The sequence below is a fragment of the Streptomyces sp. NPDC020681 genome (assembly GCF_044334895.1).
Taxonomy (GTDB): Bacteria; Actinomycetota; Actinomycetes; order Streptomycetales; family Streptomycetaceae; genus Streptomyces.
In genome coordinates, this window is sequence record NZ_JBIRTX010000004.1 from 401,493 (window position 1) to 456,776 (window position 55,284).

Genomic DNA, 55,284 nt, shown 5'->3' on the forward strand with positions numbered 1-55,284 from the left:
GCGGGGCTGCTCGTGATGTCCCTGATCGGGGTGATCCTCTTCGTCCTCGTCGAGATCGCCGAGAAGCTGCTGCTCCCGTGGCACGCCAGCCGCCGCGACGCGAGCGTCACCACCGCCTACTGACCCGCACCACCATCACGCTGACGAGAAGGACCAGTCATGACTGCGCGCAGACTTCTGATCGGCCTCGTTCCGCTGCTCCTGGTCGCCACGGCCTGCGGCGACGATGGCGACGACAAGACGACCAGTGAATCCGGCAAGGAGCTGGACAAGGTCACGCTGACCCTCAACTGGTACCCGTACGGCGAACACGCGCCGTTCTACTACGGCAAGCAGCAGAAGATATTTGAGAAGCACGGCATCGACCTGACCATCCAGGCCGGCCAGGGCTCCCAGAAGACCGTCCAGGCGACCGGTGCCGGACAGACCGACTTCGGCTGGGCCGACACGCCCGCCGTCCTCTCGGGCGTCGACTCGGGCGTCAAGGTCAAGAGCCTCGGCGTCTTTCTGCAGACGACGCCGTCCTCGGTGCAGTTCTTCGAGTCGCAGGGCATCAAGTCACCGGCCGACCTCAAGGGCAAGACGATCGCCGGCACCGCGGGCGACGCGCTCTCCAAGACGTTCCCGATCTTCCTGAAGAAGAACAACCTTCAGGAGTCGGACGTCAAGGTCCAGAACACCGACCCGGCGGGCAAGATCGCCGCCGTCATCTCCGGCAAGACCGACGGACTGCTCGGCTACGCCAGCGACCAGGGCCCGACGATGCAGAACAAGGCGAAGAAGCAGGTGGGTTATCTGCGCTTCTCGGAGAACGGGCTCAACTTCTACTCCAACGGTCTGATCGCCGGGCAGAAGGTCCTCACCGGAAAGAAGGACGTCGCGACCCGGATGGCGAAGGCGGTCAGCGAGGCCTTCGCCGCCGCCGAGAAGTCGCCCGAGCCGGCCGTCGCCGCGATGGAGGGCGCCAGTGAGCAACTCCCGCCCAAGGAAGTGCTGTCCGAGCAGTTCAAGACGACCCTGACACTGCTGCACACCCAGGCGACCCAGGGCAAGGCCCCCGGAATCAACACCGAGGCCGACTGGCAGCAGACCATCGACGTCTTCTCCGAGGCCGGACTGGTCAAGAGCCCCAAGGCCGTGACGGAGTACTGGGACAGCGCCGCGGCAATGAAGGGATGACGATGGCCAAGGACGCGACCGTGCGGGAGCCCGACGTGACGATCGAGGACAGCCGTCCTGAGGACCGGGGTCCGGCGGCGGTCGGCATCGAGGACGTGGCCGTCCGGTTCCGTACGAAGAACCGGGACGTCACCGCGCTGAGCGAGGTCTCGCTCGATGTCGCGATGGGTGAGTTCGTCGCCATCGTCGGCCCTTCGGGTTGCGGCAAGTCCACCCTGCTCAAACTGGTCGCGGGCCTGCTGAAGCCGTCCGCCGGAGCCGTCCGGCTGGGCGGCGAGCAGGTGCGCGGCCCGCGCCACGACATCGGCTATGTCTTCCAGCGCGCGGCACTGCTGGAGTGGCGCTCGGCGCGCCGCAACATCCTGCTCCAGGCCGAGATGCGCCGGATGCCGGGCGACTTGGCGCGCCGGCGTGCCGACGAACTGATCGAGATGACCGGTCTCGGCGGCTTCGAGGACGCCTATCCGCACGAGCTGTCCGGCGGTATGCAGCAGCGGGTGGCGCTGTGCCGCGCGCTGCTGCACGAGCCGCCGGTGCTGCTGATGGACGAGCCGTTCGGCGCGCTCGACGCGCTCACCCGCGAACAGATGAACATGGAGCTCAACCGCATCTGGCGGGAGACCGGCACCACCGTGCTGCTGGTCACGCACTCCATCTCGGAGGCGTGCTATCTCGCCGACCGGGTGGTGGTGATGAGCCCGCGGCCCGGCACCATCACCGAGATCATCGAGGTGGGGCTGCCGGCGGAGCGCAACTACACGGAGACGATGGGACGTCCGGAGTTCCACGACGCGACGACGCATATCCGGGAGCTGCTCGGCGCGGCCTCCGCGCAGGACTGAGCCCCGTATCCCGTGCCGCCCGAAGGAGGGTTGGCACGGGTACGGGGCTCCGCCCTGCCCGCGGGTACCTGCTGCTGTCAGGTACCCGCCGCTGTCAGTACCTGAGCTTCGACAGGTACGTGTAGCTGTTCTGCGCGGTCGCGAACGGATCGGCCGGCGAGTCGTGTTCGACCAGCCACTGCTTGACTCCACCGCTCCGCGCCGTGTCGAACATCGACGGGAAGTCGAGGATGCCGGAACCGACATCGGCGAAATCGCCGTTCGGTGCCATGTCCTTCACATGCAGCGCCGGGAAGCGGCGGCGATGCCGCACGAACAGCGAGCGCGGGTCGGCGCCGCCCTTTGTGGCCCAGTAGACATCGAGCTCGAAGGCCACCAGCTCCGGATCCGTCTCCTTCAGCAGGAGCTCGTAGAGGTTCTCGCCCTCGACCACTGCATGGTCGAGGCCGTGGTTGTGGAAGAGCAGCGGGCCGAGCCCGGACTCGCGGGCCGCGAGCCCGGCCTTGTTGAACTCCCGTGCCGCTTCCCGGGATCCGGCAGGATTGTGCATGGCTCCGGGCAGGCTCGGCACCACGATCCACTTGGCGCCGAGCGTATGGATGTCCTCCAGCGCCTGCGGCAGACCGCTGCCTCGGACGATGTCGTAACCCACGTGCTCGAGCACCGCCTTGAGCCGGGTCTCGTCCAGCATGGCCCGGATCGCGGCCGCGCCGTTGCCGTGCCGGCCGCTGACGCCGACCGTCGCGTAGCCCATGGCGGCGAGCCGGGCGAGGGTGGTCCTGAAGTCCTTCGCCAGCTCGGTGCGCATGGTGTAGAGGTGCATGCCGATGCCGGACGGCGGGATCCGCCGGCAGCCGCCGGTCTCGGCGGCGTACGCGGCCGGGCCCGTCGCGATCGCCGTGGCCGCTGCCGCGCCGAGCGCGGTGCCGAGGAACGCGCGTCGTGTGCCGTTCATGCCAGCTCCTCTCTCAACTCAGGGTCCTTTCTCAACTCACGGTGATCCGGACGAAGTTGACCGTCGTGTCACCCGTGTTGTCGGTGACGGTCAGATGCGCGGTGTACGCGCCGGGCCGGGCGTAGGTGTGCGCGGCCGTCGCTCCTTCCGGTGGCGTGGGCTTCGTGTTGTCGCCGAAGTCCCAGTGGTACGAGGCGATGGTGCGGCCCGGCAGCGGCGTGACCTGGCTCGTCAGCTGCACGGCGAGCGGTGCGGTTCCGGTGGCGGGCGTCGCCGCCACCGAGACCTTGGTGGCCGGATACTTCTCGACCCCGCGCCCGTTGAAGTGCAGCCAGTCCAGCGCCAGCAGATCGGGCTTCTCCGCAGACCACTGCGGATTGGTGAACACCGCGTACAGCTTCACGGTTCCGCCCGGATTGCTGAGTGCCGTGGTCGGCGAGACCACCTTGCCGAAGTCCCCGGTGTTCGGGACCGTCACCTTGCCCAGCAGCGGACCGGTCGGCGATCCGGCGCGGAACTCCACGTCACCGCCGAGTCCGCCGGACGCCGCGCCGACCGTCACCGAGTCGATTCCCTTGAGGCTGACCGGGTCGAAGCTGATCCAGTCGCCGTCCTCGATCTCGCCCAGCCGCTTGCCGCCGGACGCGTCGGTGCGGCTCACCACTTCCACGCCGCTGTGCGCGCCGCCGGTGGTGGTGTGGTGCTCGGCCTCACGGAACGTCGTACGCAGCGTCAGCGAGCTGGAACCGGTGAGCGCAGGCACACCCGGCGCCCCCTTGTCCTCGTACTGCGCGCTGATGCCGTAGTAGAGGTTCTGGCCGGGACCGTGGCTGTCGCCGGCGTCGGTCGCGATCTCGCCGGTGCAGCCGGTGTAGTTGTCCAGCGGATGCAGATGCGAGTCATGGCCGAGCTGCGACTGGACGACCACGCGCGAGCAGTCGATCCGGCGGTCCTCCTTGTCCGTGACCTTCACCGTGAACGGGATGGTGTCGCCGAAGCTGAACATCCCGCCGCTCGGCGGCTGTTGGATGGTGACCTGCGGGCGGGTGTTTCCGACGGTGATGTCCTGGACCGCGAGCCCCGAGAGATCCCCGGGCCCGGTGACCGTGAGCCGGGCCGTGAAGCGGCCCTTGGTCCGGTAGACATGCGTCGGACTCGCCTCGGTCGAGTCGGTGGTTCCGTTGCCGTCGAAGTCCCAGGCGTAGCTCACCGGTGTGCCGCCGGGCAGCCCGGAGCCCGCGCTGGAGAACTTCACCGTCAGCGGCACCGATCCGGTGTCCGGGGCGGCCGTGACCTTGGCGTCCGGCAGCCGGCCGTCGCCCACGTAGTCGATCCGGTAGATGCCCGAGCCCTCGTTGCTGCCGCCGCGGCCGGTGCCGCTGCCGAGCCCGAAGTCGATGACATACAGCGCTCCGTCGGGACCGAAGTCGGCGTCGAAGGGCTGGTTCCACGCCATGTCGCCGAAGACGGAGTTGATCGACTGCAGATCACCCGCCTTCGCCGGCGGGAACCGCGGATCGGTGAAGGTCTGGTCGTGCTGCTGGACAGAGAACGACTTGAACCACTTGCGAGTGAGCTCGTAGTTGAGCCACTTGCCCTCGAAGGCCTCGGGGAACTTGGTGCGGTACGTGTTCGCCGCGTCGTAGTCGTAGACCGGGCCGCTCATCGGCCCGCCGCCACCGGTGCCGAGCTCCGGGAACTCCGCGGACGCCGAGTACGCGTACCAGACCGTGGCGGGCTGCGCCGGCGGCAGCTCCCTCAGCCCGGTGTTGTTCGGCGAGTCATTGACCAGCTTGGCGCAGTCGAAGGCCGGACCCGACACCTTGGTGGTGAAGTTGTAGTCGTTGAACGGTGTGTTGTTGCCGACGCAGTACGGCCAGCCGAAGTTGCCCGCCTTGGTGATCCGGGAGAACTCGACCGTGCCTTCGGGCCCGCGGTCCGGCTTGGCGGCCCGCGCGTCCGGGCCGTAGTCCGCGACCAGCAGCGCGCCGCTCAGCGGATCGGTGGTGATACGGAACGGGTTGCGCATGCCCATCGCGTAGATCTCGGCCCGTGTCCTGTCGGTGCCGGGAGCGAAGAGATTGCCGCCCGGGACGCTGTATGTGCCGTCGTCCTTCGGCGTGATGCGCAGGATCTTGCCGCGCAGGTCGTTGGTGTTTCCCGAGGTGCCCTGGGCGTCCCAGGCGCGGCGGCCCTCGCCCTCGTCGATCGGTGTGAAGCCGTCGGAGGCGAACGGGTCGGTGTTGTCACCCGTCGCGATGTAGAGGCTGCCGCTCTTGTCGAAGGCGATCGAGCCGGCCATGTGGGAGTTGGCCCGGCCCTCGCCCCGCCAGGTGGGAATGGTGAGCAGCCGCTTCTCGGACGCCGGGTCGATGGTGTTGCCGGTCACCGTGAAGCGCGACAGGTTGATGCGTTTCTCGGTCTTGTCGGAGTTCAGCAGATACAGCCAGTTGTTCGTGCCGAAGTCCGGGTCGAGCGCGAGACCGAGGAGCCCGTCGGACTGACTCGTCATGTCCGGCGTGTACGCGAAGTCCAGCGCCGTGGTCACCTTCAGCGTCTGCTGGTCGATGACCTTGACCTTGCCGGTGCGCTGGATGAAGAAGACCCGGCGGTCCGGCGCGACGGCCAGCTCGAAGGGGTCCGCGAGATCGTTGGTGGCGAGCGGTGTGCGCTGGAAGGCGCTGGTCTTCGTGGCGGTGCAGTCGCCGGGCTTGTTGCCGGCGGCCCACTGGATGCCACCGAGGATGTGCTGGAGGAAACCCGCTTCCTGGAACGCGGACTTGGCGTGACCACCCGCGGTGAACCATGAGCGCCCGCCGTCATAGTTCTGGCACCAGGACCACGGGTGGTCGACGCCCTCGTCGAGTCCGGTGATGCCGTCGCGGACCTTGATCTGCGCGAGGGTGTGCACCTTGCCGGTGGGATTGGTGCGCCAGTTGTACCACTCCTCGGTGCGCTCCCAGAGCTCCGGAAGCCCCTTGGTGGAGGGGTGCGCCTGGTCGAGCACCTTGATCCGACCGGTCTGCACGGCCGGGTGCTTGTCGAAGATCGCGCCGACCAGACCCTCGTACCAGGTCCAGTCGCGCTCGCTGGCGGATGCGGCGTGCAGCCCGACCCAGCCGCCGCCGCCCCGGATGTACTTCTGGAGCGCGGCGCGTTGCGTGGCGTCGAGCAGATCGCCCGACTCCGGGGTGGAGTTGGTGTTGTTGAAGACGATCGCCTGGAAGCGCGCGAGATTCGCGTCGTTGAAGGCGCCGGCGTCGTCGGTGGCCTCGACCTCGAAGCCGTTCTCGCTGCCGAGCTTCTTGATCGCTTCGATCCCGGCAGGGATGGAGTCGTGGGTGAAATTCGTGACCTTGGAGAAGACCAGCACGCGATAGGCCGCCGCGTTGGCGTGCGGCGGTGCGGCCATCCCGAGTCCGAGTACGAGCGCGAGCAGTGCGGTGATGACGGTGAAGGGGGAGAGGAATCTTCGGCTGAGGCGTTGTGTGTGACGACTCATTGCGCTCCCGGTGCTGAGGGGCGGACCGTGGACAGAAAGCGCTTTCTGAATACGTCGCTCAGAGTAGGTTCCAGCTTCACAAGGGGTCAATGGGTCGGCAGAGCCATGTGTTGACGGATCGCGGGAGGGATCACAGGACGGATCGTCGGGCGGATCGTCCGTCGGATCACAGGGCGAGTGTCAGTGCCGCGTCGTACGGTCTTTCCATGGCCACTGCCGACGACGTACGCAGACTCGCGCTCTCGCTGCCCGGCGCGCTGGAGAAGCTTGCCTGGGGCATGCCGACGTTCCGCGTGGACAAGGGAAAGCTTTTCGCCTCGCTGGACGACGAGGACAATGTCATGGGCGTGAAGTGCCCTCAGGAGGACCGGGCGGAGCTGATCACTTCCGAGCCGGAGAAGTTCTTCATGCGGGTTGGTCACGACGACAACTGGCCATGGCTGAGGGTGAGGTTGGCGGCGCTGGAGGACGAGGAGGAGCTGTACGCGATCCTCGTCGACTCCTGGCGTCAGGCCGCCCCGCGCAAACTCCTCGCGGCGCACCCGGAGTTGGCGCAGCCGCTGAGCGACGGTATCTAGACCCCTGAGGAACGCGGTGATCCGGGCGCGCAGGCCCCCGGCGAGCGCCAGGCGGCAGCCGACGCCGATCATCGGCTGCTCGCGGATGCCGACATTGATCATCCGGTCCGGGTGCCTGTGGTGAGCCAGGTCGAGGCCGTCCCCGCTGATCTCGTCCAGCACCACGGCCGGCGGTGGGTGCTCGTCGACCAGCCGGGACGTGGTCAAGATGAAATGGTCGAGCAGCGTGTCCATGATCGGAATCGTCCAGTCGCGCGTCCCTGATCAGCGTCCAGGGTCGCGGGGGAGACGCGCGGCACCCGGTCGTAGAGGACCTGGAGCGGGTCGAGGGTGGAGGGCGCGGCGGGTCAAGCCGGGCTCGGCACGGAAAGCGGTTCGTGACCACCGTCCGAAGTGCGGTATTGTTCTCATGCGCGTTCGGCCGGGGGAAACCCCAGGTCAGACGGGCATCGGGACGTGGCGCAGCTTGGTAGCGCACTTGACTGGGGGTCAAGGGGTCGCAGGTTCAAATCCTGTCGTCCCGACTAGAGGTTCACTCATAGTCGCAGGTCAGAGCCCTGCTTCACTTCGGTGAGGCAGGGCTCTTGATCATTTTCTGGACTGTTGTGTCACATTTCGTCACAGAACCTTATGGATCTCCCCTCAGCTGGCGAACGGCTGGCTGACGCAAACGATCAGCTTCGCGCGAAGGTCGCTGTTGTCAACGCCAGTGACAAGCAAAGGAGACTGCTGTGAGGCCACGCAGCATCATGCGGTTCGCTGACTGGACGATGAGCCGCGAGACCGCCACGGAGGCCCCGAAGTTGGTGCATGAACTCCATGCACGACATGCGATGCCACCTCAAGTGCTGAAGCGGACTTTGAAACCGCTCGGGATTGGGCGTTCCGGCACGTCGGGTGCAATCCCTCCCGCCAGGGCTATCGGGAGACGGTGACCCGCTTCTGGCGCATGACGCTGACGGGCTAAGGCCCGGAGCAGTAGAAGTTGCCGAGCATACCCCAGTGGTGTCCTCTGAAGATCAAGGATGATCTCAAGAGAAGGCGGACTGCCGTGGCCTGGAACAACCGCGCCCCGGGGTGTAGTGGATGGAATGCGCCCAGCTCGTACAACGACCCGGAGGGCTGGTTCGAATGGTGGGACGGATGTATCACCGATGAAGCGGAACCTCCGGAAGAACCTCCAGAGCCATGCATGCCGGGAGAATACACGGATGCGAAGGGACGCTGCTGGGAGCTCATCTGCACTCCTAGCGGAAAAGAGGTCAAAAGAGGTTGCGACGAACCTCCTCCAAAAATCAAGGGCGTAATCGTCGGTATTCGGTTCAAACGAAACGGCTACTCAGTTCGAGTGAATACTGAGGACGGCGTTCAGTCTCAGCTGCTAACCGCGGGCAAGGTGAAGCTTATCCATCTAGTCCGCGCCATGATCAACGAGACGCCGTTGCCAGAAGACCATTGCAAGAAGGTCTCCGATGATTTTTGGGAGGAGCTACCCAAAGCCAAGCTGACGTTGGGTGCCGCCTTCTATCCTGTGGCCCTTGTCCGTGAACCAAGGAATCACACCGAATCCTCAAGCAAGACTTGAAACGGGCGCTTGAGGAAGTACACCTGTTCGGTGCGGCAACTACCGCCAGATACAGGCCGTATCGCCGGCCGCGGCGTGAGCCTCCGTCCTGCGGCCCGCCGCCGACACACGCTTCTCCCGCACCGCCAACCCACCCCCCTGACGGTTTGACCGGTGGCCTGCATCGTGTTGGGAGCAGGGAGACCGCACACTTTTGAAATCGGGCAGTACCGCAGCTGCCTCAAGTGTCCGAGCAGGTCTCCCTGCTTGAGGGCCCCGACACGGGGGAGGTGGGTAAAACCTCCGGGCCAACCTGATCTTTTGGACACTTACCACCGTCTGTGGTGGTCCACAAAATAGGCGCAGCCACATGAATGAAAACCCCACGCCCGATTGCGGTAGCCAGCAGGCGCGCGAACACTGGATTCGCGTGTGAACGTCAGCAGCGAGTCAACGATGGGAGTAGACATGTCTGGGTCTGCGAACGGTTTCGCCTGCGAAGCTGGTGCTCAAGACTTCACCGCTACAACGTACAGAAACAGCAAGGGTGAACGCTGGGTCACGGTGAAGGGAACGTGTTCGTGTCAAACCTCGGGCTACAAACTCAAGTTGGAACTTGCATCCCCATCGATCGTCCCAACCCCTGACGAACTGCACCTGAACTTGGTTGAAGACGAGCCCAACGGGCCAGTCACTCAAGTCATCACACCTACAGATGTGGAAGGCAAGTTCGAGATCGGCGATGAAGTCGAACGGGTTCTGATCCGAAATCGAAACTTCAGCGTTCCGATCAAAGAGGGGTGAAAGCTCTAGGCTCAGGTAACCGCTAGGGTGAAGAAGAACCGAAAGAGAAGCAGCGCAAGAACTGCTGAGGCTGGCATCACTGCTACAGGACGAGTCAATGGTCGTGGCTGGGGAGTCAGCCTCAAAAGGCTGTCTGTTCGGCGAGTTGTTCCAGCGTGAGACGTGCGGCATGCCGATGACCACGCAGCAACTCCGCGAAGCTCCGTGAATCGGTGATGTGACTGCTCCTGCTCTGCGGTGAGGAGTTCGACCCGCTGGGCAACGGTTCCAGCGTACTCACCGCTCGGCTACCGCCCGGGCGGCCGCCTGGAAGCCGTGCGGGCCGGGTTCGCGGGACCGGAGCTCACTGCTTGCGCGGCTGGTTGAAGCGCAGCATGTTGCCGGAGGGGTCGCGGAAGGCGCAGTCGCGGACGCCGTACGGCTGGTCGATCGGCTCCTGCAGCACCTCGCCGCCCGCGGCGCGGATCCGCTCGAAGGCGGCGTCGCAGTCGTCGGTCCTGAAGATGACACCGCGCAGCAGGCCCTTCGCCAGCAGTTCCGCCATGGCCTCCTTGTCGGCGGGAGAGGCGTTCGGGTCCGCGAGCGGCGGCTCGAGGACGATCTCTACATCCGGCTGCGACGGCGAACCGACGGTCACCCAGCGCATCCCCTCGAAGCCGACGTCATTGCGCACCTCCAGGCCGAGTACGTCCCGGTAGAAGGCGAGCGCCTTGTCGTGGTCGTCGACGGCGATGAAGCACTGCGAAAGGTTGATGTCCATGCGTGCAACGCTACGGGCGGGGGTCAGGTTTTGCTTCTCCGTTCCTGACCGGTCGTGTGTGGATCTTGGCGACGCAGGCCGGGATGGCGGCGCCGTGATCGTGGTCGCGGGCCCGGTACGCGCTCGGGCTCTCACCGACGAGCTCGGTGAACCGCGAGCTGAACGACCCCAGTGACGTACATCCGACCGCGAAGCAGACCTCCGTCACCGTCAGGTCACCGCGCCGCAGCAGCGCCTTGGCCCGCTCGATGCGGCGCGTCATCAGGTAGCTGTACGGCGTCTCCCCGAAGGCGGCGCGGAAGCTGCGGGAGAAATGGCCCGGAGACATGAGGGCGGTCCGCGCCAGCGCCGGAACGTCCAGAGGCTCCGCGTACTCGCGGTCCATCTGGTCACGGGCCCGGCGCAGCCGGACGAGGTCCTCCAGCGTCACTCGACCACCATCCCACAGGCCAGGGAGCCGCCGGTGCCGGCGAAGCGGGGCCCTGGCCGGCCAACCGGAGCGCTCGGCCGCGGCCGCCTGAAACGGCACCGGACCCCGCTCACTGATCCGGCCTGATCCAGACGACAGGCTCTAGGCGACGGAATCGGCCCCCGGCTCGATCAGGCCCTCGCGGTAGGCGATGGAAACGGCCTGGGTGCGGCTGGCCGCGCCGAGCTTGGCGAGGATGTTGGAGACATGCACGCTCGCCGTCTTGCCGCTGATGAACAGCTCCTCGCCGATCTGGCGATTGGTGCGGCCGCGGGCGAGGAGCAGCAGGACGTCGTTCTCACGTGCGGTCAGCACACCGGCGCCGCCGGCACCGGGCTGCGGCACCGCGAGGCGACCGCGACGGGCCAGGGCGTCCACTGCCTCGAGCAAGGGCTCGGCACCGAGCCCGAAGGCCGTCTCGCGCACTGCGCGGGCCTGCTCGGCGGCCTCGTCGTTGCGCCCGGCCCAGAGCAGAGCCTCCGCCAGCCGTAGTCGGCAGCGGGCGCCCTCGTAGACATCGCCGTAGCCGAACGCGTCGACGGCCTTCTCCCATGCCGCGACGTCGGGCCCGCTGACGGCCCGGGTCCACTCCGCCTCGGCGCGGGCCAGCCAAGCCAAGCCCTCGGGGCCCTGCTGAGAGCCGTCCTCGCCATGGGAGGCCGTAGCGCGAGCCAGCTCCACAAGCTCGGTCGCGGTTTCCGTCCAGCGGCCGGCGCCCTTCTCGTCGGAGGTGAGGCGCAGCTCAACGGCCGCGTCCGCGACGGCGGCAAGAGCGAGCGCGGCCAGCCGCACGCTGACATCGGGTCGCTCGCCGCCGGAGCCCTCGGTGAGTGCCGCCACCGAGGCCCGGACCTGTTCGACGGCCGCTTCGGGATCGCCGCGCAGAGCCGCGGCGTCGGTCAGCACGATTCCCGCGACCAGCCTCGCCATCCATTCGAAGGGCTGGTCCAGCAGCGCCCGGGCGCGGTCGGCGGCGCCCTGATCGCCACGGGCCAGGGCCACATGGAGCGCGGGCCCGATCGTGAACCCGCCCGCGGTCGGCAGCGCCTCGCTGTCCGCCGCGGACACGCGCGCGCACTCGTCCCAGCGGCCCAGGGTGTAGAGCGCCAAGGAGCGGAGGTAGCGCATCTCCAGCGGGTAGGGCGAGGAGAGCAGTCCCGTACTGCGGGCACGGTCCAGTCCGTCGGAGAGCGAGCTCAGGCACTCGTCGAGGGCTCCGGACTCGTAGCAGCCGATGGAGATATTGAAGATCGCGCGCATTTCGACGGAGACATTGCCGGCGCGGCGGGCCAGATCGCGGGCCTGCCGCAGACGGTCCCGGCCCTGTGGCGTCCGGCGGTTCTGCTCTTCGAGACCGACGAGGGAGATCAGCAGATCGGCCTGGGCATCGGTCGCCCCGAGCTCCTCGGCGGCACGCAGCGCCTGCCGGCCGACCCGCTCCGCGGTCTCGGTGTCGCCCACGTACCTCGCGGCCATGACATGGGTGGCCGCGGCCCACACCCAGGTCCGCGACGGCGGCTCGGCCGGGATCATGGCGAGCGCCTCGCTGCTGTAGGCGAACGCCGGAGCAAGGCTGTCGATGCCCATCAGGTTGCCGGCCAGCGTGTACCGGACGCGCGCGGCGAGTTCGGAGTCCGCGTCCGAGCCGACGCGGGCGAGCGCCGCCCGGGTGAGCGAGACCGCGCGGTGGGTCTCTCCGGCATGCGCGGCCGCGGCCGATGCGCGCAGCATCAGCGTCACCGCGTCGATCCCGCCGTCCGAGGGCCGCGCGGCCGCGTCCACCGCCTCCCACAGGTCGAGGGCGGTCTCCAGGTGACGCAGCTCCTCGGCGGGCGCGCCCACCCGCTGGGCATGGTCCGCCGCCTCCAGCGATGCCGCGATCGCGCCCGCGAGATCGTGGCTCTGCCGGGCGTGGTGGGCACGCTCCGCCGCGCTGCCCGGGCGGCCGCGTGCGGCCAGCAGCCTGGCGAACTCGCCGTGCAGCCGCACCCGTTCACCCGGCAGCAGATCTTCGTAAACGGCCTCGCGGGTGAGGGCGTGCCGGAAGGAGTACGTGTCGCGGTCGCCGGAGACGAGGAGTTGGCGGCCGACGGCTTCGCGCAGCGCCGACTCCAGTTCTCCGTCGGGCATCCCCACGGCGTCCCGCAGCAGATCGTGCTCAACGCTGCGGCCGGCGACGGCGGCCGTGCGCAGCACCTGCTGAGCGGTGCCGGACAGCTGCTCGAAGCGGCTCAGAAGCACGTCGGCCAGGCCGCTGGGCACGGCGTCGGACTCCGGGGTGGAGCCGCCGGTGGCCGCGTCGGCGGTGGCGGCGAGCAGCTCCTCGGCGTAGAACGCGTTGCCCTCTGCCCGGTCGACGATCCGGCGGACGGCGGCGTCGGGCACGGGGGCGCGCAGACCGCGCAGCAGGCGCGCCATCTCGGCGTCGGCCAGCGGGCGGATCTCGATGCGGTCGACCGCGGGCAGCCGGACCAGTTCGGCCAGCTGGGGACGGAGCGGGTGGCGCCGATGCAGATCGTCGGTGCGGTACGACGCGAAGACCGCCAGACGGGAGGCGGGGCCGCCGCCGGAGGGACCCTGCGGGATCCCACGACTGAGCAGGAAGCGCAGCAGATCGCGCGACGACTGATCAGCCCAGTGGAGGTCCTCGATGACCAGGAGAAGCGGAGCGATCTCGGAAAGGTCGGCCAGGAGACCGGCCATGCCCTCGAAGAACTGCAGACGGCCGCCCGCGTCCCGCACATGGGCAGTGCTGCCGCCGAGCAGCGGGTCGACCACCGGATGCGCGGCCAGGGCGTCGGCGAACCGCTCGTCGGCGGCGAGGACGCCGAGCATCTCGGTGAACGGGAGGTAGGGGAGGCCGACATCGCCGAGATCGACGCAGTGTCCGATGAGCACGGTCATGCCCGCTGCCGCGGCGCGCTCGGCGGCCTCGGCCAGCACGCGGGTCTTGCCCACTCCGGCGTCTCCCGCGACCAGCATGGCGCGGGCCTCACCCGCCCGGGCGCGGTCCAGCACGCCCGTCAGGCGAGCGAGTTCGTCTCCCCGGCCGACGAACGGCGTCTTGAATGCGGTCTGTGGCACACCGCCATCCTGGCACGCGTCACTGACACGGCTGTTCGCGCGGCCGCACCGAGCGTTGTACGCAGCGCCGGGCGCTCCCGGCCAGGCCAGGGCGGGGTCAGGGCCGGGTCAGGGCGGGGTCAGGTGCAGTGGTGCAATGTCCGCATCTGCTCGGACAGCGGGGCGAGCCCCACGTCGCGGCGGCGTTCGTCGAGCGTCTGAGGATGCCGTATGGCGTACGGGCGGAGCGTTTCGGCGTCGACCCGGGTCCCGTAGAACTGTGGCTCACCGAGCTCGACGGCACAGTGGTCCGCGATGAACGCGTGGTGCACCGCCGGGCAGCCGCCGGCCGCTGCGGCCTCGGCGATCAGATCGCGGCATGCCAGCTGGAACCCGAGGTCGGGTGTGTGCAGCAGGATCATCAGGGCCGCCGTCGACGCCTCGTCTCCGACAAGTTCGGCCGTGGGCCAGCCGTGGCGGCCGACGACGGTCATGAGGGCCTCGGCGTTGTGGTCCCGGCACTGCGCCAGAAGGCGACGGCAGTTCGGGGTGCCGGTCCGCTGCGCCTGCAGCGTGAGCTGCCGGTCCTCTTCGGCCCTGCGGACCAGATCGGCGGCGAGTTCCGCGACCACCGGCCCGTGCGCGGTCTCTGCCGGTGCAGTGATGCTCCGTGCCTGGGCGCTCGGTGCCGTGGTGCTCATGTCGCCTCCTTGATGGCGAGGGTGAACCAGACCTTCTTTCCCTCGGTGCCGGGTTCCGGCGGAGCCGAGCCCCAGCCGTCGACGAGCGCGGCCACGATGGACAGTCCGCGCCCCGACTCCGCGGCCACGTCCGCCGTACGGGGCCGGGGGAGCCGTGGCGAGGAGTCCGCGACCGAGACGCGCAGCTCGCGCTCGAAGCACTCGAGTGTGACGACGACGGTGTCGTACGGGCCGCTGCTCGCGTGCCGTACCGCGTTGGCGAAGAGCTCGTCCGTCGCGAGGACAGCGTTGTCAAGCAGCTCGGTGAGCTGCCAGTGCGTGAGCTGTGCCGCCACCGTGCGGCGCACCTCGGAGGCGGACGAGGCGAGCGCGGGGACCGCGGTCTGTACGACGCGTGGTCTGCTGAGCGGCATCACGGCAGCCTCACCGCGAGGTCCTGCCCGGTGGACGAGGCGGACGAGGTGGACGGGGCCGACGAGGTCCCGGCCGTCCGGTGGCCGCCGTCTGCCGACGACTGAGACGGCCGGTGTCGCGCTCCTGTTGCCGTCATCGGTCTTCCTTCGTGTGCGGCACGGGTGGGGGGTGGTGGAGCCTCGGAGGCTGTCCGTGCAGCCAACAGGCCGGGGTCGTCCGGTCGCCAGGGGGTGCGGGGGTTGTCCGGTTGCAGCGGCGTAGTGGTGCGGCCCCTGCGGGGACATCGCGAGTGGCGTTGTATGTTCGAAAACGTGATCGATGTGAGCGAGGAGGCGACCGCCGGGCGCCGGAACGGTTCCAGCGGATGGCCCGGCGTGCGGGGCAAGCGGGTGCTCGTCACCGGGGGCACCCGCGGCCTGGGCGAGCAGATCGTGCGCCTGCTGGTCGCCGAGGGCGCCCGCGTGGCGACCTGTGCGCGCACGGCCGGAGACCTGGCGGAGCTGGCCGAATCCATGGGCCCGGAGGGACGCGACCGGCTGTACACCGAGGCGCTGGACGTCACCGAGCCGGAGCGCCTCGAGGCCTTTGTCGCCGCGGTGGCGAAACGTTTTTCTGGTCTTGACGGTGTGGTGGCCTGCACCGGCGGCTCCCACGGCGGCCGGTTCGAGGAGGCCGCCGCCGCCGACTGGACGGCGACCTGGGAGGTGAACGTCGGACACACCGCGCGGCTCGTGCGGTCGGCCGTCGCCCACCTGCGGGCCGCGGGCGGCGGCTCGGTTGTCGTGATCGCCTCGATCTCCGGCTGGAAGCCGGGTCCGAACGCCCAGTACGGGGCGGCGAAATCCGCCCAGATCCATCTGTCCGCGTCGCTGGCCCGCGAGCTCGGCTCCGACGGGATCCGGGTCAACGCCGTCTCGCCCGGATCCATGCTCATTCCCGGCCGCCGCTGGGACCGCATGCGCACCGAGGACCCCGAGACCTTCGCCGGATTCGTGTCGGCCGAACTGCCCGGCGGCGGACCGGTCGCGCCGCAGGAGGTCGCCCGGGTGGTCGCCTTCCTGCTGTCGGACTGGTCCAGCGGGATCTCTGGAGCCAACCTGCCGGTCGACAGGGCCCAGAACGCCCCCACTCCCGACGGCTACTGACGCCCCGCCCATCCAGGTCCCCTCCGGCCTGATCGACCGGAGGACCTAGGCCGCCGCACCCAGCACCGCTCGTGAACGGCGCTCGAACTCCTGCACAAGGGGCTCGCGCCGATGCGGCTGAAGCCGGCCGCGGAAGTCGCGGAGCGCCTGGATCGACCGCTCGCTGTGCACCGAACTGAGCGTGCCGAGAGCCTCGGTCGCCGTGCCGATGGCCTCGTCCAGCCGGTTCTGCTGGAGATGGGCCGTCGCCAGTACGGAACGGCTGATGGCCTGCCGCCGGCGCCGGTCGGCGTTGGCACGTACTGACTCCACCGCCGTGCGCTCGGCCTGTGAGGCGAGCCCGAGATCGCGGAAGCACACCGCGGACTCCGCCTGGAGATAGTGGTGGTCGAGGAAGCGGACCCAGCGGGACTCCTGCTCCGCCCCACGGCTCGCGGCGAGATGGTCCTCGGCCGCGCGCAGCGCCTCCGCGGTGTCGTCCGGACGGCCGAGCGCCGCATGTCCGCGTGCGGACATGGCGTACAGCCGCATCAGGCCGAGAGGACTGCCCCCGTTCTTCGCGGTGGCGATGCCGGCCCGGGCCAGCGCAACGCCTTCGTCGGGCCGTCCCAGGCTGGTCGCCAGATGGGAGAGCCCCGCGAGGATCTGGCCGCCGAGCACCCTGTCCCGGCCTTCGGCGCAGAGCCTCAGGCCCTGCGTCATATAGCGCTGCGCCAGGCCGTACTCACCCGCGTCGTACGAGCTCCAGCCGGCCATGGCGGCGAGCCGGGCGGCGGCGGCGAACAACTGCCGCAGCTGGTGCGGCGCGGTGCCGCGCTGCTGCAGCAGCGGGATGACCTCGGTGGACAGGTAGTGCACGATGCTGGTGCGCACCCCGCCGCCGCCGTAGTGGTTGTCCATCTGGTCGAACATGCCGATCATCGCGTGGACCTGTTCGACCGGCCCGTCGCCGGACACGGACCTCAGCCGGGTGGCAGCCGCGGTGTGGTCGTCGGCCTGCTCGACGAGCCAGAGCAGCCACTCGCGCTGAGGGGCGGTCAGAGCGCCGGCCACAAAGGGGACCGTGCCGAGCAGACTGCGGCGGGAGATGTCGGTCGAGCCCAGTTCAGCCAGTGTGTGCAAGGTCTCTGCCACGTCTTCGCGGTAGGTGAGCGCCCGTCCCACGACCGGGCGTTGCTGTTCGGGAAGGAAGCCGAGGTCGGTGGGCGAGACGGTGCGGCCCAGCCGCTCGGAGAGCACTGCGGCGATCAACTCCGCTGCCATGCCCCGGGGTTGCTGGCCCTGGAGCCAGCGCGTCACGGACGCCTTGTCGTAGTTGGTCTCCAGGCCCTGACGGCGGCCCAGTTCGTTGACCCGGAGGGAAAGTGACGCATAGGAGCAACCCGCGTCCTTGACTGCGGAAGCCAGGGCCGCATTGGCCCCGGTGGAGCCCTTGCCCGGGCTTTTCGACTGCCCGTTCTTCACGGTGACCATCCAGGGACTCGCTTCACTGTGGTGCCTTCCCCGCCCGGCGGACCCCGGCGTGGGACCGGTGCTCGACTACGGGAAACCCAGGGGCTGTTGGTGGACACAGTCGCGGAATGTGCGACAGGTCACTCGAGCACTATGGTGCCCGAAATACTCGGCACGCAACCTGCGTTCTGATAATTTCAAAACGTTCCGCAAGGGTCTGTCTGTGTCGTCGGACGGCATGGCACACTGCACGCTGGGACGGCCTGACCGGGAGGTAGCACGTGAGCGACACCCGCTCGGGCGGCAGTGCACCGACGGTTCTGCGGATGGTCCTCGGCAAGCGGCTGCGGTATCTGCGGGAGCGGGCAGGGGTGTCGTTCGACGATGCCGCGCGGGTGATCGATGTGACTCCTCTGACCATCCGCCGGATGGAGAAGGCAGAGGTGGGGCTCCGTATCCCCTATGTGAAGGAGCTGTTGGGGACCTACGGGGTGCAGGCCGACGAGGTCGAAGACTTCCTCGCGCTCGCCCGAAAGGCCAACGAGCCCGGCTGGTGGTACAAGTACCGCGACGTGCTGCCCGACTGGTTCCGCGCGTACGTGAGCCTGGAGAGCGAAGCCAGCGTCATCCGCCTCTACGAACCCCACTACGTTCCCGGCCTGTTGCAGACGGACGACTATGCCGCCGCGCTCATGCGTGTCGGCTTCCCCAACGGCGACGAGGAAGAGATCGCGCGCCGGGTCGAGCTGCGCGTCAGACGTCAGGAACTGCTCTCCAGACCGGACGCGCCCGCGATATGGGCCGTTCTGGAAGAGACGGTTCTGCGCCGCCCGGTGGGCGGGGCAGAGGTGATGCGGGCCCAGATCGACCACCTCAGCGAGGTGCTGGAGCTGCCGAAGGTCAGGATCCAGATCATGCGCTTCGCGGCAGGAGCGCATCCGGGCGCCTTCGGCCCCTTCCACTACTTCCGCTTCGGCTTCTCCGAACTGCCGGACGTCGTCTACACCGAGAGCCTCGCCGGCGCGGTCTATGTCGACCAGCCGGACGACGTCGTGAACTACCTCGAAGTAATGGACCGGATGACCGTGCAGGCGGAACCGGTCGCTCGAACCAGGTCAATCCTGGGAGAACTGCGTAAGGAGTTGTGACCATGGGAACCTCGGGCCCCGTCTACAGCGGCATGCCGGCCTTCGACCTCGGGGCCGAAGGCTGGGAGAAGCCTTGGAGCGGTACCAATGGCGGCAGTTGCGTCGAGGCCAAGCGGCTGCCGGACGGCAGCGTCGCGGTCCGTCAGTCGACCGATCCGGCCGGTCCCGCGCTCGTCTACACGCGGGACGAGATGATCGCGTTCATCGAGGGCGCCAAGGCCGGCCGGGCTGACTTCCTGGTCGTCTGAGCCCCGGACCACAGCTGTCTCCCGGCTCCACTACGCCCACCCGATCCGCCACTACGCCCGCACAACCGGACAACTCGTAGGCGCACTCCCGAGCCGCGGGATTTCCGGACACACTGAGGAATCTGCTCATCCGCAGCTCGACGACCCGAAGGGAGCGGCATGCGCACTCCCCTTCGTGTCCCCGGGCTTCGTGTCGCTGGGCACCGTGTCCCCGGACCCGGTGCCCCCGGCCGGGCCGCAGCCGAGGTTCGGGAATGAATGTCCAGCAGGCCATCGTGGGGTGCCGGACCCTGGTCGTCGAGGGCCGTGACGGCATCGCCAGAAACGCACTCCTCGCTGAACTGGCCCGCCAGGGATTCCTGATCAGACGCCCGCCCGAGGATCTGCACCATGTGGATCCGACCCAGCCCTACCGCGAACTCCTCGCCGCGCCGGGCCTGCTGGCCGTCGACGGCAGCATGATCCGGGAGCTTGTCTACGGCCCGCTGCGACGCGGTCGTTCCCGCGTGACCTGGATCCAGGCCCTCGACTTCGCCGAAGCCGTGGCCGAACGTGACGGCGCGATACTCCATCTGGTCGCGCCCGCGTCGGCGCCGGAGTGCGGGCTGCCCGGCCGCGTCGCCCCCGGCGTGGCCGAGGCGGCCGCCGTCGAGGAAATCACCGCCTACGAGCGGGCGTTCCGTACGCTCGCCCAGCATGTGCCCGTGGTGACCGTCGACATCCGCGAAGTCGGTCACCCCATCCGTGCTCCTGTCCTGCGCCGCTCCCAACGCTGGTTGAAGGCAAGGAAGTTGACGGTAGGTTAGCGACAGCCCGCGCGAAGCAAGTCAGGAGACATCCCATGGCAGACGGCCCGCAGACGCCCGATCAGGAAGCGCTGTCCAAGATCGACACCACGGTGCCGCACTCCGCCCGTATCTGGAACTACTGGATGGGCGGGAAGGACAACTACGAGGTCGACCGCGTTGCGGGCGACGCATACCGGGAGACCGCACCGAACATCGAGACCATGGCGCGGGCCTCGCGCGGTTATCTGATCCGCACGGTGACCTTTGTGACCGAGGAGTGCGGCATTCGCCAGTTCCTGGACATCGGAACGGGCCTGCCGACCTATGACAACACCCACCAGGTCGCCCAGCGCATCGCCCCCGACTCCCGCATCGTCTACGTCGACAACGACCCTCTGGTGTTGCGCCACGCGCAGGCCCTGCTCACCAGCACACCCGAGGGCGTCACCGACTACATCGACGCCGACCTGCACGAGCCGGAGCGGATTCTCGAAGCCGCCGGCAAGATACTGGACTTGAGCCAGCCGGTCGCGCTGATGCTCATGGGCATCCTCGGCCATGTCCAGAAGTACGAAGAGGCCAAGTCGATCGTCCGGCGCCTCCAGGCGGCCCTGCCGGCGGGCAGCTACTTCGTGCACTACGACAGCACGGACACCGACGCGGCGCTGAAGGAGGCGCAGGAGGGCTACGACGACACGGGCGCCGTTCCGTACGTGCTGCGCAGTCCCGAGCAGGTGTCGGCGTACTACGACGGCCTGGAGCTCATGGAGCCCGGCATCGTCTCGTGCCCGCTGTGGCGCCCGGAGCCCGGCTCCACTCCGGAGCCGACGGATGTGTTCGGAGGCGTGGCGATCAAGCGCTAGGGTCCGGCCGCTTGAGCTGGGACCTGGTCGCTCTCGCCGCCGCGGCGGCGCTCGTCGGATTCTCCAAGACCGCCGTGAGCGGTGCGAACACCGTCAGCCTGGCGATCTTCGCGGCCGTGCTGCCCGCCCGTGAGTCCACGGGTGTGCTGCTGCCGGTGCTGATCGTCGGCGATGTGGTCGCCGTGCTCACCTACCGGCGGCATGCTCACTGGCCCACACTGCTCAAACTGTTCCCCGCGGTCGCCGCCGGAGTGGTGGTCGGGACGGTCTTCATGTTCTTGGCCGACGACGCCGCCGTACGCACCTCCATCGGCGCGATTCTGCTGCTGATGGCCGCGGCTGCGGTCTGGCGCCGACGGCCGGGCGCGGAGGAGAAGCTCGCGTCGGCGGAGGGCCGCCGAGGGCGGGTGAAGGCCCGGTCGTACGGAGTGCTCGGCGGATTCACCACCATGGTCGCCAACGCCGGCGGTCCGGTGCTGTCGCTGTATCTGATCTCCGCGGGCTTCCGGAAGCTCGGCTTCCTTGGCACGTCGGCGTGGTTCTTTCTGATCGTCAACACCTCGAAGGTGCCGTTCAGCGTGGGCCTCGGGCTGATCGACCGGCGTTCGCTGCTGCTGGACGCGGTGCTGGTGCTCTTCGTGCTGCCGGGCGCGTTCATCGGGAAGGCGTGCGTCGACCGCATCGACCAGCTGCTCTTCGAACGGCTGGTCCTCGCGGCGACCGTGCTCGGCGGACTCCAACTGCTGCTGCTCTGAAGCCTGTTGTGCCCTTTCCGGTGCGGCAGCGCTGGTGCACCATGGCCGGACGTACAGGTGAACGAGCGTGTGGATCCTGAGCGAACGACCTGGAGGCGCCGCGTGGCGAGCAAAGATCACGCAAGGCTCGACGAGCTGTACCGCGATCCCTATCCGCTCTATGCGCGAGCGCGCCGGGCCGAAGGGCTGACCTTTGTGCCTGAGCTCGACGCCTGGCTGGTGGCCAGGGACGCGGATGTACGGGAAGTGCTGCGGCGGGCCGACGACTTCTCGTCCGCCCGCGCCCTGCTGCCCGATGTGATGCCCTCGCCTCCGGCGCTGGAGGTGCTGGCCAAGGGTTATGGCAAACGCCCGACCGTGGTCTCCACCGACGGGCCGGCCCACCAGCGCCACCGGGCCCCGCTGAACCGTGGGCTGTCGGCCGGGCGGGTGGCGGAACTCGTTCCGTTCGCCGCCGAGTGCGCCGAGGCGCTTGTCGACGGGTTCGCGGCGGACGGCCGCGTCGAGCTGATGGAGGCATACGCACGGCGGCTGCCCGGCCGGGTGATAGGGCGACTGATCGGGTTCGACCCGGCCGACGTGCCCGCGGCGGTGCACGGCGGCTACCGCGCGGAGGAGCTGCTGTTCCGGCCGCTCGACCCGGACGGGCAAGTGCGCGCTGCCGAGGACGTCGTCGCGCTTCAACGGCTTCTCGACGGCTATGTGCGGGACCGCAGGGAGAGCCCGCGCGACGATCTGTGCTCCGGGATGGTTGCCGCGCTCGCGCCCGGAGAGGGCGAACTCACCCTCGACCAGCGCCACGAGCTGGTGTCGAACCTGCAGAACTTCCTGATCGCCGGGCATCTCACCACGACCGCGCTGATCGGCGGCACGCTGCTCCATCTGCTGAGCGACCGGCGCCAGTGGGAACTGATATGCGCCGACCCGGAGTTGATACCGGCAGCCGTCGAGGAGGCCGCGCGGTACGACACCGCGGTCCAGGGCTTCCGTCGGATCGCGACACGGCCCGTCACCATCGCCGGGACGGAGCTGCCCGCCGGGGCGACGGTGTTCGTCGCGTACGGATCGGCCAACCGGGACGACGAGCGCCATGACCGGCCCGACGTCTTCGACATCACCAGGCCCCTCTCCCGGCAGCATGTGGCCTTCGGCCATGGCGCGCACGGCTGCCCGGGCTCTCAGCTCGCCCGGGAGCAACTGCGGCTGACCATCGCCCTGTTCGCCCGCAGAATGCCCGGGCTGCGGATCGACGAGGACCAGCCGCCGCCGGTGATGCGACCGACCATGATCCACCGGTCGCCGCAGGCGCTCCATCTGGTCTGGTGAGCCGATCGGTCGAAGATCCCTTTCCGGCGGATGATGTATGCGCTCTGGTCGAGGCCAATGACATGTGACACGGTACCCAGGTGAGCACTCGCCTGACCTGCGACGTCGTGATCATCGAGGCCGGAATGGTCGGCGCCGCCGGGGCCTTCAAGGAGCCGGGTCCGGAGCTGAAGCTCGCGCTGCTCTCGCTGCGCCTGTGGCGCGAACTCCGTACTCGCCCGCGTCCCCCGACTGCCGGAAGGCCCAGTCATGACGAGTGACCCCAAGCCCTGGCGCGGAGTGATGGTCGCCACCGCGCTCCCTTTCCGCGACGACCTGAGCATCGACTACGACGCCTACGCCGCGCACTGCGCCTGGCTCGTCGGCAACGGCTGCGACGGCGTCGTGCCGAACGGCTCGCTCGGCGAGTACCAGGTCCTCACACCCGAGGAACGCGCCCGCGTCGTCGAGACCGCCGTCACCGCGATCGGCGGCGAGCGGGTGATGCCCGGCGTATCGGCGTACGGATCGGCAGAGGCTCGGCGCTGGGCCGAGCACGCCCGCGACGCGGGCTGCGCCAGTGTGATGCTGCTCCCGCCCAACGCCTACCGTGGCGACGAGCGGTCCGTGCGCTCCCACTTCGCCGACGTCGCCAAGGAGGGCCTGCCGGTCGTCGCGTACAACAACCCGCACGACACCAGGATCGACCTGACTCCGGAGCTGCTGGCAGCGCTCCACGCCGACGGCCACATCCAGGCAGTGAAGGAGTTCAGCGGCGATGTGCGCCGGGCTTACCGGATCGCCGAACTCGCTCCCGGACTCGACCTGTTGGCAGGCGCCGACGACGTACTGCTGGAACTCGCCGTGGCCGGAGCGAAGGGCTGGATCGCCGGCTCCCCGAACGCCCTGCCCGCCGATTGTGTCGCGCTCTACCGCGCGGCCGTCGCCGGTGACCTCAACCGCGCCGTGCCGCTCTACCGCCGGCTCCATCCGCTGCTGCGCTGGGACTCCCACACCGCGTTCGTCCAGGCGATCAAGCTCTCGATGGATGTCGTGGGTCGTCACGGCGGGCCCTGCCGGCCGCCGCGCGAGCCGTTGCTGCCGGACCAGCAGGAGACCGTGCGCGCCGCCACCGCCGAGGCCACGGCCCCGATCACCCCCTGACCCAGATCCGCTCGATCCCACCGACCCCTTTCCCGGAGGGTTCCTGCTGTGACCAGCGTGCCGACACCACCGCTGCCCGCACTCGGCGGCCGTACGAACTACCGCGAACGCGTCGCCGACGCGCTGCGCGCCGCCCTGATCTCCGGCGGACTGCTGCCCGGCGAGGTCTACTCCGCACCCGCGCTCGCCGCCCGCTTCGGCGTGTCCGCGACGCCGGTACGCGAGGCGATGCTCGACCTCGTGAAGGAGGGCCTGGTCACCGCTCTGCCCAACAAGGGCTTCCGGGTCACCGAGGTCACCGAGCGGCAGCTCGACGAATACCTCCACATACGCGCACTCATCGAGATCCCGACCGTCACCGGCCTGACCGCGACCGCGGACCCGGCGGACCTCGAAGCACTCCGCCCGGCCGCCGCCGAGATCGTGACGACGGCGGCCGCGGGCGACCTGATCGGCTATGTCGAGGCCGACCGCCGCTTCCATCTCGGCCTGCTCGCACTCGCCGGAAACGAGCACCTGGTGCAGGTGGTCGGTGAGCTGCGCAAGCGTTCCCGGCTGTACGGGCTGACCGCGCTCGCCGAACGGGGGCTGCTGGAGGACTCCGCGGAGGAACACCACGAGCTGCTGGACGCGCTGCTGGCCCGGGACGAGGAAGCGGTACGGGAGGTCATGACCCGCCACCTCGGCCACGTACGGGATCTGTGGGCGAAGTAGCCTCGACGCCATGCCCGGCACGCACATCCTCGTCCTCGGCGGCACGGCCGAAGCCCGGCAGCTGGCCGCCGAGCTCGGCGGCCTCCCCGGCACCAGGGTCACCACCTCCCTCGCCGGGCGCGTGGCCCGGCCGCGGACGCCCGTCGGCGAGGTGCGCATCGGCGGGTTCGGGGGACCGGAGGGGCTCGCCGAGTGGCTGAGGGAACACCGTGTCGATGTCGTCGTCGACGCCACGCACCCCTTCGCCGCCACCATCAGCGCCAACGCCGTCGCAGCCGCGGCCGCCACCGGTACCGCGCTGGTCGCGCTGCGCAGGCCGGGCTGGCATGCCCGACCCGGCGACCGCTGGCACGACGCGGCGTCGCTCGCCGACGCCGCCGCACAGCTGCCGGCCCTGGGCCGCCGGGTCTTCCTCACCACCGGACGGCTCGGCCTCGCCGCGTTCGCGGACCTCGGCCAACTGCGCTTTCTCGTACGGTCCGTCGAGGCCCCCGGCCCGCCGCTGCCCCGCCACACCAGCGTGATCCTGGAGCGCGGTCCTTTCACCGTCGACGGCGAACGCGAACTGCTGCGTACGCACCGCATCGACGTCCTCGTCACCAAGGACAGCGGCGGACCGGCCACCGCGGCCAAACTCACCGCCGCGCGTGAGCTTTCCGTGCCCGTCGTCGTGGTCCGCCGCCCTCCGGCGCCCGACGGCGTGCCGACCGCGGAGGACGTCCCGGGTGTGCTCGCGCTGCTCAGCCGCGCCGCAGCAGATAGGTGTCCATGATCCAGCCCTTGCGGGCGCGCGCCTCGGCCCGCAGCTCCTCGATCCGGTCCGACACCTCCGACAACCGTCCCGACACCAGGATCTCGTCCTCGGTGCCGACATACGCGCCCCAGTAGATGAACAGGTCCTGGTCCAGATGGCGGGTGAACGCCTGACGGGCGTCGAGCATCACGACCACGTCGTCCACGCCCTCCGGCCAGCCCTCGGCGAGCCGCCGGCCGGTGGTGATCTGCACCGGTCGCGCGACCCTGTTGAGGCCCGTACGGTGCCTGGCCAGCAGCGCGGAGACACTGCTGATGCCGGGCACCACCTCGTGGTCGAAGGCGACCGTGCCGCGTTCGAGGATCTCCTCAAGGATGCCGAGCGTGGAGTCGTACAGCGCCGGATCGCCCCAGACCAGAAACGCACCGCACTCGCCGTCGGCCAGCTGCTCGGCGATGAACCGCTCGTACAGATCGGCCCGGCGGCTGCGCCAGTCGTCGACGGCGGGGGAGTAGTCGGATGTTTGGCGGTCCCGTTCCGGATCGCGCGCCTCGACCAGACGGTACGAGGGGCTCTCGATGTGCGCGTCCAGAATGTCCCGCCGCAGCCGGGTCAGATCCGCCTTCTCCTCGCCCTTGTCGAGGATGAAGAACGCATCCGCCTTGTTCAGCGCCTTGACCGCCTGCAGTGTCAGATGGTCGGGGTCGCCCGCTCCGATGCCGATGACATAGATCTTCCTCACGCCGACGAGTCTGCCGCATCAGGATGATCGGAGGACCTACCGGGGCTACCGTCGGCGGCATATCCTCCGACCATGCGTGTCGCACTCTTCGTCACCTGCGTCAATGACGCGTTGTTCCCGGCCACGGGCATCGCGACCGTGAGACTGCTGGAACGGCTCGGTGTGGAGGTGGACTTCCCGGCCGCACAGACCTGCTGCGGGCAGCCGCAGTTCAACACGGGCTACCGGCGCGAGACTCAGCCGCTGGTACGGCGGACGGCACGGGCCTTCGAGGACTACGAGTATGTGGTGACCCCGTCCGGATCGTGCGCGGCGATGGTGCGCGAGCACTACCCGAAGTTCGGCGAGACGGCGCTTCCGCAGCGGATGTACGAACTGACCGAATTCCTGGTCGATGTCCTCGGCGTCACCGACGTCGGGGCCTACTTCCCGCACACCGTCACCTACCACCCCTCCTGCCACGGCCTGCGGACGCTGGGCCTCGGCGACCGGCCGCGCAGGCTGCTCGAGGCGGTCAAGGGCCTGGAGCTGCGCGAGCTGCCCGGCGCCGACGAGTGCTGCGGCTTCGGCGGCACCTTCGCCGTCAAGAACTCCGATGTCTCCGCCGCCATGGGCCAGGACAAGGTCCGCAACGCCGTCTCCACCAAGGCCTCCGTGCTGTGCGGAGCGGACAACTCCTGTCTGATGCACCTCGGCGGCATCATCCGGCGCCAGGACGATCCGCTGCGCGCGCTGCACATCGCCGAGATCCTCAGCTCTACCGAAGAGGAGCCGCACGCATGAGCGGGACGTATCTCGGCATGCCGTCCTTCCCGACGGCCGCCAAGGACGCCGTCCACAATGTGACGCTGCGCGCCAATCTGCGGCACGCCACGCACACGATCCGCGACAAGCGCGCGAAGGCGGTCGCGGAGCTCGAGGACTGGGCGGAGCTGCGCGAGGCCGGCAAGCAGATCAAGAACCACACACTGCGCCATCTCGACCGGTACCTGGAGCAGTTGGAGAGCGCGGTCACCGCGGCCGGCGGCACGGTCCACTGGGCCGCGGACGCCGAAGAGGCCAACCGCATCGTCACCGGCCTGGTCAAAGCCACCGGCGAGCGCGAGGTCGTCAAGGTCAAGTCGATGGCCACGCAGGAGATCGGCCTCAACGAAGCCCTGGAGGCCGAAGGCATCGCGGCGTACGAGACCGATCTCGCCGAACTCATCGTGCAGCTCGGCGACGACCGGCCCTCGCACATCCTGGTGCCCGCGATCCACCGCAACCGCGGCGAGATCCGCGACATCTTCCGCAAGGAGATGGCCGCCTGGGGACGGGCGGCACCCGACGGACTGACCGACACACCCGCCGAACTCGCCGAGGCGGCCCGCCTGCACCTGCGCGAGAAGTTCCTCCGCGCCAAGGTCGGCATCTCCGGCGCCAACTTCATGGTCGCCGAGACCGGCACACTCGTCGTCTTCGAGTCCGAGGGCAACGGCCGGATGTGCCTGACCCTTCCCGAGACGCTGATCTCCGTCGTCGGCATCGAGAAAGTGGTGCCCACCTGGCGGGATCTGGAGGTGTTCCTGCAGACGCTGCCGCGCTCATCGACCGCCGAGCGGATGAACCCGTACAACTCCATGTGGACCGGCACGACCACCACCGCCGACGGAAGGACGGGCGACGGACCCCAGAACTTCCATCTCGTCCTCCTCGACAACGGCCGGACCGGGACACTGGCCGACGAGGTGGGCCGACAGGCCCTGCGCTGCATCCGCTGCTCCGCCTGCCTCAATGTCTGCCCGGTGTACGAACGGGCCGGCGGCCATGCGTACGGCTCGGTCTATCCCGGGCCGATCGGCGCGATCCTCAGTCCCCAACTGCGCGGCATCCAGAGCGAGATCGACGCCTCCCTGCCGTACGCATCGTCGCTGTGCGGCGCGTGCTACGAGGTGTGCCCGGTCGCCATCGACATCCCCGAAGTCCTCGTGCACCTCCGCGAGAGCGTCGCAGACCGCGGAGGCAAGGGGCACCGCCTGGAGAAGGCTGCGATCAAGGCGGCGGGCTGGGTGCTGAACCATCCCGGCGCGCTGGCCGCCGGAGAGCGGCTCGCGTCGAAGACCCGGCGGCTCCATCCGGCGCGGCCGCCCGGCGCGGGCGCCTGGACCGACAGCCGAGACCTGCCCGAACTGCCCGCGGAGTCGTTCCGCGACTGGTGGAAGAAGAACCGCCGATGACCGGATCCTCACGCGACCGCATCCTCGCCCGGATCCGGTCCGCCGTCGCGGAATCGCCCGACGTGCCGGAGGCCGCTCGCGGCTATCTGTCCAGCCACACCCCCGACGACCCGGCCGCGATCCTCGATCTGCTGCACGAGAACCTCGTCGACTACCGTGCGATCGTGCACCGCGTCACTCCGGCCGAACTACCGGATCTGATCGCGGAGTTGCTCGCCGATCACGGCGCGAGATCGGTGGTCGTGCCGGACGGGCTGCCCGCCGGCTGGCTGGCGGCCGCCGACGCCGAGCGGCGCACGGACGACGGCCCGCTCACTCCGTACGAACTCGACGCCACCGACGCCGTGATCACCGGCTGCGCGCTGGCGATCGCCGAGACCGGAACCATCGTGCTGGACGCGGGCCCGGGGCAGGGCCGCCGGGCGCTGACGCTCGTCCCGGACCTTCATATCTGCGTCGTACGAGCACCCGGGCAGGTGGTCGCCTCCGTGCCGCAGGCGATGCCGCGGCTCGACCCGACCCGTCCGCTGACCTGGATCTCCGGCCCGTCGGCCACCAGCGACATCGAACTCGACCGCGTCGAGGGCGTCCACGGCCCGCGCACGCTCGAGGTCGTCCTGCTGCTCGACTAGACCTGCCGTCAGTCCTGCCGTCAGTCCTTCCGGATCAGCCGGGGAGCCTCGGCGGCCGCGTCCACCGGGTCGTCGAGCCGGCCCGCGAGCTCCCGCGCCCAGGCCCCGAGCCGGGCCACATCGATGGCGTACGGATCCCGGTACCCGGCGATCCGGTCCGCGCCCCGCAGCAGCAGCCGCGCACCGCCGGTGGCATTGCCACGGGCCGCATGCGTGAGCCCCACCGCCAGCTGCGCGAGCCCTCTCCACAGCTCACGCTCGGGCTCGGGACCGGACTTCCAGGCGTCCTCGAAGACCTCATGCGCATGGAACGGCTTGCCCTCGTCGAGCAGTCGCTGCGCCTGGTCCAGCGTCTGGGCGGGCGACCGCACGATTCCTTCGGGCTGCCGCTCAACACCCGCCGCTCCGTACGGAAGGGGCCGCCCGAGCCCGTCGCGCGGCCGCGCATTGCGCGCGCGTCCTTCGATGTCACGGTCCCTCGCTGCCTTGTCCACGCTTCGATTGTCCCCCTGACTCGCGTCCAGCGTGGCTCACCGGGCACGAGCGCCGGGCGCTCTAGCGTTGCCCCGTGGAACCTCGGAACTGGCGCCGTTACCTAGTCGTCACCCTTGCTGTCGTGCTGAGCCTTGACGCCCTGCTATTTGTCAGCACGGCCATCATTGACCTCGCACTCGCGCGGCATGTCCAGCTCCCTATGGCGCTGCTTCGCATCGCGATCGCGATTGTCAACGCAGTGGCTGCTTCGGACGTATGGAAATTGCACAGATCCTTGGACTCCGGGGAATGGGGAAGTGACGCCTGGGAGCTGCCCAGCGTTTTTGCCGCCCAGCTGTCGGCTGCGCCGATTCTCTTTATCCCGCTATGGGTAGAAGTGCACAGCCCCTTTACTGATGAGTTCGCTGATATTGCGGTACTGGTGGCCGCTGGTGCGCTGTTCTTGTTCGCCCTCGGAGTGATCACCTGCGCCATTATGCGGCGGCCAGGGGTGGAGCTGAACAGGGCATGGACTGCCGTTGTTGCGCTTCTTCCACTGGCGGCGGTGGTGCAGTTCTGGTTCGTCAACTTCTATAAACCGGCTCATGACCGCCCGCGCGTTGACGTGGTCGCCAAACTGGAAGAATTGAGGCACTACGGCAAGGTCACCCACATGCGCGGAACCATCACGCTGAACAACAGTGGCGCGGCCGCGGTGGACGTTCTGGGGGCGGCGTACACCATTACGGGGCACAGCACGGAGAAGTCCGAGCGATTGGGTGCAAATAAAACAGCGCACGACGTCTTGGACCTGGCTTCTCGCGATCAACGTCATCTGGGAGAGTACAAGGGGCTACTCAAGATGGATGATGTCCTGAAGGCTGGAGAAACCTTGGCTCCCGGCCAGAAGTGGTCGACAACATTTGTCTTCGATGCCAGCAACGACAAGCAGGAGGTAGTTCGGCTGACCGTTCATACGTCCTTGCTCACGCATAATGGTGACTCGAAGGTCACCAATGACTGTGGCGAAGACTTTGAAGGCCGAGTCTCTCCTGTCTGTACCCAGACCGACTTGCCCGTGCCGAGTTCGCTGCATGAGGTCCTCGGAGACAGGCCCGCTGCTCGAACTGTCATGCTGTGCCCTCCTGTCGGGGCGCCGTACCTGTTGACGAGGTACCTGTCGAGGGACCGCGCATTCAAGGGCGAGACGAAGGAGTTCAAGTCAAAGCCGGGGGAGTCGGAGAAGATCGACGCCCGGGTGCGAGATCAGATGACTGGGGCCCTCGTCGAGTACCGGCTCGATCCATGAACCATCAGGTGTGACCGGCGGCTTCGCGCCGTGGGGTACTGTTCTCTTGCGTGCACGGCCGGAGGACCGGTGGTGGCGCGCAGCGGGACGTGGCGCAGCTTGGTAGCGCACTTGACTGGGGGTCAAGGGGTCGCAGGTTCAAATCCTGTCGTCCCGACCAGCGTTTACGCGGGTCAGAGGTCGTATCGGAATTTCCGGTACGGCCTCTTCTGCTTGCCAGGCTCCTGTCCAGCTCCTGTCCGGCACGGGGCGGGGCCATGACTCAAGCGCTTGTCACTGTATGTGCCGGTTTGCGTACTCGAGGTGATCGGGTCAGGGTGTTTACGTCAACCCCTTCCCACGCTCCCGAAAGGACACCGTCATGGGAAAGTCGAAAGCCAAGGCGAAGCAGGCCAAGGGCCGGATGAAGGAAACCATCGGCAAGGCCATTGACGACCCGGGCCTCCAGATGGAGGGCCGTGGCGAGCAGAACTCCGGCCACACCCACGGAACCGCGCACAAGCCCGGCGAGCGGATGAAGAAGCCGAGCGGACGGTAGCACCGCGGCACTGTGCACCTGGGGCGATCGCCCCAGGTGCGGGCCGTGTCAGGCCGTCCCGAGGAGCTCCGCGGCGACCTTCTTGTCCAGCGCCGCCCGCACCAGCGCGGCGGCGAACACGGCCCCCGGCGAGGACGAGTCCGCCGCCAGCCGGGCCAGCCTCCGCGGCCGGTCCGGCAGTCCCAGCAGCCGCGCTCCCTGGAGGGCCTTGTCGTCCAGGTAGGGCGCGGTCTCCGGCCAGAGGTCCTGCACCTCGCGCAGATAGATGTCGGCTCCCGTGGGCCCGATTCCGGGGACCTTCTGGAGCAGTCGGCTCAGCGCGGGCACATCGCCGCCGGCCTCGGCGCGCAGCCGGCGCAGATCTCCGGCCCACTCGTCCAGCAGTAGTTGTGCGCCGTCGGCGAGGCGCGTCGCCGTGCTCTCGTCGTATCTGCGGTAGCCGCCCCGACCGAGGGCGTCGACGCGCTGCTGCCAGGTCGACGCCAGCATGCGGCGCGGCGTACGCAGTCCGTCCTCGTTCAGCGCCCGCGCGGCCGCGACGGCGGTGCTGCTGCGGATCCTGGTGCTCAACAGGCAGGCCAGGACCAGCAGTTGGTACAGCGGCTGAGGAGTGTCGCGCAGCCGGATGCCCGCATCCTGCGCGAAGCTGCGGCCGTACGACTCCAGTAGCCGGCTCACCACATCACTGTCTTTCATCGCGTTCACCTATTGATCGGGTGACCGGTCAGCGAGGACGCCAAACATGCTGGGCCGTACCGCCTGATCCGGAGTACCGTGGAGTCGGGTAGTTCTCTGTTCAATCACCTGGCTCGCAAGCCTGGAGGACACCATGGACGTCCTGGTACTCGTGGGACGCATCATCTTCGTCGTGCTCTTTCTCAGCTCGGCCTTTGCCCATCTGACTCAGACGAAAGTCCTCGCCGGCTACGCCGCGTCCCGTGGCGTGCCTGCACCCGTCCCTGCCACCGTCGCCTCCGGCGTCCTGCTGCTGGCGGGCGCGCTGAGCGTGGCGCTCGGTATCTGGGCGGATCTCGGAGCGCTGCTGCTGGCTGTCTTCCTCTTCCCGACGGCTCTGCTGATGCACCCGTTCTGGAAGGAGAGCGAGGCACAGGCCCGCCAGCTCGAGATGACGATGTTCTTCAAGGACACCGCGCTGGGTGGCGCGGCGCTGATGCTCATCGCCTTCTTCTCGTACGCAGGAGGAGACCTCGGCCTGACGATCACCAAGCCGCTCTTCGGCATCGGCTGACGCCGCCCGGCGCGCTCACGGCACCCGTTGCTCCTCGCCCAGCACGGGCTGAAGCCTGCTGACCAGGCGGAAGAACGCCTCCTCGTTGCCCGCCATGCCCAGCGCGTCGAGCGCCTTGTCCGCCTCCGTGATCGGGACGGTCAGCAGCGGAAGGAGCGGCTGGCGCCCGTCGGCGAGGACCGCACGGGTGGTCTGGAGCAGCCGCACATAGGCCTGTGCCGCGGCGAGTTCCTGATCGGTCATGGCGCATTCCCCCTTGGAGAAGGTGTCGGACCGTCCAGCATCTCGCGCGGCACTGACAATCGATCAGCGGCCGAGCGCCGCACCCCCGTTGATGTGCAGAATCTGGCCCGTCAGATAGGCGGCTTCGGGTGCCGCGGCATAGCGCACCAGCGCGGCGATCTCCGCCGGGAGTCCCGGCTTGCCGGTCAGTGTCTGCTTGACCCGGGAGGCGACGAACTCCGGTGTGGCGCGGTCGCCGAAGAACTCCGTGTCAGCGACGAACCCGGGCGCGACGGCGTTGACGGTGATCCCGTCGGCCCCGAGCCGCTGCGCCAGGTCGAAGGTGTAGGTGTTGACCGCGGCCTTGGAGCCGCCGTACGAACCCGGGCCGCGCAGCGCCGCTATCGACGACAGATGGACGATCCGGCCGCCGGGCCGCCGCACGTGGGGGAGGAGCGCCTCGGTGAGCAGCACCGAGGTCAGCACGTTCGCGGCGAAGTTGCGACGGTAGCTGTCGGCGATGGACTCGAGCGTGCCGTCGTGCCCGGGAGCGACATTGCCGCCCGCGTTGGTAACCAGGACGTCGACGGTCTCGCTCCGCTCGGCAATGAACCGGGCCGCGCTGCGCACCTGTTCGGGCTCGGACAGATCGGCCGGGCACCAGCTCGCCGTGCGGTCGCCGCGCGTGGCGTTGATCTTCTCGGCGGCCGCGCGCAGCACCTCCTCCCTGCGGCCGAGGAGCGTGACCTTGTCACCGTCCGCGGCGAACGCCTCGGCCACCGCGAGGCCAATGCCCGTACCGCCGCCCGACACCACGATCTGCCGTGGACTCACAATCCCACCCGTTCTCGTATGTGACCAATAGTCTTGTCTGTGCACAGGAAGCTACGGATCACCCGAAGTGCTGTCAAGAAATCGCGTATTGCACCCGGCATCTCCAACTGGTGCTTGCGCGACCATTGTTCAGGCACTCGAACGCCGATTACATGGTTGAGTCCTCGCTTCCTCCCCGCCTAAGGAGACCAGCGTTGCCGGCCCCACTCAGCAGCACGTCGCGCCGTCGCTCACCCGTTCTCATCGCCCTGTTGGCTCTCGCCCTGCTGGTCTCCGCGCTGGCGGCCACGCCGTACACCGCGAGGGCCGCGGAAACCGGCGCACCGGTCCATGACCCGATCCCGCAGCAGCCGATCGAGTCCGGTCTGGGCCTGGTCGTCGAGGAGTACGCCGCCTTCCCCAAGACCGAACCCGTGCCCGGACCGGTCACCGATCCGCGCCTGAAGCGCCACGCCCGGATCAACTTCCTGAGCGAACTGCCCGACCGCTCCGGGCGGATGGCCGTCCCCGACCTCAACGGCAGGCTCTATCTCGTCGAGCGCGGACAGCCCAAGGTCTATCTCGACGTCGCCCAGACCGTCGGCCCCGCCTTCTTCGCCAGCAGCGGCATGGGCTCGGGCCTCGGCTTCGTCACCTTCGCACCCGACTTCCGCCGCACCGGCCGCTTCTACACCGTCCACACCGAGAAGGCCTCCGCCACCACCGCACAGCCGGACTTCGTCCAGCAGGCGACCACCAACTACCACGGTGTGATCACGGAGTGGACGGCCGACGACCCGGCCTCCGGCACCTTCGGCGGCAACCGCCGCGAGGTGCTGCGCATCGGATTCGCCGGCGGCGGCCACGGCATCCAGCAGATCGACTTCAACCCGACAGCCCGGCCCGGCGACCGGGACTACGGCCTGCTCTACGTCGCCGCGGGCGACGGCGCTCAAGGCGTGAACAACACCGAACCGCAGGATCTGAGCCTGCCGCACGGCAAGATCCTGCGCATCGATCCGCGCGGGCGGTCCGGCGCCAACGGCGAGTACGGCATCCCGGCGTCCAATCCGTTCGTCGGCAAGGCCGGCGCGCTCGGCGAGATCTACGCGTACGGGATGCGCGACCCGCACCGTTTCAGCTGGGACTCCGCCCGGCCGCACCGGATGTACCTCGGACACATCGGCGAGCACGCCGTCGAAGGCGTCTACGAGGTGCGGGCAGGCGACAATCTCGGCTGGAGCGAGCGCGAAGGGTCCTTCGTCTACGACAAGACCGCGGCCAACCCCTGCGACCGGCTGCTGGAACTGCCCGAGGACGACGCCAAGTACGGCTACCTCTATCCAGTCGCCGCTTACGACCACGACCCGCCCGCCGGCTGGAACTGCAAGTCCGACCTCGGCCGTGCCGTCGTCGGCGGCTTCGTCTACCGCGGCCACAACGCTCCGGCGCTGCGCGGCAAGTACCTCTACGGCGATCTCGTCGACGGCCGGCTGCTCTACGCCGAGACGAGCGAGATGCGCCGCGGCTCGGGCCAACTCGCCGACACCTACCGGCTGATGCTCTTCGACCGTGCCGGCAACCGCCTCACCATGCCTGAACTGGCCGGTGACACCCGCGTCGACCTGCGCTTCGGCCAGGACGCCCGCGGCGAGCTCTATCTGCTGTCCAAAGCCAACGGGAAGATCTGGAAGGTCACCGGGACCCGCCGGTTCGCCGACTGCCGTACCAGCGGCACGACGATCGGCCATGTCACGGCGGCGAAGAACTGGGCGCCGGTGACGCCCGCCAAGTGGCGCTTCCCGCCCGGCCAGGTGACCCTCGCCGAGGCCGGCGTGGCTCGTCCGGGCCCGCGCAGGCCGTTCGAGTACGCGGTGCTCACCGCCGGGCCGCGGTTCGGCTCCGTGCGGATCGACGCCGAAGTCCGCCTCGACACACCGGTCGAGATCAGCAACCGGGACGTGATCCTCGTCTTCGGCCACCAGTCGGACACGAAGTTCTACTACGCCCATCTCTCGTCCGACAACACCATCTACCCGCACAACGGCATCTTCGTGGTCAACGACGCCGACCGGCTCCGGCTGGACCACCAGTGGAACGGCTCCACCGGAGCGCCGCCCGCGATCGCCGACGCCGCCTGGCACGACGTACGCGTGGTGCACTGCGCCGACAGCGGAGAGATCGCGGTCTATGTCGACGGGTCCGGGCATCCGCTGATGACCGCCGTGGACAAGACCCTCGGCGCGGGCCGGGTCGGCTTCGGCTCCTTCGACAATGTCGGCAGCCTGCGCGACCTCAAGGTCACGGGCAGGCCCGCGAAGGACTGACGAAAACGGTTCGGGGCCCGTCAACGGACGGGCCCCGAACCGCTCTCCTGCGTGTCTCAGACGATCTGGTCGGCGATCTCCGCCTGCTCACGCGCGGAGCCGTACGCCTGCGGTGTGCCGTACGAGCGGCGCGCCACGAACCACCACACCGTCGCCAGTACCAGCACGGTGACCAATGCGACCGAGGCGTAGTTCATCGTGTCGACCGTCACCGGGTTCGACTGCGGCAGACAGAACAGCACGGTCACACCGGCCACCCACACCACCGCGATCCAGCCGATCGGCTTGCTCCAGCGGCCCAGGTTCCACGGACCCGGCTCGAACCGGTCCCCGGCGCGCAGCCGCAGATAGACCGGGATGGCATACGCCGGAGTGATGCCGATGACATTGATCGCGGTCACCGCGCCGTACGCGGTCGTGGAGTACAGCGACGGCACCGCCAGCAGACAGGCGAAGCCCACCGACAGCCACACCGCCGGGACCGGGGTCTGGGTGCGGCTGCTGACCTTGCGCCACAGGGCCGAGCCGGGCAGCGCGTTGTCCCGGCTGAACGCGAAGACCATGCGGCTGGCCGCGGCGACCTCGGCGTTGCCGCAGAACAGCTGCGCCACGATGACCACCAGCAGCAGCGCGGACGCGCCTCCGGTGCCGAGCGCATCGAGCAGGATCTGCGCCGGCGGCACGCCGGTCGATGTCTCCTGCGTGCCCGCGTAGTCCTGGATGGCGAAGGTCAGCCCCGCGAGCAGCGCGAAACCGGCGATCCAGGAGACCCAGATGGAACGCACGATGCCACGCGCTGCGGATACGGAGGCATTGGAGGTCTCCTCCGACAGATGCGCCGACGCGTCATAGCCGGAGAAGGTGTACTGGGCCAGCAGCAGGCCGATCGCCGCCACATAGATGGGGTTCTCCCAGCCCGTGCCGTTGACGAACTCGGTGAAGACGAACTCCGGGGACTGGTGGTCGGACGGCACGATCGCGAGCGCGCCGACGATCAGCGCGACACCGCCCAGGTGCCACCACACGCTCACCGAGTTGAGCACACTGACCAGCCGTACGCCGAACAGATTCAAGGTGGCGTGCACCAGCAGAATGCACATGAAGATGATCATTGTGGAGCCGGGTGTGGGATCGAAGCCCCACTGCAGATTCATGAACGCGCCGGTGAACAGCGCGCAGCCGTAGTCGATGCCGGCGATCGCGCCCAGCAGGCCCAGCAGATTCAGCCAGCCCGTGTACCAGCCCCACTTGCGGCCGCCGAGCCGGTCCGCCATGTAGTACAGCGCGCCGGACGTCGGATAGGCGCTGGTGACCTCGGCGAGCGCCATGCCGACGCAGAGCACGAACAGGCCGACGCCCGCCCAGCCCCACAGCATCACCGCGGGTCCGCCGGTGTTCATGCCGAAGCCGTACAGCGTCATACAGCCGGAGAGGATGGAGATGACGGAGAAGCTGATGGCGAAATTGCCGAAGCCTCCCATGCGGCGCGCCAGAACGGGCTGATAGCCGAGTTCCCGCAGCCGTTCCTCCTCGTCCTTGGGGAGCGCCGGGTCGGAACTCGAGAACCTCGGCGGGGATATGGACATCGAAATACCTCCGGGGAAAGGAAGATGCACTGGGCGGACAGGGGAGTGGTGCAGTGCGATGGATCGAGGTCCGGCGTCAGCCGTCCGCGTCGCCCGCGGCGGCGAGACATCGGCTGCGGGCACGGAGGAACAGCTCTTGCGCCAGTCCTGTGTCGCCCGGGCTCTGGGTCCGGTACGACCACGGCGGTGAGGTGTAGTACGGGCCCAGCGCCGTGAACACCCGGGCGGCGTCGGCGAACTGGTCCGACCCCCACAGGGCGTGGGCCAGATGGTTGAGATCCAGAAGTGAGCACCGGGCCGGATCCACCTCGTCGAACCAGCCGTGCAGCGCGCGCAGCGACTCCCTCGCCGCGTCGTCCGTCACCCAGTGCAGATCCAGCGCCCGCTCATGGCCCTTGTCGCGGCGATAGCGCTCCACGCGTACATACAGCGGAAGCGCCAGCACGGCCGAGCCGCCGGGTGCGGAAGTGGCCGCCCACTGAACGAAGTTGAACGCTTCGGAGAGCTGACCGCCGGATCTTCGGGCGTAGACGAACTGGAGCATCCGGTGGTACGCCTCGCGGTTGTACGGGTCGCGTTTGTCGGCCTCCGCCAGCAGTCCCCACGGCCCGGGAAACAGCATCGGCCCGGGCGGCACCGCCCGGTGCTCGTCCATCCGCTGGTTCTCGTCGAGCTGGGCCAGCGCCAGCAGACAGACCCACGGCACCGGATCGTCGGGCGACTGATGTGCGGCGATCCGGCAGGCCTCCCAGGCCTCGTGCCATAACTCCTTGGTGCGCCGATGGCCCTCGCGATGGGCCCGGAGCACCCGCTCGACGGTGACCCTGCCGTGCATCACGGTCGCGGCGAGCGACCGGGGCTCCTCCGAGCGCCAGGCCTGCACGGCATCGGATCCGGCGGCCACCGCCGCGAGCACCTGTGTCCGCTGGGTCCACACGCCCCAGTCGGAGGTGGCGGCCAGCAGATTGCGCATCGACAGCCAGCGACCCGTGCGTAAGTCCTGCATGGCAGTCCGCAGCTCACTGTCGTGGCCCGCCGGGTGGTACACCGGGATCATGCGGTCCTCTGCTGGCGGTGGAGGGTCGTACCGGCTGCGGAAGGAGAGTTCCGCTTCCAGATGGTCGCGCCGATCTTACTCAACTGTTCGATATCGACAAGAAGTTGATGAAGTGTCAGCCAAAAGCGATCGTTCAGGCTGTCCCTTGACGAAGGCCCCGGCCTGCTCCAGGCTTCTCTCGTCAACGATCAAGGTTTTACCGGACAGCGAGGTAGCCGATGCCAGGCCCTGTGCTTGCCGTCGACCAAGGCACCTCCGGGACAAAGGCCCTGGTCATCTGCCCGGAGCGCGGTGTGATCGGCTCCGGCTCCGCATCGGTGAGCCCGCGCTACGGCCCCGGCGGAAGAGTGGAGGTCGACCCAAGGGCCCTGCTGAGTTCGGTCGTCGACGCCGGACGCCAGGCCCTGGCCGAGGCGGCCGAGCCCGTCGCCGCCGTCGGCCTCGCCAATCAGGGCGAGACGGTACTGGCCTGGGACCCGGTCAGCGGCGAGCCGCTGACCGACGCGATCGTCTGGCAGGACCGGCGGGCCGAGCCGCTCTGCGCCGAACTCGCCCCGCACGCCGACGAACTGACCCGGCTGACCGGTCTGCCTCTCGATCCCTACTTCGCCGCGCCCAAAATGGCATGGATACGCCGGGAACTCACCCGCGAAGGCGTCGTCACCACCAGCGACGCCTGGCTGATCCACCGGCTGACCGGCGCGTATGTCACCGATGCGGCGACCGCCGGACGTACCCAGCTCCTCGACCTCGACCGGGTGGCCTGGTCGCCCGAGGCCCTCGACATCTTCGGGCTGGGCGACGAGCGGCTGCCGGAGGTCGTCGACGCGGACGGCCCGGTCGGCATCACCACCGCCTTCGGCGACGGCATTCCGCTGACCGGACTCCTCGTCGACCAGCAGGCGGCGCTGCTCGCCCAGAGCGTCACCGAACCGGGCACCGCCAAGTGCACCTATGGCACGGGTGCGTTCCTGCTCGCCCAGACCGGGTCCAGCCCACGCCGTACCACCAGCGGACTCGTCAGCTGCGTCGCCTGGAGGCTCGGCGGACGGACCAGCTACTGCCTCGACGGTCAGGTCTACACGGCCGCTTCCGCCGTGCGCTGGCTCAGCGACCTCGGCGTGATCTCCGGCGCCGCAGACCTGGACCCGGTCGGCTCCGCCGTGCCGGACAGCGGCGGCGTCACGTTCGTACCGGCGCTCGCCGGGCTCGCCGCGCCGTGGTGGCGCGGCGATCTGCGCGGCTCGCTGACCGGCCTCGGACTCGACACCGGCCCCGGTCATCTGGTGCGGGCGCTGTGCGAAGGCATCGCCGCGCAGGTCGTCTCGCTCACCGACGCGGTCGCGGCCGATCTCGGCCGGCCGCTGACGGGACTGCGGGTCGACGGCGGTCTGACCCGCTCGTCCCTGCTCATGCAGACGCAGGCGGATCTGCTCCAACTGCCCGTCGAGGTCTCGGCGCTGCCGGATGTCACCGCGCTCGGCGTCGGGGCCGTCGCACGGCTCGGCATGGACCAGAGCCTCAGCCCCGAGCAGGCGATTCCCGCCTGGGAGCCGTCCGCGGTCTACGAGCCGCGGATCAGTGCCGCCGAGGCGGCCGAACGGCTCGGGCGCTTCCGCGCCGAGGTCGCCGCACTGCTGGACCGCACGCCGCCGGCACCAGGAGCACCATGAGCGTCACGACCTCGGGGCAGCTGCCGCAGACCATGCACGATGTGATCGTCGTCGGCGCCGGAGTGGTCGGGTCGGCGATCGCCCGCGAACTCGCCCGCCACCGGCTGCGCACCGCACTCGTGGACGGGTCCGACGATGTCGGCAACGGCACGTCCAAGGCCAACACCGCCATCCTGCACACCGGTTTCGACGCGGTGCCCGGCTCACTCGAATCCCGGCTCGTACGCGAAGGACAGCGCAGACTCGCCGCCTACGCCGAAGAGGCCGGGATCCCGCTCGAACCACTCGGCGCGCTGCTTGTCGCCTGGAACCAGGAACAGCTCGCCGCGCTCCCGGCGCTCGCCGCCAAGGCCGAACGCAACGGCTACCACGACGCGCGGCTGATCGACGCCGACGAAGTACGCCGCCGTGAACCGCACCTCGGCCCCGGCGCGCTCGGCGCACTGGACGTCCCGGGCGAGAGCATCATCTGTCCGTGGACCACGACGCTGGCCTACGCCACCCAGGCCGTACGCGCCGGAGTCGACCTGCATCTGAACTGCCCCGTGGAAAGCGTCACCAGCGGCACCCATCATGAACTGGCCACCGGGCGGGGCCTGTTGCGTACCCGCTATCTCGTCAACGCCGCCGGACTGCACGCCGACGAACTCGACCGTCGGCTCGGCCACGACGACTTCACCGTCACTCCGCGCCGCGGCCAGCTGATCGTCTTCGACAAGTTCGCCCGCGATCTCGTCCGTCACATCCTGCTGCCGGTGCCGACCGCGCTCGGCAAGGGCGTCCTCGTCTCACCGACCGTGTACGGCAATGTGATGCTCGGCCCGACGGCCGAAGACCTCGACGACAAGCAGGCCACCGGATCGACCGCCGAAGGACTGGCCGGCCTCCTCGAGAAGGGCCGGCGGATCGTGCCCGAGCTGGTGACCGAGGAGGTGACCGCCGTCTACGCGGGCCTGCGTGCCGCCACCGAGCACGACGACTACCGCATCCGGGCCCATCCACGGCAGCGGTACATCACGGTCGGCGGCATCCGGTCCACCGGACTGACCGCCTCCATGGCCATCGCCGCCCATGTCGCCGTTCTCCTCGCGGACTCCGGTCTCGACCTCGGACCGGCGCGCGAGCTTGAGCCCGTACGCATGCCGAACATCGGCGAGTTGTCGCCGAGGCCCTACCAGCGGGCCGAGCTCATCGCCGCCGACCCCGCGTACGGCACGCTCGTCTGCCACTGCGAGCGGGTCTCGCACGGCGAGATCCGCGACGCACTCGACAGCACGGTCCCACCCGGCTCGCTCGACGGATTGCGGCGGCGCACCCGGGCACGCGGCGGCCGCTGCCAGGGCTTCTACTGCGGGCCCGCGGTGCGCGAGCTCTTCGAGGCACGCCGATGAGCCGGCCGGAGCGTGCGGTCGACGTCCTTGTCGTGGGCGCGGGACCGGCCGGACTGGCCGCGGCCGCCCGCCTTGCCGCAGCGGGAGCGGGCCGGGTCGAGATCCTCGAACGGGAGCAGCAGCCGGGCGGCATTCCGCGTCACTGCTGCCACGGCGGCTTCGGACGGCGGGAGCGGCGCCGCCCGACGACCGGCCCGCAGTACGCGCGTCACCTCGTCGACGAGGCCGTTCGCGTCGGAGCCGAGCTGCGCTCCGGTGTCACGGCCACCGGCTGGGCGGGCCCGCGCACCCTGGACACCACAGGGCCCACGGGCCTGGAACGCATCACCGCGCGGGCCGTCGTCCTCGCCACCGGCGCCCGCGAACGCCCGCGCAGCGCCCGGCTGGTGCCCGGCACCCGGCCCGCCGGTGTGCTGACCACCGGCGAACTCCAGCAGGCTGTCCACCTCCACGGGCAGCGGGTCGGCAGCCGCGCGGTCGTCGTCGGCGCGGAACCCGTCGCCTTCTCCGCCGTACGCACCCTGCACGCCGGTGGCGTCGAGACCGTCGCGGTCGTCACCGAACAGCCGCGCCTGTCGTTGCCGTCGCTGCGCCGCCAGGTTCCGGTCCTGACCAGGACCGACGTCACCGAGCTGATCGGACGCGGCCGACTGACCGGAGTCCGGCTGCGGCACCGGGACGGCAGAACCACCACCGTCCGCTGCGACACGATCGTCTTCACCGGCGACTGGATCCCGGACCACGAACTGGCCAGGCGCGGCGGCATCCCGCTGGACGAGGGCACCCGCGGACCGGCGATCGACACCGCCTTCCGCACCGCCGAGCCCGGTGTCTTCGCCGCCGGCAATCTGCTGCACGGCGCCGAGCGGGCCTCGGTCGCGGCCGAGGAGGGCCGGTGCGCGGCGGACCATGTGCTGCGGCATCTCGCGGGAGAGGCGTGGCCCGGCCCCGGGCTTGCTGTCCAGGCCGAAGGACCGCTGCTGTGGGCGGCGCCGAACCGGATCGACCCGCGCGGTCCACTGCCGATGCTGGGCCGCTTCATGCTGCGTACGGCCGAGCCGCTGGCCCTGCCTCGACTCGTCGTGCGGCAGAACAGCCGGGTGCTGCATCGGTCGCGCCTGCTGCGGCCCGCGCTGCCCGGCCGTCCGCTGCGTCTGCGCGCCGACTGGATCGCAGCGGCCGACGCCGGCGGCGGACCCGTGTTGATCACCCTGGGCTAGCCGAAAAGACGGGCCGAACTCCACGTCCGATTTCCGCCAGCCCCGGCTCCTGGACGGTGCCCATACTGGCCGTATGACCATCGAGGACACCCGGTACGACAGCAGATACGAGGCGGTGAGCAGCAGGGACGCCCGGTTCGACGGAGTCTTCTTCTTCGCCGTCTCCACCACCGGAATCTACTGCCGGCCCAGTTGCCCCGCGATCACGCCCAAGCGCCGGAACGTGACCTTCTACCCGACGGCCGCCGCGGCCCAGGGCGCGGGCTACCGCGCCTGCCGCCGCTGCCGCCCCGACGCCGTGCCGGGCTCCGCCGAGTGGAACGCCCGCGCCGACGTCGTGGGCCGGGCCGTGCGGCTGATCGGCGACGGAGTCGTCGATCGCGAGGGTGTCGCGGGCCTCGCCAGCAGGCTGGGCTACAGCGCCCGCCAGGTGCAGCGCCAGCTGACCGCCGAACTCGGCGCCGGGCCCATCGCGCTCGCCCGGGCCCAGCGCGGCCACACCGCCCGCGTACTGCTGCAGACCACCACCATGCAGGCCGCGGAGATCGCCTTCGCCGCCGGATTCGCGAGCGTGCGGCAGTTCAACGACACCATCCGCGAGATCTACGCCGCGACGCCGAGCGAACTGCGCTCCGCCCGGCCCGGGAGCCGTACCCGATTCGGCCCTGTCGCCACGGAGAACGGCACCGCGGGCGTGCCGCTGCGACTGGCCCACCGCGGTCAGTACGCCGCCGCCGAGATCTTCGGCCATCTCGCCGCCCGCGCCCTCACCGGCATCGAGGAGATCGTCGGCGAACGCGGCTCCCGCGTCTACCGGCGCACCCTGCGGCTGCCCGGCGGGCCTGGCATCGCCGAGGTCGGCGAACGGCCGGGAGCGGGCGGCTGGCTGGACTGCCGGCTGCACCTCAACGACCTGCGCGATCTGACCACGGCCACACAACGGATGCGCCGGCTGTTCGACCTGGACGCCGACCCGTGCGCCGTCGCCGAACGCCTCGGCGCCGACCCGGTGTTGGCCCCGCTCGTAGCCGCCCGACCCGGCCTGCGCGCCCCGGGCACGCCCGACCCGCACGAACTGGCCGTACGAGCGGTGCTGGGCCAACAGGTCTCCGTGGCGGCGGGACGCAAGCTCGGCAACGCGCTGATCGCGGCGTACGGACAGCCGCTGTGCGAGCCCAGCGGCGGCCTCACCCATCTGTTCCCCGAGCCGGACACCCTCGCCGATGCGGCACTCGACGAGCTCGGCATGCCCGAAGCCCGGCGCGCCACGCTCCGTACGCTGACGGCCGCACTCGCCGACGGATCGGTGGTGCTCGACCCCGGCGCCGACCGCGACGAGACCGAGCGGCAGCTCCTCGCGCTGCCCGGCATCGGACCCTGGACGGCCGGCTATGTCCGCATGCGCGGCCTCGGCGACCCTGATGTGCTGCTGACCGGGGATGTGGCCGTGCAGGCCGCGATGCGCCGCGCGGGCGCGAGCACGGCCGGCACCGAAGGCTGGCGGCCCTGGAGTTCGTACGCCATGCACCACTTCTGGAACATGCCATGACCCGGAAGGCGACGACCGCGATGCCCGCGAAGACGGTGAAGACGACGCTGCCGATGACCGACGTCGAGTGGAAGGAGCTCGCCGAGGAGATCGACGAGTACGGCTGCGCGCTCACCCCGCGGATCCTCGACCCGGGCGCGTGCCGGTCGATCGCGGCGCTGTACGACGACACGGAACGCTTCCGGTCCACCGTCGACATGGCCCGCTACCGCTTCGGCTCCGGCGAGTACCGCTACTTCGCCGACCCGCTCCCGGACGCCGTACGGCAGTTGCGGGCCGCGTTCTATCCGCGTCTGCTGCCGATCGCCCGCGACTGGGCCGCCCGGCTCGACCGCCCCGCACCGTGGCCCGACCGGCTGGAGGACTGGCTGGCGATGTGCCACGAGGCCGGACAGACCAGGCCCGCCCAGATCCTGCTGCGGTACGGCACGGGCGACTGGAACGCCCTGCACCGTGACCTGTTCGGCGACGCCGTCTTCCCGCTGCAGGTCGTGATCGGCCTGGACGAGCCCGAAGCGGACTACACGGGTGGCGAGTTCCTGCTGGTCGAGCAGCGGCCCCGGGCGCAGTCACGCGGCACCGCGACCCTGCTCAAGCAGGGGCATGCGTTGATCTTCACCACCCGTGACCGCCCGGTCCTCGCCAAGCGCGGCTGGTCGGCGTCGCCGGTACGGCACGGAGTGAGCGCGGTCCGGTCGGGCCGGCGGCACACCCTGGGTCTGGTGTTCCACGACGCGTCGTAGGAACCCAGGGGTCTCAGGCGATGGACGCCGAGACGATCGCCGACACCGCCAGATTGCAGGACGCCGTCACCCACACTGCCGGATGCGGCTCCGGCTCCACCAGGGTCGCCCCGAGCTTGCCCGGCGTGACGAGGTCCACCACCAGGAACGCCACACCCATCATCAGCAGGCCCAGCAGTCCGAACGCGGCGGTGGAGACAAGGCCCTTGCCGAAGTTGTCGTACGTGGTCCAGATCGAGGTGAACACGATCCCGCCGATGCCCAGCAGCGCGGAGCTCAGCAGCAGCGCGGCGTTGCGGTTGCGGTCCTCCCAGATCTGTCGGCCGAGCTTGCCGGGCGTCAGCAGGTCGATCAGGACTATGCCGAGGATCAGGAGGACCACACCGAGTGCGCCGTACGCGCTCGCGCGGCCAAGTCCGTTGACGATGTCGCTCATTGAGGGGGCGGTCTCCGTGTCGATGAGATGGTGCTGGTCAAGGGCGCGCAAAATCTACCGCACGGATCCGGCCAGTTGATCAGGTGTCCCGGCTCACCCGTACGGGCGCAGCGGCGCGGCGTACTCTGTCCGGTGTTGGCGTGCACCCCGCACGGGGGCGCGACCCTTTGTTCACAGGAGTGTGACGCCGTGCAGCGCACCATGTTCAAGTCCAAGATCCACCGGGCCACCGTGACCGAGGCCGACCTGCACTACGTCGGGTCCGTCACCGTCGACGCGGAGCTGATGGAGGCCGCCGATCTGCTGCCCGGCGAGCTGGTGCACATCGTCGACATCACCAACGGCGCCCGGCTGGAGACCTATGTCATCGAAGGCGCACGCGGCTCGGGAGTCATCGGCATCAACGGCGCAGCCGCCCATCTCGTGCACCCCGGCGATCTCGTCATCCTGATCAGCTACGCCCAGGTCGACGACGCCGAGGCACGGTCGCTCGTGCCGAGCGTCGTGCATGTCGACGCGGCGAACCGGATCGTCGACCTGGGCTCGGACCTGTCCGAGCCCGTGCCCGGCAGCCGTACGGCACGCAGTCCGCACGCCGTAGTCTGACAATTCGGCCCGCCGCCCGAAGCGAGGAGAAGCCCGCATGTCAGAGCTGGAGATCCGCGACAACAGAGCGGACGGCCTGCTGGAGGCGTACGAGGACGGCGACGTCGCCGGACGCATCGCCTACTTCACGCTCGACGCGACGCCCGCCGCGCTCGTCGCCGTGCACACCGTCGTCGAGCGGGAACACGAGGGCAAGGGTGTCGCGGGCGCGCTGGTGCGGGAGTTCTACGCCATGGCCGCGCGCGAGGGCGTGCCCGTCGTGCCGTTGTGCCCGTACGCCGCCAAGTGGGCCGAGCGGCACCCGGACGAGGCTCCCGAGGCGCCCGCCGAACTGGTCAGGGCTGCCGAGGAGCAGCTCAAGGCCGACCCGCGGCTCTGGTGACGGCCGTGCTGACGCTGCTGCACACCTCACCGCTCCATGTCCCGGTCTTCGACGCCCTGCGCGACCAGGACCACCCGGGCGTCACGCTGCGGCACCTCGTCCACGAGGACCTGCTCGCCCGGGCCATGGCGGAGGGCCCGCAGGCCGTCGCCGCGGATGTCGCCGCCGTACTCGCCGGAGCGGTCGCCGAAGGTGCGAGCGCGGTGCTGTGCACCTGCTCCTCCGTCGGCGGCGTCGCCGAGGCGGCCGCGGTGGAACTCGGCGTACCGGTCCTGCGGGTCGACCGGCCGATGGCAGCGGCGGCGGCCGCCTGCGACCGGGTCGTGGTGGTCGCGACCGTGCGCAGCACCTTCGAGCCGACGGCCGCGCTGATCCGTGAAGAGGCCGCGGGCCGCGCAGTCGACCTGCGGACCCTGTTCGTCGAAGGCGCCTGGGAGCGTCTGGAGGCCGGTGACCGCGACGGCTATCTCGACGCGGTTGCCGCCGCGGTCGACACCGTGCGCGAGGCCGATGTCATCGTGTTGGCCCAGGCGTCCATGACGGACGCCGCCGACCGTACGACCACCGCCGTGCCGGTCCTGTCCAGCCCGCGGCCCGGGCTGCGGGCGGCCGTCGAGGCGGCCGCGGAGGCAGTCGCAGCCGGATCCTGACGCGTGGATCCGGCGCGCGTGGGCACGCGCACCGGGAGACATTGGGAACGCACGACCTACGCGCCACTGGAGGTCCGGCATGACCCAGCCACCCGTACCGCCTTCGCCGATCCCGTCGCCGGGGCCGCCAGGACCGGACCCGGGCCCGCTGCCCGGGCCGGTGCCCACTCCTTCGCCACCGCCGGGCCCCGCGCCCGACCCCATTCCGCAGCCGCCGGGCCCCGGACCGGGCCCTGGCCCAGGACCTGAGCCGTCGCCCGAGCCGGAGCCTCAGCCGGGCCCGGTCTAGATCAGCCGCCGCTCACCTCCGAGCGGTCACCGCCCCAGAGGGTGTGGAACGAACCCTCCCGGTCGGTCCGCCGGTAGGTGTGCGCGCCGAAGAAGTCGCGCTGGCCCTGAGTGAGCGCCGCCGGCAGCCGCTCGGCGCGCAGGGCGTCGTAGTACGCGAGCGCCGCCGAGAAGCCCGGCGTCGGCACGCCCTGCCGGGCGGCCGTCGCGACCACCTCGCGCCAGTCGTCCTGTGCCGTGCCGATCTCCGCCGCGAACTGCTTGTCCGACAGCAGACTCGGCAGGTCGCGCTGCGTGTCGTACGCGCCGCGGATCCGGTCCAGGAACACCGCGCGGATGATGCAGCCCTCCCGCCAGATCGAGGACACCGAACCGAGGTCGATGTCCCAGTCGTACGCCTCGCTGCCCGCCTGGATCTGGTGGAAGCCCTGCGTGTACGACACGATCTTGGAGGCGTACAGCGCCTGCTCGACCCGTTCGGCGAACCGCGCCGCCTCCTCGGAGCCCAGCGGCTGCGGCGTCGGCCCCGGCAGTCCGCGCGAGGCGTCGCGCAGCGGCGCATGGCCGGAGACCGAGCGGGCGAAGACCGCCTCCGCGATCCCGGAGACCGGCACGCCGAGATCGAGGGCGATCTGCACGGTCCATCGGCCCGTGCCCTTCTGCTCGGCCTGGTCCGCGACGATGTCGACGAACGGCTTTCCGGTCGCCGCGTCCGTGTGGGCCAGCACCTCCGCCGTGATCTCGATCAGATACGAGTCGAGCCGCCCGGTGTTCCAGGTGCGGAAGGTCTCCGCGATCTGCGCGGGGGAGTAGCCGGCGACCGCCCGCAGCAGGTGATACGCCTCGGCGATCAGCTGCATGTCGGCGTACTCGATGCCGTTGTGCACCATCTTCACGAAGTGGCCCGCGCCGTCCGGGCCGATGTGCGCCACGCACGGCTGGCCGTCGTGCGCCTTCGCCGCGATCCGCTCGAGGAGCGGCCCGAGCGAGGCGTACGACTCGGACGAGCCGCCCGGCATGATGCTCGGCCCGTGCAGCGCGCCCTCCTCGCCGCCCGAGATGCCCACGCCCACGAAGTGGATGCCCCGCTCCCGCATTTCCTTCTCGCGGCGGCGGGTGTCGGCGAAGTGGGCGTTGCCGCCGTCGATGATGACGTCGCCCTCCTCCAGCAGCGGCGCGAACTCCTGAATCACCGCGTCCGTGGGATCACCGGCCTTGACCATGATCACCAGACGGCGCGGGCGCTCCAGCGCCGCCACGAACTCCTCGGCCGTCTCGGCGGGCACGAACGCGCCCTCGTCACCGAACTCCTCGACCAGCGCCCGGGTCTTTGCCGCCGTCCGGTTGTGGACGGCGACCGTGAAGCCGTTGCGGGCGAAGTTACGGGCGAGATTGCGGCCCATCACCGCGAGTCCCGTGACACCGATCTGGGCTGTTCCACTCATGCGTGTGCTCCTGGAGATCCGTCGGAAAATCCAATGTCCGCGCCCGTTCATACGTAGCCGCGGATCCAGCCATTCATCGATCCTCAAGCCCTTGAGAGTCTTGCGCATTCCGGCGCGCGAACCCGGCAAGATCCGAAAGACACCCGCTGCGCGCCAGCGACTGCCCGCGGGCACGGTTCGGACGCGGCAACAGGGTCAAGCGGGCAGCGACACCTGCCGCCGCTACCTGCACAAACTGCCCCACCAGCGGCGACGGCACATGCAAAACGGGCACGAACGGGCACAGCGAATGATGTGAAGGGCCTGGTCCAGCGGCCGGAATTGCTTGTACAAACGACCCATGGGCCCGAACGGACTCCAGGCCCCGCCGCACACACCGTGCAGCAGCGAGCAGAACCAGGGAAGTGCGCTGTGGACACCGACGAACGCCGAAGAGGAATTCTCGAGACGGCCCGACGCGACGGCGCCGTGGACGTCAACGATCTCGCTGGTCAATTCCAGGTGGCCAAGGAGACCATCAGGCGGGACCTGCACGCACTGGAGGAGCACGGACTGGTACGCCGTACGCACGGCGGGGCCTACCCGGTGGAGTCCGCCGGATTCGAGACCACGCTCGCCGTGCGGACCACCCGGCATGTGCCGCAGAAGTCGCGGATCGCGGCAGCAGCGGCCGATCTCCTCGGCGACGCGGAAACCGTCTTCGTCGACGAGGGCTTCACGCCGCAGCTCGTCGCCGAGGCGCTGCCGCGGGACCGGCCGCTGACCGTGGTCACCGCGTCGCTGGCCGTGGCGACCGTACTCGCGGACGCCGAGAAGATCGCCGTCCTGCTCCTCGGCGGTCGGGTCCGCGGCGGCACCATGGCCACCGTCGACCACTGGGCCACCAGAATGCTCGCCGGCTTCGTCATCGACCTGGCGTACGTCGGCGCGAACGGAATCTCGCGGGAGTACGGACTGACCACGCCCGACCCCGCGGTCAGCGAGGTGAAGGCACAGGCCATGCGCAGCTCCCGCCGCCGGATCTTCGCCGGAATCCACACCAAGTTCGGCGCCGTCAGCTTCTGCCGCTTCGCCGGCGTCGAAGACTTCGAGGCCGTCGTCACCGACGTCGGCCTGCCGTCCGCCGAAGCACACCGCTACTCCCTGCTCGGACCGCAGGTCATCCGGGTCTGAGCGGCCGGAGCCGCACAACTGCATCACCTCATGAGCGCGTTGATCCCCGGCCGGTTGGCCGAGGGCAGGCCAAACACGTCCTGAACACCGATCCGATCACGAGCCGCAACAAACGATCAGGAGAAACCAATGCCCCTCCAGCGACGACGACGCGCAATCAGCCTGAGTGTGGGGGCGGGCACGGCCGCCATGGCACTGCTCGCGGGGTGCAGCGGAGCAGGCGCCTCCTCCTCCGGAGAGAGCGACACGGTGAACGTACTGATGGTGAACAACCCGCAGATGGTCGAGCTGCAGAAGCTGACCGCGGCCAACTTCACCAAGGAGACCGGTATCAAGGTCAACTTCACCGTGCTGCCGGAGAACGACGTCCGCGACAAGATCAGTCAGGACTTCTCCAACCAGGCGGGCCAGTACGACGTGGCCACCATCAGCAACTACGAGGTGCCGTTCTACGCCAAGAACGGCTGGTTGCACGCCCTGGACGACTACGCCAAGAAGGACACCGCCTTCGACCAGGGCGACATCCTCAAGCCGCTGACGGAGTCGCTCACCGCGGCGGACGGAAAGCTCTACGCCGAGCCGTTCTACGGCGAGTCGTCCTTCCTCATGTACCGCAAGGACGTGCTGGCGGCGAAGAACCTGACGATGCCGGCCAAGCCCACCTGGACACAGGTGGCCGACATCGCCGCGAAGGCGGACGGCGCCGAGCCCGGCATGAAGGGCATCTGTCTGCGCGGACTCCCCGGCTGGGGCGAGGTCATTGCGCCGCTGACCACCGTCGTCAACACCATGGGCGGCACCTGGTTCACCGACAAGTGGGAGGCCAAGCTCACCTCGCCGGAGTTCAAGAAGGCCACCCAGTTCTATGTCGACCTGGTGCGCAAGCACGGTGAGGCCGGCGCGGCCCAGTCCGGGTACGCCGAGTGCCTCAACAACATGACCCAGGGCAAGACGGCCATGTGGTACGACGCCACCGCCGGGGCCGGCTCCCTGGAGGCGCCCGATTCGCCGGTGAAGGGCAAGATCGGCTACGTACCGGCTCCGGTGGAGAAGACCGAGAGCTCCGGCTGGCTCTACACCTGGGCCTGGGGCATGCAGAAGGCCTCCAAGAAGTCCGACAGCGCCTGGAAGTTCATCTCCTGGGCGTCCAGCAAGGAGTACGAGGAGCTGGTCGGCAAGACGAGCGGCTGGTCCAACGTCCCCGCGGGCAAGCGGGCGTCGACCTACGCCAACGCCGAGTACAAGAAGGCCGCCGGCGCCTTCGCGGAGATCACCGAGAAGGCCATCGCGAGCGCCAACCCGGAGAACCCCGGCGTCCAGCCCCGCCCCGCGGCCGGTATCCAGTTCGTCGGCATCCCCGAGTTCACCGACCTCGGCACCAAGGTCTCGCAGGAGATCAGCTCGGCCATCGCCGGCCGCCAGACCGTCGACCAGGCACTGGCCGCCTCCCAGAAGCTGGCCGAGAAGGTCGGCAAGGAGTACCAGTGACCGCCTCCGTCACCACCCCGCCGCTGAACCCGCAGGTTCGGTCGGAGCAGGCGCGGCGGCCCAGGACGCGGAAGTCGGGACCGCGGGCCTGGGCCACCCGGGCCCCGCTCCTGCCCGCCCTCGTCTTTTTGATCGCCGTCACCCAACTGCCCTTTGTGGCAACGCTGGTGATCTCGCTCTTCGACTGGAACTCCCTCGACCCCGACGCGCGCAGCTTCGCCGGCCTCTCCAACTACTCCGAGGTGGTCACCGACTCGGAGCTGCGTGAATCGGTCCTCACCACCGTCATGATCACCGCGAGCGTCGTCATCACCTCGGTGGTGCTCGGACTGCTGCTCGCGCTGCTGCTCGACCGCACCTTCTTCGGGCGCGGCATGGTGCGCACCCTGCTCATCACGCCGTTCCTGCTCGTCCCGGTCTCGGCGGCGCTGCTGTGGAAGCACGCGCTCTACAACCCGGAGTACGGGCTCTTCAACGGGGCCCTGACCTGGGTCGGCGAGCTGTTCGGCGATACGACCCCGGCGCAGCCGGACTGGATCTCCGACATGCCGCTGCTCGCCGTCGAGGCCTCCCTGGTGTGGCAGTGGACGCCCTTCATGATGCTGATCCTGCTCGCCGGACTGCAGAGCAGGCCCGCCGACATGATGGAGGCCGCGCGTCTCGACGGGGCGAGCAGCTGGCAGATGTTCCGCTATCTGACGCTGCCGCATCTGCGGCGGTACCTCGAACTGGGCGTACTGCTCGGCTCCGTGTACATCGTGCAGAACTTCGACGCGGTGTTCACCATCACCGGCGGAGGGCTCGGCACCGCCAACCTCCCGTACACCATCTACAACACCTTCTACCAGGCTCACGAGTACGGACTGGCGTCCGCCGTGGGAGTCGTCGTCGTGATCGGCACGATGATCATCGCGACCTTCGCGCTCCGGGTGGTCTCGTCCCTCTTCCGTGAGGAGGCGAACCGCGCATGACCGCTCCCACCGCAACAGCCCCCCGCGTAAAGCCGCAGCTGCCGCCCGCGGCACGCCGCGCCAAGCGCCGCTCCACCGCACTGGGCGTGGTGGCCTGGGTGGCGGGCATCGGCTTCTGTCTGCCCGCCCTGTGGATGCTGCTGACCTCGCTGCACGCGGAGTCGGACGCGGCGACCAATCCGCCGTCCATCGCCGCGTCGCTGACCCTCGACGGATACCGGGAGTTCTTCGGCGCGGGCGGCGGGCCGACTCCCTGGCCCTCCCTGATCAACTCCCTCTCCGCCTCGCTGTTCTCCACTCTGCTGGTGCTCGTGCTGGCGATCCCGGCCGCCTACGCGCTCTCCATCCGGCGCGTACGCAAGTGGACGGACGTGATGTTCTTCTTCCTGTCCACCAAGATGCTGCCGGTCGTCGCGGGCCTGCTGCCCATCTATCTGTTCGCGAAGAACACCGGAATGCTGGACAACGTCTGGCTCCTCGTTCTGCTCTACACCTCGATGAATCTGCCGATCGCGGTGTGGATGATGCAGTCCTTCCTCGCCGACGTGCCGGTCTCGATCATCGAGGCGGCCCAGGTGGACGGCGCCCGGCTGCCCACCGTCCTGGCCCGCGTGGTCGCGCCCATCGCCGCTCCGGGAATCGCGGCCACCGCGCTGATCTGCTTCATCTTCAGCTGGAACGAGCTGCTCTTCGCGCGGGTGCTCACCGGCGTCGTCGCCCAGACCGCGCCCGTCTATCTGATCGGAGTCGTCACCAGCCAGGGCCTGTTCCTCGCCCAGCTGTGCGCCGCGTCCGTCGTTGTGTCCCTGCCGGTGCTCGCCGCCGGCTACGCCGCCCAGGACAAGCTCGTCCAGGGCCTCTCGCTTGGAGCTGTTAAATGAGGGCAGCGATCGTCGAAGCCCCCGGCAAGGTCTCCGTCACGACGGTTCCCGACCCCACCCCGGGACCGCGGGAGGTTGTCGTCTCGGTGGCCTCGTGCGGTCTGTGCGGCACCGATCTGCACATCCTGCAGGGCGAGTTCGCGCCGACGCTGCCGATCCTGCCGGGGCATGAGTTCGCCGGTGAGGTCGTGGGCGTCGGGAGCAGGGTCACCGAAGTGGCCGTCGGGGACAAGGTCGCCGTCGACCCGTCCCTGCACTGTCACGAATGCCGCTACTGCCGGGCCGGCCGCGGCAACCTCTGCGACAACTGGGCCGCCATCGGCGTCACCGTCCCCGGCGGCGCGGCCGAATTCGCCGTCGCTCCGGTCGCGAACTGCGTACGGCTGCCGGACCACATCGACGTCAAGGACGCGGCGCTGATCGAGCCGCTGTCCTGTGCGGTGCGCGGATACGACGTACTCAACAGCAGCACGCTCGGCTCCAGCGTGCTGATCTACGGCTCCGGGACCATGGGCCTGATGATGCTGGAGCTCGCCAAGCGCACCGGCGCCGCCGGCGTGGACGTGCTCGACATCAATCCGGACCGGCTCGCGACGGCCTCTCTGCTCGGCTGCTCCCGCTCGGCAGCGCATGCCGAGGAGCTGGACCAGCCCGGCGGCTGGGACTTCGTGATCGACGCGACGGGCAACGCCGGGGCCATCCAGGACGGCCTCGGTCGGGTCGCCAAGGGCGGCACCTTCCTCCAGTTCGGTGTCGCCGACTACGCGACGACCGCGGTGATCGAGCCGTACCGCATCTACAACCAGGAGATCACCATCACCGGCTCGATGGCGGTGCTGCACAGCTACGAGCGGGCCGCGGCGCTCTTCGCCGCCGGGGTGCTCGACCCGTCGGTGTTCATCAGCGACCGGCTGCCGCTGGAGCGGTATCCGCAGGCGATCGACCAGTTCAAGGCGGGCCTCGGCCGCAAGATCGTGGTGGAGCCGTGACCGGGCGGGCCGACGGAGTGCTGGTGCTCGGCGAGGCGCTCATTGACCTCGTGCCGGTCGCCGCCTCCGTCATCGATGGGTTCTCCGGCCGCGGTTCCATCACCGTCACCGGTTCCGGCGAGCGGGAGTTGGAGCGTGCGCAGCCCGGCGGCGCGCCCGCCAACGTGGCGGTCGGCCTGGCACGTCTCGGCACGCCCGTCTCCTTCGCCGGAGCGCTCGGCTCGGACGGCTTCGCCCGCGCCATCGAGCGGCGGCTCACGGACGCCGGCGTCGATCTGTCGCTGTGTGCGCGCCCACCGCTGCCGACGGCGCTCGCGGTCGCCGACCCGGGACCGACGGGCAACGGCTACCACTTCCATCTCGAGTCCACGGCGACGTTCCAATTCCCGCCGCGCGAGGCCGAGTCCACGCATTTCGGAGCCGTGTACGCCGGAGGTCTCGCCGCCGTCGTCGAACCGGCGGCGGGGGCCGTCGCCGCCACCGCGCGCGCGGCCGCCCGGCATTCGCTGCTGGTGGTGGACCCCAATGTGCGCGAGGACCGCACCATCGACCCCGACCGGGGTCATCAACTGCTCCGCGAGCTCTGCGAGCTGGCCCATGTCGTCAAGGCCAGCGACGAAGACCTCCGGCGGCTGTGGCCGGACACCGACCCGGATCACAGCTGCCGGAAGCTCGCCGAGGAGGGCCGGCTGGTGGTGCTGACCCGCGGCGACCGGGGCGCGACAGCCTTTGTGCCCGGAGGCGCGTCCGTCTCCGTGCCGGCCGTGGCGGTCGAGGTGGTCAACACCATCGGCGCGGGCGATGCGTTCATGGCGGGAGTGCTCGCCTGGCTCGGCACCGAAGGCGGGTGGCAACGGGAGCTCTCGCCGGACCGTGCCGCAGCGATGCTGGACTTCGCGTCGCAGATCGCGGCATCGGTCGTCACACAGACGGGCACGGAGCCGACGGCCCCGGCTCAGGTCTGAGCCCCCGTGGCTCGCTCAGGCCACCGCGGTGACAAGGTCCTTGGTCGTCACCACCGTCGCGAAGCCTCCGCCGTGCAGTGTCACGGCGGAGGCCTGCGCCAG

At 69.4% G+C, this 55,284-nt stretch carries 55 protein-coding genes, 2 tRNA genes and 1 pseudogene (2 of these 58 running past the window's edge); 40 read left to right on the forward strand and 18 right to left on the reverse strand.

Annotation, left to right across the window (positions count from 1 at the left end; translation table 11 throughout):
* The 3 genes in view from ACH4YL_RS11960 to ACH4YL_RS11970 are tightly spaced (at most 36 nt apart) and all read left to right on the forward strand, a layout consistent with a single transcriptional unit that may run on beyond the window.
* A protein-coding gene (locus ACH4YL_RS11960) for an ABC transporter permease (protein WP_398507136.1) crosses the window boundary here: on the forward strand, positions 1–123 show its 3' end. 741 nt of this gene lie to the left of the window's left edge; the window shows 123 of its 864 coding nt (coding positions 742–864); its start codon lies off the left edge, out of view; the stop codon is at positions 121–123.
* A 36-nt stretch (positions 124–159) separates the two neighbouring features.
* Positions 160–1,179: an ABC transporter substrate-binding protein gene (locus tag ACH4YL_RS11965; protein ID WP_398507137.1), complete on the forward strand. Its 1,020-nt coding sequence runs from the start codon at positions 160–162 to the stop codon at positions 1,177–1,179.
* On the forward strand, positions 1,176–2,021 hold the full coding sequence (locus tag ACH4YL_RS11970; RefSeq protein WP_398507138.1) for an ABC transporter ATP-binding protein: 846 nt from the start codon (positions 1,176–1,178) through the stop codon (positions 2,019–2,021). Before ACH4YL_RS11965 ends, ACH4YL_RS11970 begins: the two co-directional genes overlap by 4 nt.
* 94 nt (positions 2,022–2,115) lie before the next feature.
* On the opposite strand, the gene ACH4YL_RS11975 is transcribed toward ACH4YL_RS11970, so the two are convergent.
* A complete protein-coding gene (locus tag ACH4YL_RS11975; protein WP_398507139.1) occupies positions 2,116–2,976 on the reverse strand; it encodes a sugar phosphate isomerase/epimerase family protein in 861 nt (286 codons plus the stop codon).
* 31 nt (positions 2,977–3,007) lie between these two features.
* Positions 3,008–6,478, reverse strand: a complete 3,471-nt coding sequence (locus ACH4YL_RS11980) for a ThuA domain-containing protein (RefSeq protein WP_398507140.1) — start codon at positions 6,476–6,478, stop codon at positions 3,008–3,010.
* Between the two features lie 206 nt (positions 6,479–6,684).
* Here ACH4YL_RS11980 and ACH4YL_RS11985 point away from each other — a divergent pair, with 206 nt between their 5' ends.
* The 4 genes from ACH4YL_RS11985 to ACH4YL_RS12000 all read left to right on the forward strand — a co-directional run bounded on the left by ACH4YL_RS11985 (position 6,685) and on the right by ACH4YL_RS12000 (position 9,424).
* Positions 6,685–7,056 carry an MmcQ/YjbR family DNA-binding protein gene (locus ACH4YL_RS11985; RefSeq protein WP_398507141.1) on the forward strand — a complete coding sequence of 124 codons (372 nt, stop codon included), beginning with the start codon at positions 6,685–6,687 and terminating at the stop codon, positions 7,054–7,056.
* A 450-nt stretch (positions 7,057–7,506) separates the two neighbouring features.
* Positions 7,507–7,580: transfer RNA gene (locus ACH4YL_RS11990), tRNA-Pro, on the forward strand.
* A gap of 527 nt (positions 7,581–8,107) precedes the next feature.
* Positions 8,108–8,641, forward strand: a complete 534-nt coding sequence (locus ACH4YL_RS11995; protein ID WP_398507142.1) for a hypothetical protein — start codon at positions 8,108–8,110, stop codon at positions 8,639–8,641.
* Between the two features lie 411 nt (positions 8,642–9,052).
* Positions 9,053–9,424: a hypothetical protein gene (locus ACH4YL_RS12000; RefSeq protein WP_398507143.1), complete on the forward strand. Its 372-nt coding sequence runs from the start codon at positions 9,053–9,055 to the stop codon at positions 9,422–9,424.
* A 343-nt stretch (positions 9,425–9,767) separates the two neighbouring features.
* Here the strand turns inward: ACH4YL_RS12000 and ACH4YL_RS12005 are convergent, their stop codons facing one another.
* From ACH4YL_RS12005 to ACH4YL_RS12025, 5 genes are all read right to left on the reverse strand, one after another.
* Positions 9,768–10,184 (reverse strand): VOC family protein, encoded by a 417-nt coding sequence (locus tag ACH4YL_RS12005; protein WP_398507144.1) that lies wholly within the window; start codon positions 10,182–10,184, stop codon positions 9,768–9,770.
* A 10-nt stretch (positions 10,185–10,194) separates the two neighbouring features.
* Positions 10,195–10,614 (reverse strand): helix-turn-helix transcriptional regulator, encoded by a 420-nt coding sequence (locus ACH4YL_RS12010; RefSeq protein ID WP_398507145.1) that lies wholly within the window; start codon positions 10,612–10,614, stop codon positions 10,195–10,197.
* A 141-nt stretch (positions 10,615–10,755) separates the two neighbouring features.
* Entirely contained in the window at positions 10,756–13,737 is a 2,982-nt protein-coding gene (locus ACH4YL_RS12015; protein ID WP_398507146.1) for a helix-turn-helix transcriptional regulator, read from the reverse strand.
* Positions 13,738–13,856: 119 nt separating this feature from the next.
* Entirely contained in the window at positions 13,857–14,417 is a 561-nt protein-coding gene (locus ACH4YL_RS12020; protein WP_398507147.1) for a DUF6624 domain-containing protein, read from the reverse strand.
* Entirely contained in the window at positions 14,414–14,830 is a 417-nt protein-coding gene (locus ACH4YL_RS12025) for an ATP-binding protein (RefSeq protein WP_398507148.1), read from the reverse strand. The genes ACH4YL_RS12020 and ACH4YL_RS12025 overlap by 4 nt, the downstream gene beginning before the upstream one ends.
* A gap of 312 nt (positions 14,831–15,142) precedes the next feature.
* On the opposite strand from ACH4YL_RS12025, the gene ACH4YL_RS12030 reads away from it, so the two are divergent.
* Entirely contained in the window at positions 15,143–15,976 is an 834-nt protein-coding gene (locus ACH4YL_RS12030) for an SDR family NAD(P)-dependent oxidoreductase (protein WP_398507149.1), read from the forward strand.
* A 45-nt stretch (positions 15,977–16,021) separates the two neighbouring features.
* On the opposite strand, the gene ACH4YL_RS12035 is transcribed toward ACH4YL_RS12030, so the two are convergent.
* Positions 16,022–17,449 carry a hypothetical protein gene (locus tag ACH4YL_RS12035; protein ID WP_398507150.1) on the reverse strand — a complete coding sequence of 476 codons (1,428 nt, stop codon included), beginning with the start codon at positions 17,447–17,449 and terminating at the stop codon, positions 16,022–16,024.
* A 305-nt stretch (positions 17,450–17,754) separates the two neighbouring features.
* Here ACH4YL_RS12035 and ACH4YL_RS12040 point away from each other — a divergent pair, with 305 nt between their 5' ends.
* The 10 genes and pseudogenes from ACH4YL_RS12040 to ACH4YL_RS12085 all read left to right on the forward strand — a co-directional run bounded on the left by ACH4YL_RS12040 (position 17,755) and on the right by ACH4YL_RS12085 (position 25,185).
* Entirely contained in the window at positions 17,755–18,576 is an 822-nt protein-coding gene (locus ACH4YL_RS12040) for a helix-turn-helix domain-containing protein (protein ID WP_398507339.1), read from the forward strand.
* A gap of 2 nt (positions 18,577–18,578) precedes the next feature.
* The gene (locus ACH4YL_RS12045; protein ID WP_398507151.1) at positions 18,579–18,824 is read left to right on the forward strand and encodes a DUF397 domain-containing protein; all 246 of its coding nucleotides are present in this window, start codon (positions 18,579–18,581) and stop codon (positions 18,822–18,824) included.
* 254 nt (positions 18,825–19,078) lie between these two features.
* Positions 19,079–19,630 carry a hypothetical protein gene (locus ACH4YL_RS12050; RefSeq protein ID WP_398507152.1) on the forward strand — a complete coding sequence of 184 codons (552 nt, stop codon included), beginning with the start codon at positions 19,079–19,081 and terminating at the stop codon, positions 19,628–19,630.
* 35 nt (positions 19,631–19,665) lie between these two features.
* A complete protein-coding gene (locus ACH4YL_RS12055; protein ID WP_398507153.1) occupies positions 19,666–20,475 on the forward strand; it encodes an SAM-dependent methyltransferase in 810 nt (269 codons plus the stop codon).
* An 11-nt stretch (positions 20,476–20,486) separates the two neighbouring features.
* Positions 20,487–21,230, forward strand: coding sequence for a sulfite exporter TauE/SafE family protein (locus ACH4YL_RS12060; RefSeq protein WP_398507154.1), 744 nt, complete (start codon positions 20,487–20,489; stop codon positions 21,228–21,230).
* Between the two features lie 102 nt (positions 21,231–21,332).
* Positions 21,333–22,556, forward strand: coding sequence for a cytochrome P450 (locus ACH4YL_RS12065; RefSeq protein ID WP_398507155.1), 1,224 nt, complete (start codon positions 21,333–21,335; stop codon positions 22,554–22,556).
* An 80-nt stretch (positions 22,557–22,636) separates the two neighbouring features.
* Positions 22,637–22,774 (forward strand): annotated as a pseudogene (locus tag ACH4YL_RS12070) (FAD-dependent oxidoreductase); the annotation flags it as partial.
* Positions 22,775–22,805: 31 nt separating this feature from the next.
* Positions 22,806–23,699, forward strand: a complete 894-nt coding sequence (locus tag ACH4YL_RS12075) for a dihydrodipicolinate synthase family protein (protein ID WP_398507156.1) — start codon at positions 22,806–22,808, stop codon at positions 23,697–23,699.
* A gap of 48 nt (positions 23,700–23,747) precedes the next feature.
* Positions 23,748–24,413, forward strand: a complete 666-nt coding sequence (locus tag ACH4YL_RS12080; RefSeq protein ID WP_398507157.1) for a GntR family transcriptional regulator — start codon at positions 23,748–23,750, stop codon at positions 24,411–24,413.
* Between the two features lie 10 nt (positions 24,414–24,423).
* Positions 24,424–25,185, forward strand: coding sequence for a cobalt-precorrin-6A reductase (locus ACH4YL_RS12085; RefSeq protein WP_398507158.1), 762 nt, complete (start codon positions 24,424–24,426; stop codon positions 25,183–25,185).
* On the opposite strand, the gene cobF is transcribed toward ACH4YL_RS12085, so the two are convergent.
* The gene (gene cobF / locus ACH4YL_RS12090; RefSeq protein ID WP_398507159.1) at positions 25,154–25,909 is read right to left on the reverse strand and encodes a precorrin-6A synthase (deacetylating); all 756 of its coding nucleotides are present in this window, start codon (positions 25,907–25,909) and stop codon (positions 25,154–25,156) included. The genes ACH4YL_RS12085 and cobF overlap by 32 nt on opposite strands.
* A gap of 72 nt (positions 25,910–25,981) precedes the next feature.
* Between cobF and ACH4YL_RS12095 the strand changes: the two genes are divergently transcribed.
* The 3 genes from ACH4YL_RS12095 to ACH4YL_RS12105 are packed head-to-tail and all read left to right on the forward strand — an operon-like array spanning position 25,982 to position 28,757.
* Positions 25,982–26,692, forward strand: coding sequence for a (Fe-S)-binding protein (locus ACH4YL_RS12095; RefSeq protein ID WP_398507160.1), 711 nt, complete (start codon positions 25,982–25,984; stop codon positions 26,690–26,692).
* Positions 26,689–28,125, forward strand: coding sequence for a LutB/LldF family L-lactate oxidation iron-sulfur protein (locus ACH4YL_RS12100; protein WP_398507161.1), 1,437 nt, complete (start codon positions 26,689–26,691; stop codon positions 28,123–28,125). Before ACH4YL_RS12095 ends, ACH4YL_RS12100 begins: the two co-directional genes overlap by 4 nt.
* Positions 28,122–28,757 (forward strand): lactate utilization protein C, encoded by a 636-nt coding sequence (locus ACH4YL_RS12105; protein ID WP_398507162.1) that lies wholly within the window; start codon positions 28,122–28,124, stop codon positions 28,755–28,757. Before ACH4YL_RS12100 ends, ACH4YL_RS12105 begins: the two co-directional genes overlap by 4 nt.
* 20 nt (positions 28,758–28,777) lie before the next feature.
* Here the strand turns inward: ACH4YL_RS12105 and ACH4YL_RS12110 are convergent, their stop codons facing one another.
* Positions 28,778–29,251, reverse strand: a complete 474-nt coding sequence (locus ACH4YL_RS12110) for a DUF309 domain-containing protein (RefSeq protein ID WP_398507163.1) — start codon at positions 29,249–29,251, stop codon at positions 28,778–28,780.
* Positions 29,252–29,373: 122 nt separating this feature from the next.
* On the opposite strand from ACH4YL_RS12110, the gene ACH4YL_RS12115 reads away from it, so the two are divergent.
* From ACH4YL_RS12115 to ACH4YL_RS12125, 3 genes are all read left to right on the forward strand, one after another.
* Positions 29,374–30,540: a hypothetical protein gene (locus tag ACH4YL_RS12115; protein WP_398507164.1), complete on the forward strand. Its 1,167-nt coding sequence runs from the start codon at positions 29,374–29,376 to the stop codon at positions 30,538–30,540.
* An 83-nt stretch (positions 30,541–30,623) separates the two neighbouring features.
* A tRNA-Pro gene (locus ACH4YL_RS12120) sits at positions 30,624–30,700 on the forward strand.
* 201 nt (positions 30,701–30,901) lie between these two features.
* The gene (locus tag ACH4YL_RS12125) at positions 30,902–31,078 is read left to right on the forward strand and encodes a CsbD family protein (protein ID WP_398507165.1); all 177 of its coding nucleotides are present in this window, start codon (positions 30,902–30,904) and stop codon (positions 31,076–31,078) included.
* A 48-nt stretch (positions 31,079–31,126) separates the two neighbouring features.
* Here ACH4YL_RS12125 and ACH4YL_RS12130 read toward each other — a convergent pair whose 3' ends face one another.
* The gene (locus ACH4YL_RS12130) at positions 31,127–31,774 is read right to left on the reverse strand and encodes an endonuclease (protein ID WP_398507166.1); all 648 of its coding nucleotides are present in this window, start codon (positions 31,772–31,774) and stop codon (positions 31,127–31,129) included.
* A 133-nt stretch (positions 31,775–31,907) separates the two neighbouring features.
* Between ACH4YL_RS12130 and ACH4YL_RS12135 the strand changes: the two genes are divergently transcribed.
* A complete protein-coding gene (locus ACH4YL_RS12135; RefSeq protein WP_398507167.1) occupies positions 31,908–32,327 on the forward strand; it encodes a DoxX family protein in 420 nt (139 codons plus the stop codon).
* Between the two features lie 15 nt (positions 32,328–32,342).
* Here the strand turns inward: ACH4YL_RS12135 and ACH4YL_RS12140 are convergent, their stop codons facing one another.
* Together ACH4YL_RS12140 and ACH4YL_RS12145 are read right to left on the reverse strand one after the other, a co-directional pair.
* The gene (locus tag ACH4YL_RS12140; RefSeq protein ID WP_398507168.1) at positions 32,343–32,570 is read right to left on the reverse strand and encodes a hypothetical protein; all 228 of its coding nucleotides are present in this window, start codon (positions 32,568–32,570) and stop codon (positions 32,343–32,345) included.
* A gap of 63 nt (positions 32,571–32,633) precedes the next feature.
* A complete protein-coding gene (locus ACH4YL_RS12145) occupies positions 32,634–33,383 on the reverse strand; it encodes an SDR family NAD(P)-dependent oxidoreductase (RefSeq protein WP_398507169.1) in 750 nt (249 codons plus the stop codon).
* A 194-nt stretch (positions 33,384–33,577) separates the two neighbouring features.
* Here ACH4YL_RS12145 and ACH4YL_RS12150 point away from each other — a divergent pair, with 194 nt between their 5' ends.
* Positions 33,578–35,689, forward strand: coding sequence for a PQQ-dependent sugar dehydrogenase (locus tag ACH4YL_RS12150; protein ID WP_398507170.1), 2,112 nt, complete (start codon positions 33,578–33,580; stop codon positions 35,687–35,689).
* Between the two features lie 56 nt (positions 35,690–35,745).
* Here the strand turns inward: ACH4YL_RS12150 and ACH4YL_RS12155 are convergent, their stop codons facing one another.
* Together ACH4YL_RS12155 and ACH4YL_RS12160 are read right to left on the reverse strand one after the other, a co-directional pair.
* Entirely contained in the window at positions 35,746–37,275 is a 1,530-nt protein-coding gene (locus tag ACH4YL_RS12155) for an amino acid permease (RefSeq protein ID WP_398507171.1), read from the reverse strand.
* Positions 37,276–37,351: 76 nt separating this feature from the next.
* Complete coding sequence (locus tag ACH4YL_RS12160) at positions 37,352–38,332, reverse strand: hypothetical protein (protein ID WP_398507172.1); 981 nt, start codon at positions 38,330–38,332, stop codon at positions 37,352–37,354.
* A gap of 218 nt (positions 38,333–38,550) precedes the next feature.
* On the opposite strand from ACH4YL_RS12160, the gene ACH4YL_RS12165 reads away from it, so the two are divergent.
* The 5 genes from ACH4YL_RS12165 (at position 38,551) to ACH4YL_RS12185 (ending at position 44,908) form a co-directional block, all read left to right on the forward strand.
* On the forward strand, positions 38,551–40,005 hold the full coding sequence (locus tag ACH4YL_RS12165) for an FGGY family carbohydrate kinase (protein ID WP_398507173.1): 1,455 nt from the start codon (positions 38,551–38,553) through the stop codon (positions 40,003–40,005).
* Entirely contained in the window at positions 40,002–41,396 is a 1,395-nt protein-coding gene (locus ACH4YL_RS12170) for an FAD-dependent oxidoreductase (protein ID WP_398507174.1), read from the forward strand. Before ACH4YL_RS12165 ends, ACH4YL_RS12170 begins: the two co-directional genes overlap by 4 nt.
* Complete coding sequence (locus ACH4YL_RS12175; protein WP_398507175.1) at positions 41,393–42,616, forward strand: NAD(P)/FAD-dependent oxidoreductase; 1,224 nt, start codon at positions 41,393–41,395, stop codon at positions 42,614–42,616. Before ACH4YL_RS12170 ends, ACH4YL_RS12175 begins: the two co-directional genes overlap by 4 nt.
* Positions 42,617–42,689: 73 nt before the next feature.
* Positions 42,690–44,165, forward strand: coding sequence for an AlkA N-terminal domain-containing protein (locus tag ACH4YL_RS12180; RefSeq protein WP_398507176.1), 1,476 nt, complete (start codon positions 42,690–42,692; stop codon positions 44,163–44,165).
* Positions 44,166–44,218: 53 nt separating this feature from the next.
* The gene (locus tag ACH4YL_RS12185; protein WP_398507340.1) at positions 44,219–44,908 is read left to right on the forward strand and encodes a 2OG-Fe(II) oxygenase; all 690 of its coding nucleotides are present in this window, start codon (positions 44,219–44,221) and stop codon (positions 44,906–44,908) included.
* Positions 44,909–44,921: 13 nt separating this feature from the next.
* Here the strand turns inward: ACH4YL_RS12185 and ACH4YL_RS12190 are convergent, their stop codons facing one another.
* Positions 44,922–45,344 carry a DUF350 domain-containing protein gene (locus ACH4YL_RS12190; RefSeq protein ID WP_398507177.1) on the reverse strand — a complete coding sequence of 141 codons (423 nt, stop codon included), beginning with the start codon at positions 45,342–45,344 and terminating at the stop codon, positions 44,922–44,924.
* Between the two features lie 189 nt (positions 45,345–45,533).
* Here ACH4YL_RS12190 and panD point away from each other — a divergent pair, with 189 nt between their 5' ends.
* Genes panD through ACH4YL_RS12205 form a run of 3 tightly spaced genes read left to right on the forward strand, consistent with a single transcriptional unit; the run spans position 45,534 to position 46,982 of the window.
* On the forward strand, positions 45,534–45,950 hold the full coding sequence (panD, locus tag ACH4YL_RS12195) for an aspartate 1-decarboxylase (RefSeq protein WP_398507178.1): 417 nt from the start codon (positions 45,534–45,536) through the stop codon (positions 45,948–45,950).
* Between the two features lie 37 nt (positions 45,951–45,987).
* A complete protein-coding gene (locus tag ACH4YL_RS12200; protein WP_398507179.1) occupies positions 45,988–46,332 on the forward strand; it encodes a GNAT family N-acetyltransferase in 345 nt (114 codons plus the stop codon).
* A gap of 5 nt (positions 46,333–46,337) precedes the next feature.
* Complete coding sequence (locus tag ACH4YL_RS12205) at positions 46,338–46,982, forward strand: aspartate/glutamate racemase family protein (protein WP_398507180.1); 645 nt, start codon at positions 46,338–46,340, stop codon at positions 46,980–46,982.
* Between the two features lie 290 nt (positions 46,983–47,272).
* On the opposite strand, the gene gndA is transcribed toward ACH4YL_RS12205, so the two are convergent.
* Entirely contained in the window at positions 47,273–48,715 is a 1,443-nt protein-coding gene (gene gndA, locus ACH4YL_RS12210) for an NADP-dependent phosphogluconate dehydrogenase (RefSeq protein ID WP_398507181.1), read from the reverse strand.
* Positions 48,716–49,126: 411 nt separating this feature from the next.
* On the opposite strand from gndA, the gene ACH4YL_RS12215 reads away from it, so the two are divergent.
* The 6 genes from ACH4YL_RS12215 to ACH4YL_RS12240 all read left to right on the forward strand — a co-directional run bounded on the left by ACH4YL_RS12215 (position 49,127) and on the right by ACH4YL_RS12240 (position 55,182).
* Positions 49,127–49,888: a DeoR/GlpR family DNA-binding transcription regulator gene (locus ACH4YL_RS12215; RefSeq protein WP_398507182.1), complete on the forward strand. Its 762-nt coding sequence runs from the start codon at positions 49,127–49,129 to the stop codon at positions 49,886–49,888.
* A gap of 129 nt (positions 49,889–50,017) precedes the next feature.
* The gene (locus ACH4YL_RS12220; RefSeq protein WP_398507183.1) at positions 50,018–51,376 is read left to right on the forward strand and encodes an ABC transporter substrate-binding protein; all 1,359 of its coding nucleotides are present in this window, start codon (positions 50,018–50,020) and stop codon (positions 51,374–51,376) included.
* Positions 51,373–52,347 (forward strand): carbohydrate ABC transporter permease, encoded by a 975-nt coding sequence (locus ACH4YL_RS12225; RefSeq protein WP_398507184.1) that lies wholly within the window; start codon positions 51,373–51,375, stop codon positions 52,345–52,347. The genes ACH4YL_RS12220 and ACH4YL_RS12225 overlap by 4 nt, the downstream gene beginning before the upstream one ends.
* Positions 52,344–53,228 (forward strand): carbohydrate ABC transporter permease, encoded by an 885-nt coding sequence (locus ACH4YL_RS12230; RefSeq protein ID WP_398507185.1) that lies wholly within the window; start codon positions 52,344–52,346, stop codon positions 53,226–53,228. Before ACH4YL_RS12225 ends, ACH4YL_RS12230 begins: the two co-directional genes overlap by 4 nt.
* Positions 53,225–54,217 carry a zinc-dependent alcohol dehydrogenase family protein gene (locus ACH4YL_RS12235; protein ID WP_398507186.1) on the forward strand — a complete coding sequence of 331 codons (993 nt, stop codon included), beginning with the start codon at positions 53,225–53,227 and terminating at the stop codon, positions 54,215–54,217. Before ACH4YL_RS12230 ends, ACH4YL_RS12235 begins: the two co-directional genes overlap by 4 nt.
* Positions 54,214–55,182, forward strand: coding sequence for a carbohydrate kinase (locus ACH4YL_RS12240; protein WP_398507187.1), 969 nt, complete (start codon positions 54,214–54,216; stop codon positions 55,180–55,182). The genes ACH4YL_RS12235 and ACH4YL_RS12240 overlap by 4 nt, the downstream gene beginning before the upstream one ends.
* Before the next feature lie 15 nt (positions 55,183–55,197).
* Here the strand turns inward: ACH4YL_RS12240 and ACH4YL_RS12245 are convergent, their stop codons facing one another.
* Positions 55,198–55,284: the 3' portion of a cysteine hydrolase family protein gene (locus ACH4YL_RS12245; protein ID WP_398507188.1), read on the reverse strand. It continues 498 nt past the right edge of the window; 87 of the gene's 585 nt are visible here — the last part of the coding sequence; the start codon falls outside the window, past its right edge — the gene reads right to left on this strand; its stop codon occupies positions 55,198–55,200.

What these genes read in the sequence shown, in the direction of transcription:
- ACH4YL_RS12230 (WP_398507185.1), top strand. Translation starts at nt 52,344, where the DNA reads ATGACCGCTCCCACCGCAACAGCCCCCCGCGTAAAGCCGCAGCTGCCG.
- ACH4YL_RS12055 (WP_398507153.1), top strand. Translation starts at nt 19,666, where the DNA reads ATGGCAGACGGCCCGCAGACGCCCGATCAGGAAGCGCTGTCCAAGATC.
- ACH4YL_RS11975 (WP_398507139.1), bottom strand. Translation starts at nt 2,976, where the DNA reads ATGAACGGCACACGACGCGCGTTCCTCGGCACCGCGCTCGGCGCGGCA.
- ACH4YL_RS12200 (WP_398507179.1), top strand. Translation starts at nt 45,988, where the DNA reads ATGTCAGAGCTGGAGATCCGCGACAACAGAGCGGACGGCCTGCTGGAG.
- ACH4YL_RS12125 (WP_398507165.1), top strand. Translation starts at nt 30,902, where the DNA reads ATGGGAAAGTCGAAAGCCAAGGCGAAGCAGGCCAAGGGCCGGATGAAG.
- ACH4YL_RS12005 (WP_398507144.1), bottom strand. Translation starts at nt 10,184, where the DNA reads ATGGACATCAACCTTTCGCAGTGCTTCATCGCCGTCGACGACCACGAC.
- ACH4YL_RS12105 (WP_398507162.1), top strand. Translation starts at nt 28,122, where the DNA reads ATGACCGGATCCTCACGCGACCGCATCCTCGCCCGGATCCGGTCCGCC.
- ACH4YL_RS11970 (WP_398507138.1), top strand. Translation starts at nt 1,176, where the DNA reads ATGACGATGGCCAAGGACGCGACCGTGCGGGAGCCCGACGTGACGATC.
- ACH4YL_RS12040 (WP_398507339.1), top strand. Translation starts at nt 17,755, where the DNA reads ATGGTCCTCGGCAAGCGGCTGCGGTATCTGCGGGAGCGGGCAGGGGTG.
- gndA (WP_398507181.1), bottom strand. Translation starts at nt 48,715, where the DNA reads ATGAGTGGAACAGCCCAGATCGGTGTCACGGGACTCGCGGTGATGGGC.
- ACH4YL_RS11980 (WP_398507140.1), bottom strand. Translation starts at nt 6,478, where the DNA reads ATGAGTCGTCACACACAACGCCTCAGCCGAAGATTCCTCTCCCCCTTC.
- ACH4YL_RS12140 (WP_398507168.1), bottom strand. Translation starts at nt 32,570, where the DNA reads ATGACCGATCAGGAACTCGCCGCGGCACAGGCCTATGTGCGGCTGCTC.
- ACH4YL_RS12075 (WP_398507156.1), top strand. Translation starts at nt 22,806, where the DNA reads ATGACGAGTGACCCCAAGCCCTGGCGCGGAGTGATGGTCGCCACCGCG.
- ACH4YL_RS12045 (WP_398507151.1), top strand. Translation starts at nt 18,579, where the DNA reads ATGGGAACCTCGGGCCCCGTCTACAGCGGCATGCCGGCCTTCGACCTC.
- ACH4YL_RS12165 (WP_398507173.1), top strand. Translation starts at nt 38,551, where the DNA reads ATGCCAGGCCCTGTGCTTGCCGTCGACCAAGGCACCTCCGGGACAAAG.
- ACH4YL_RS11965 (WP_398507137.1), top strand. Translation starts at nt 160, where the DNA reads ATGACTGCGCGCAGACTTCTGATCGGCCTCGTTCCGCTGCTCCTGGTC.
- ACH4YL_RS12160 (WP_398507172.1), bottom strand. Translation starts at nt 38,332, where the DNA reads ATGATCCCGGTGTACCACCCGGCGGGCCACGACAGTGAGCTGCGGACT.
- ACH4YL_RS12095 (WP_398507160.1), top strand. Translation starts at nt 25,982, where the DNA reads ATGCGTGTCGCACTCTTCGTCACCTGCGTCAATGACGCGTTGTTCCCG.
- ACH4YL_RS12155 (WP_398507171.1), bottom strand. Translation starts at nt 37,275, where the DNA reads ATGTCCATATCCCCGCCGAGGTTCTCGAGTTCCGACCCGGCGCTCCCC.
- ACH4YL_RS12135 (WP_398507167.1), top strand. Translation starts at nt 31,908, where the DNA reads ATGGACGTCCTGGTACTCGTGGGACGCATCATCTTCGTCGTGCTCTTT.
- ACH4YL_RS12190 (WP_398507177.1), bottom strand. Translation starts at nt 45,344, where the DNA reads ATGAGCGACATCGTCAACGGACTTGGCCGCGCGAGCGCGTACGGCGCA.
- ACH4YL_RS12235 (WP_398507186.1), top strand. Translation starts at nt 53,225, where the DNA reads ATGAGGGCAGCGATCGTCGAAGCCCCCGGCAAGGTCTCCGTCACGACG.
- ACH4YL_RS12035 (WP_398507150.1), bottom strand. Translation starts at nt 17,449, where the DNA reads ATGGTCACCGTGAAGAACGGGCAGTCGAAAAGCCCGGGCAAGGGCTCC.
- ACH4YL_RS12100 (WP_398507161.1), top strand. Translation starts at nt 26,689, where the DNA reads ATGAGCGGGACGTATCTCGGCATGCCGTCCTTCCCGACGGCCGCCAAG.
- ACH4YL_RS12085 (WP_398507158.1), top strand. Translation starts at nt 24,424, where the DNA reads ATGCCCGGCACGCACATCCTCGTCCTCGGCGGCACGGCCGAAGCCCGG.
- ACH4YL_RS12025 (WP_398507148.1), bottom strand. Translation starts at nt 14,830, where the DNA reads ATGCCGCTCAGCAGACCACGCGTCGTACAGACCGCGGTCCCCGCGCTC.
- ACH4YL_RS12185 (WP_398507340.1), top strand. Translation starts at nt 44,219, where the DNA reads ATGACCGACGTCGAGTGGAAGGAGCTCGCCGAGGAGATCGACGAGTAC.
- ACH4YL_RS12220 (WP_398507183.1), top strand. Translation starts at nt 50,018, where the DNA reads ATGCCCCTCCAGCGACGACGACGCGCAATCAGCCTGAGTGTGGGGGCG.
- ACH4YL_RS12180 (WP_398507176.1), top strand. Translation starts at nt 42,690, where the DNA reads ATGACCATCGAGGACACCCGGTACGACAGCAGATACGAGGCGGTGAGC.
- ACH4YL_RS11985 (WP_398507141.1), top strand. Translation starts at nt 6,685, where the DNA reads ATGGCCACTGCCGACGACGTACGCAGACTCGCGCTCTCGCTGCCCGGC.
- ACH4YL_RS12050 (WP_398507152.1), top strand. Translation starts at nt 19,079, where the DNA reads ATGAATGTCCAGCAGGCCATCGTGGGGTGCCGGACCCTGGTCGTCGAG.
- ACH4YL_RS12020 (WP_398507147.1), bottom strand. Translation starts at nt 14,417, where the DNA reads ATGAGCACCACGGCACCGAGCGCCCAGGCACGGAGCATCACTGCACCG.
- ACH4YL_RS12175 (WP_398507175.1), top strand. Translation starts at nt 41,393, where the DNA reads ATGAGCCGGCCGGAGCGTGCGGTCGACGTCCTTGTCGTGGGCGCGGGA.
- ACH4YL_RS12170 (WP_398507174.1), top strand. Translation starts at nt 40,002, where the DNA reads ATGAGCGTCACGACCTCGGGGCAGCTGCCGCAGACCATGCACGATGTG.
- ACH4YL_RS12130 (WP_398507166.1), bottom strand. Translation starts at nt 31,774, where the DNA reads ATGAAAGACAGTGATGTGGTGAGCCGGCTACTGGAGTCGTACGGCCGC.